Source organism: Streptomyces sp. NPDC088733 (assembly GCF_044751185.1).
Lineage (GTDB): Bacteria > Actinomycetota > Actinomycetes > Streptomycetales > Streptomycetaceae > Actinacidiphila.
On sequence record NZ_JBIVLH010000007.1, the window covers coordinates 332,739 to 385,781 of the forward strand.

Below are 53,043 nucleotides of genomic sequence, written 5' to 3' on the forward strand. Positions count from 1 at the left end.
GGCGGCCGCCGGTGAGCGCGGGGAAGTCCAGGCGGTGGGTGCGCCGGTTCCAGCGCAGTTCGATGCCGTCGTGGACCAGGGCCTCGCGGTCCAGGCGGTCCGCCGCACCGCAGGAGCGCAGGACGTCGACCGTGGACTGCTCGAGGATCCCGGCCCGCTGGCGGTGCTCCACGTAGGCGCGTTCCCGGCTCTCCAGGACCACGCAGTCGACCCCCGAGCGGTGCAGGAGCCGGGCCAGCAGCAGGCCGGCGGGTCCGCCGCCGACGATGCCGACGGTGGTGTGGGTCTGCATGAGTGGTCTACTCCCCCTCTTCCGGTACTTCTCCCGGTTCTTCTGGTCTTTCTGGTCCTTCTGGTCCTTCCTCTTCGAGGACGCGGTTCGCCACGGCGAACGCAGCGTTCGCGGCGGGCACACCGCAGTAGACGGCCGACTGGAGCAGAACCTCCCGGATCTCCTCCCGTGTCAGGCCGTTGCGCCGGGCCGCCCTGACGTGCAGCGCCAGTTCGTCGAGGTGGCCGTGCGCCACGAGCGCGGTGAGCGTGACGCAGCTGCGGGTCCTGAGGTCCAGGCCGGGCCGGGTCCAGATCTCGCCCCACGCGTAGCGGGTGATGAAGTCCTGGAAGGGCGCGGTGAAGGCCGTGGTCCGCGCGACCGCCCGGTCCACGTAGGTGTCGCCGAGCACGGCGCGGCGGACCGCCGTGCCCGCGGCGTGGCGGGAGCCGTCGTCGGTGGCGGGGCCGGACGTCAAGTGGCCGAGCAGCGCGGCCAGTACGGGTGCCGGGCGCTCGACGTTGGCCAGGTGCGCGGCGTGCGCGACCTCGGTGAGGCTCGCGCCGGGGATGCCGTCCGCGAGTTCGCGGGCGTCGGCGACCGTTGCCGCGGGGTCCTCGCGGCCGGCGACGACGAGGGTCGGCGCGGTGATCGCCGCCAGGCCGGCCCGCCCGTCGTGCGTGGCGAGCACCTCGCACAGCCGCGCGTACGCCTCCGGGTCGGCGGCCCGCAGATCGTCCACGAGGGCCTCGCCCGCCGGGCCCGGCACGGAGCCGGACGTGAACCAGCGCGCCGCCGTGGTGTCGGCGACCGGCCCGGTGCCCTTCGCGCGCACCAGCGCGGCCCGGTCCCGCCAGCCCTCCGGGGTCCCGAAGCGGGCCGCGGCGCACAGGACCGCCAGCGAGCTCACCCGCTCCGGGTGGTGGATCGCCAGCCATGTCCCGACCGCGCCGCCCAGCGAGATGCCCGCGTACCCGAACCGCTCGATGCCGAGGGCGTCGGCGAGTTCCAGCACCATCCGCCCCAGGTCCGCGGTCGTGGCGTCCGGCGGCAGCAGCCCGGCCGGTGTGCCGCCGTGCCCGGGCAGGTCCCAGCGGACCACCCGGTGGTCGCGGGCGAGCGCGGGCACTTGGGCGTCCCACACCGCCAGTGACGTGCCCAGGCTCGGGCCCAGCAGCAGCGCGGGGCGCCCGGCCGCCCCGGCCGCCCCGGCGGGTCCGTCGACCCGGTGATGCAGCAGCCGTGCCCCCTCGGCACCGGCCGGTGTGCTGCCGCTCATGCGTCCTCCTGGGGTAAGGGCGTGCGGGGGTGCGGGCGTTCCGGGTCAGTGGGACCCGCCGGGCGGCGGGGGGTCGGGGCGGCGCAGGGCCCGGTCCACGAGGGCGGCCGCGGATCCGGTGTAGCGGGCGGGGTCGGTGAGGTCGCGCAGCCGGTCCTTGGGGAGGAGAGCCGCGAGGGCGGGGTCCTCGGCGAGGACGTCGTCGAGGTCGATACCCTCCTCGACGGCCCTGCGGGAGGCCCTCGCGAGCGCAGCCCCGGCCTCGTCGCGGCCGATCAGGGCCGCGAGCGCCGCGGCCAGGCGCTCGCTGACGACCAGACCGCCGGTCGCGTCGAGGTTGTCGCGCATGCGGTGCGGGTGGACGCGCAGTCCCCCGGCCAGTTCGGCGGCGGCGGCCGCCGCGCCGCCGGCGAGGCGCAGTGCCTCGCGCAGCGGCTGCCATTCGGCGTGCCAGGCCCCCGCGGGCCGTTCGTCCTCGGCGGCGAGGGAGTGGTACAGGACCGAGACGAGCGCGGGCACTTGGCGGGCCGCGGCGGCGATGAGCACGGCGCGCACGGGGTTGGCCTTGTGGGGCATGGCGGAGGAGTCCCCGCCGGTGCCCTCGGCGACCTCGCCGATCTCGGTGCGGGTCAGGACGAGGACGTCGGCCGCGAACTTCCCCAGCGCGCCCGCCGTGAAGGCGAGCGCGCCGCCGAGGTCGGCGACGGGGGTACGCAGGGTGTGCCAGGGCAGCCCGGGTTCGGCGAGCCCCGTCTCGGTGGCGTACGCGGCGGTCAGCCGCTCCCCCAGGTCGTGCGGAACCTCCTCCGCGGAGGCCGCCTCGGCGAAGGCGTGGAATGCCGCGAGGGTGCCCGCCGCGCCGCCCAGTTGGGCGGGCAGCGCGCCCCGGACGGCCGCCAGGCGGTCGTGGGCGTCGAGGACGAGGGCGCGCCAGCCCGCCGCCTTCAGCCCGAAGGTGGTGGGGACGGCGTGCTGGGTGAGGGTGCGCCCGGCCATGGGCGTGTCGCGGTGCTCGCGGGCCAGCCGTCCGAGCGCGCCGGCGGTGCGGGCGAGGTCGCCGAGCACGGGCTCCAGCGCACGCGAGGCCACCAGCATGGCGGCGGTGTCGACGATGTCCTGGCTGGTGGCACCGCGGTGCACGTAGGGCGCGGCGGCCTCGTCCCGGTCCGCCACGGCCGCCGTCAGGTCGGCCACCAGCGGGACGACGGGGTTGCCGCCGGAGCGGGCGCGCAGGGCGAGGTCGCGCGGGTCGTACCGGACGGTGTCGCCCGCCGCGGCCGTCACCGCGGCGGCCGCGGCGGGCGGCGCGAGACCCAGCGCGGCCTGCGCGCGGGTCAGCGCGGCCTCGGCGTCGAGCATGCCGCGGACGAACGCGGCATCGCCGGTCGCCTCCTCCACCGGCGTACCGGCCCGGCCCGGGGAGAGCAGGCCGGTGTCGGCGAAGGGGTCAGTCGAAGGCAAGGAAGACCGTCTCCTCATGCACTCCGTCGTACTGCAGGCGGATGTCGAAACGGTGGACGCCGTCGCCGTCCGGAGTGGCGAGCAGCGTGGCGCGCCGCTCCGGCTCCAGCGAGCCGAGCAGCGGGTCGCCGTCCGCGTCCTCCAGATAGGCGCGGGTGTGCAGGTGGTGCAGCAGGCCGCGGGCGAAGACGATCATCGACAGGTACGGGACGCCGCCGGGCGGCAGCGTACGGAAGGCGTAGTGCCCGTCGGCGTCGGTGGGCACGCGGCCGAAGCCGGTGAAGGCCGGCCCGTCGCGGCCGAGGACCGCGCCGTCCACGGGGTCGCGGCGCAGGGAGCCGGGGGCGCCGTGCCGGGAGCCGTCGGGGGCGGGCTGCCAGAGCTCGATCATCGCGTCGGGGACGGGCTGCCCCGCGCCGTCGTACACGTACCCGTGGACCGTGACCGCCCCGGGGTGGCCGGGAGGTGCCAGGTCCCCGCCCTTGGCGAAGGGCAGCGCGTAGCCGTAGAAGGGGCCGACCGTCTGCGAGGGCGTGGGGGCGTGGGGCGGGTTCATCGGCCCTCCTCGGCCCAGGTGGCGGCGGGTCCGTCCAGGACGATGTCCCAGCGGTAGCCGAGCGACCACTCCGGCGTGGACAGGTCGTGGTCGTAGGCGGCGACCAGGCGCTGCCGCGCGCGGTCGTCGGTGACCGACTGGAGGATGGGGTCGCCCGCGAAGAGCGGGTCGCCGGGGAAGTACATCTGCGTGACGAGGCGCTGGGTGAACGCCGTGCCGAAGAGCGAGAAGTGGATGTGGGCCGGGCGCCAGGCGTTGAGGTGGTTGCGCCAGGGGTAGGCGCCCGGCTTGATCGTGACGAACTCGTACGTTCCGTCCTCCCCGGTCAGCGTGCGCCCGAGCCCGGTGAAGCCGGGGTCGAGCGGGGCCGGGTGGTCGTCGCGCTGGTGGGCGTAGCGGCCGGAGGCGTTGGCCTGCCAGATCTCGACGAGCTGGCCGCGCACGGGGCGGCCCCGGCGGTCCAGGACGCGCCCGGTGACCCGGATCCGCTCGCCGAGCGGCTCGCTCCGGTGCTGCCGGGTGAGGTCGTGGTCCAGGGCGGTGACGTCGGTGACGCCGAAGACAGGCCCCGACAGCTCCACGGCCTCGGGGTCGCCGCCGGCCGGACCGGCGGCGACCAGGGGGCGCTTCGGGTGCCGCAGCACGCTGCTGCGGTAGGGCGCGTAGCCACGCCGGGGGTGGTGCTCGACGGCCGCGCCGTCCGCGAGGCGCGCGGCGTACGCCTCGCGGGCCGCCGCGATCTCGCGGGAGATCTCGTCCTGCGTGAGCGGGGTGGCCATGCGCGCGCTCCTACCTCTCGAGGACGAGGGCGAGGCCCTGCCCGACGCCGATGCACAGGGCCGCCAGGCCGGTGCCGGAGCCCCGGGCGGCGAGCTGGTGGGCGACCGCGCCGGCGATGCGGGCGCCGGACGCGCCGAGCGGGTGGCCGACGGCGATGGCGCCGCCGCGCGGGTTGACCAGCGCCGGGTCCAGTTCGGGCCAGCCGGCCAGGCAGCCCAGCACCTGGGCGGCGAAGGCCTCGTTGAGCTCGACGGTGCTGAGGTCGCCGAAACCCTTGCCGGACTTCGCCAGTGCCTTGCGCACGGCCTCGACCGGGGCGAGGCCGAAGTAGTCGGGCTCGATGCCGGTGACCGCGGAGGCGCGGATGCGGGCGAGCGGTTCGCGGCCGGTGGCCCGCAGCCCCTCCTCGTCGACGACCAGCAGGGCGGCCGCGCCGTCGTTCAGCGGCGAGGAGTTGCCCGCGGTCACCGTCCCGCCGTCCTTGCGGAAGGCGGGCTTGAGGCGGGCGAGCGCCTCCATGGAGGTGGTGTCGCGGATGGTCTCGTCGCGGACGAGGTCCACGCCGTCCAGCGGCACGACCTCCGCGTCGTACAGACCGTCCTTCCACGCGCGGGCGGCCTTCTCATGGCTGGCCACGGCCCAGGCGTCCTGCTGCTCGCGGGTGATGCCGTGCCGGTCGGCGATCAGCTCGGCGCTCTCGCCGAGCGGGATGGTCCACCGCGGGTCCATCCGCGGGTTGACCATGCGCCAGCCCAGGGTGGTGGAGTACATCTCCTGGTGGCCGGCGGGGAAGGCGCGTTCGGGCTTGGGCAGCACCCAGGGAGCGCGGCTCATGGACTCCACGCCGCCGGCTATGGCGACGGAGACGTCGCCGACCGCGACCGCGCGGGCGGCCTGGATGACCGCTTCGAGGCCGGAGCCGCAGAGCCGGTTGACGGTGGTGCCGGGGACGGTGACGGGCAGTCCGGCCAGCAGGACGGCCATGCGCGCGACGTCGCGGTTGTCCTCGCCCGCGGCATTGGCGTCGCCGAAGAACACGTCGTCGACACGGGCCGGGTCGAGGTCGGGGGTCCGGGCCATGAGCGAGCCGACGACGTGCGCGGCGAGGTCGTCCGGGCGGACGCCCGAGAGGGCGCCGCCGTACTTGCCGACCGGGGTGCGGACGGCGTCGACGATGTAGACCTCGCGCAGGTGCTGGCTCATGACAGGGCTCCTCGGCCTGTGGCGGCGACGGCGGTGTCGCCGGTGTCTCGGGTGGTGCGGACCGGGGCGGCGGTCCTCTCCAGGATCTCCTCCACGGCGACGCCGGGGGCCGTCTCGACGAGGACGAGTCCGTCGCCGGTGACGTCGAGCACGCCGAGGTCGGTGATGATCCGGTCGACGCACGCCTTCCCGGTGAGCGGCAGGGCGCACTCCTGGAGGATCTTGGGGCTGCCGTCCTTGGCGGTGTGGGTCATGGTGACGATGACGCGCCGGGCGCCGTGCACGAGGTCCATGGCACCGCCGATGCCGGTGACCAGCTTGCCGGGAATCGCCCAGTTGGCCAGGTCGCCGCGGGCGGAGACCTGCATGGCGCCGAGCACGGCGGTGTCGATGTGGCCGCCGCGGATCATGCCGAAGGACAGCGCGGAGTCGAAGAACGCGGCGCCGGGCAGGACGGTGACGGTCTCCTTGCCGGCGTTGATCAGGTCGGGGTCGACCTCGTCCTCGTACGGGAAGGGGCCGGTGCCCAGGATGCCGTTCTCCGACTCCAGGACGACCTCGACGCCCGGGGGGAGGTGGTTGGGGATCAGCGTCGGCAGTCCGATGCCGAGGTTGACGTATTCGCCGTCGCGCAGTTCCAGCGCCGCGCGGGCGGCCATCTCGTCGCGTGTCCAGGCCATCAGGCCGACGCCTCCCTCGGGGTGACCGTGCGGAACTCGATCTTCTTGTCGGCGGCCTGTCCGGGGGTGAGGGCGACGACCCGCTGCACGAAGATGCCCGGCAGGTGGACCTGGTCGGGGTCGAGCTCACCGGGCTCGACCAGTTCCTCGACCTCGGCGACGGTCACACGGCCGGCCATGGCGGCGAGCGGGTTGAAGTTGCGGGAGGACTTCGCGAAGACCAGGTTGCCGTGCCGGTCGCCCTTCGCGGCGCGGACCAGCGCGAAGTCGGTGGTGATGCCGCGCTCCAGGACGTATGCGACGCCGTCGAACTCGCGGACCTCCTTGGGCGGGGAGGCCACGACCACCCCGCCCTCGCCGTCGTACCGCCAGGGCAGGCCGCCGTCGGCGACCTGCGTGCCGACGCCGGCGGGCGTGTAGAAGGCGGGGATGCCGCAGCCCCCGGCGCGCAGGCGCTCGGCGAGGGTGCCCTGCGGGATGAGTTCGAGCTCCAGCTCGCCGGCCAGGTACTGGCGGGCGAACTCCTTGTTGGCGCCGATGTAGCTGCCGGTCACCCGGGCGATGCGGCCGGCGGCGAGCAGGACGGCGAGGCCGGAGTCCAGGGCGCCGCAGTTGTTGGAGACGACGGCGAGGCCGCCGGTCCCGGCGTCGTGGACGGCCTGGATGAGCGTGTTGGGCACGCCGCTCAGGCCGAAACCGCCGACGGCCAGCGACGCCCCGTCATGGACGTCCGCCACGGCCTCGGCGGCCGAGGCGACCACCTTGTCCATCCCGTGCCACCTCTTGTTCGCCTGGTGAACTTAAGTTCACAATTATCGATGGCCGAGTGTGATCCTCCGGCGCCCGCTCTGTCAACGTGCCGGAGCGGTACGGTTTCGACGACATATCTCCGTGCTGGAGCGCCCATGACATCCCCCGCACCCGCCACCGCCCTCCCGCCGCGGGAGGCCGTGGGCCCCCTCGTCCGGGGACTCGCCGTACTGCGCGGGCTCGCGGCGGCCGACGGACGGCGCTCGGTGGGCGACCTCGTACGGGACACCGGACTCGCCCGCTCCACCGTGGACCGGGTGGTCAGCACCCTCACCCGCACCGGCTACCTGCGCCTGGAGGGCCGCGACGCCGTCCTCGCACCCCGGCTGATGGAACTGGGCAACGCCTACCTGGCCGCCAGCCGGCTGCCCGACCTCCTGGGACCGCTCGCCGACGCACTGGCGGACGGCCTGGACGAGTCGGTGTCCATCGCGGTGCCCGACGGGGACGGCGTGCGCTTCGTGCACCAGGTCACCCGGCGCCGCGCCATGTCGCTGACCTTCCGGCTGGGCGATCTGCTGCCCGCCGAACGGGGCGCCCCCGGCGCGCTGTTCGCCTGCGGGTGGGGCGCTGCCGAGTGGGACCGCTGGCGGCGGCGCCGGGCGGCCGACCCCCACGGCGCGGGCTTCCCCGCCCTGCCGGAGGGCCACGACGAGGGCGCCGCCTCCTTCGAGGAGCGCGTCCGGGCCGCCGGGGAGCACGGCTGGTCGGCGGACGACCAGCTCATCGAGCCCGGCCTGATCGCCGTCGCCGTACCGGTGCGCGACCCGGCCGGCACCACGATCTGCGCGGTGAGCGTGGTCAGCCACACCAGCAGGCACAGCGCCGACTCGCTGCGGGCGGCGGTCCTGCCCCGGCTGCGCGCAACGGTCGCCGCGATGGAGCGGGCGCTCGCCGCCCCCGCCGGACCGCCCGCCGCCGCGTCCGGCCCGGTCCCGGCGGCCTGGACGCGGGCCTCCAAGCAGGAGCTCGGGCCGGAGTTCGTGGAGTCCCTGGCCCGCGGGCTCGCCGTGCTCACCGCGTTCGGCGAGGGCCGCTCCGCGCTGCCTCTGACCGCCGTCGCCGAGGCCACCGGCCTGGCCCGGGCCACCGCGCGCCGCTCGCTGATCACCCTGGAGCACCTGGGCTACGTCGCCGCCGACGAGCGGCTCTTCCGGCTCACCCCGCACGTGATGGAGCTCGGCTGCGCCCACCTGTCCCGCCTGCCCCTGTCCCAGATCGCCGCGCCGCACCTGGTCGGCCTCGTGGCGCACGTGCACGACTCCGCCTCCATGGCCGTGCTGTCGGGCACGGACATCCAGTACGTGGCCAGGGTCCCCACCGTCCGCATCATGAGCGTCAACATCACCGTCGGCACCCGTTTCCCCGCGTACGCCACCGCGATGGGCCGGGTCCTCCTCGCGGGCCTGCCCGCCGGCGAACGCGCCGACCTGCTCGCCCACACCGACCGCACCGCCCTCACCCCGCACACCGTCACCGGCCTGCGGGCCCTGAACGAGGTCCTCGACGTGGCCGCCGCGGACGGCCACGCGCTGGTCAGCGAGGAACTGGAGGAGGGTCTGCGGTCCATCGCGGTCCCCGTCCGCGACGGCACCGGCCGGGTCGTGGCCGCCGTCAACGTCTCGATGCACGCCAGCCGCCGCACCGTGGAGCAGTCCCGCGCCGACCTCCTCCCCCCGCTCCGCGCGGCCGCCGCCCGCATCGAGGAGGACCTGCGCGTCGTGGGCCGCTACGCCCGCGTCGCCGTCTCCTGACCCGCCGCGTCACAGGAGCGGGGTGGAAGGGTCCACGTTCCACTCACGGGGCAGGTCGCTCCCGCAGAAGACGCACACGAAGTCGTCCTCCCGCACGATCCCGCGCTCCCCGCACCCGGTGCAGCGCCGGAAGACCACCGCGTGCGTGAAGCCGGCCGGACGCCCGATCGCGGCACGGTCCAGGGCGCGGGCCACCGCCGGCCAGGACCCGGTGTCCGGGCAGTACCCGGTCGAGAGGTTGCTGACCTCGACGGCCGCCCACTGCCCGGCCGTCCCCAGGAAGGCCATCTCCCCCGCCCCCAGCACTTCGCCGCCGCCGGCGCACGCCACGTGCTCACTGCGGCGCGGCGCCAGGCGCAGCACACCGGCGACGTCCACGATGTAGGTGAAGGGCTCCGCCAGGTCCGCGGCCGTCTGCTCCGCGGCCCACGCGGCGAAGTCCCCCGCGCGGCGGATCGGCCGTCCCGCGGTTCCCGGCCGCACGGCCGCCCGCAGGGCCGCCGGTCCGACATAGCGGTAACACCGCACTGCGTCGTCCACGCCGCCACGGTAGAGCGTCCGCCGCGGCGGCGGGAACCGGGGCCGCGGAGCGTGCGTGATCACAGGGCATGATCTCGAAGCACACGACGGGGCCGGCACTTGTCCACCTCACCATGGTGTGGCTCATGGGCTCCGCGCTCACCGCGGTCGGTTTTTTTGTGGTGGGCGTCGGGTTGTTCGCCGGCGGGGCCACGGCGGGAGCGGTCGCCGCCCTCTGCTGGGCGCCGGTCGCGGTGGCGCTGCTCGCAGCGCCGGGGTTCGCGGCGCGCCACCTGATACCGGTGACAAAGCGGCGCGGCGGGGTCTGGGCGTGGGCCGCCGCCGTGTTCGGGGCGGGCACGGCCGGGGCGCTGATCGCCGTGGCGGTGCGCCTGCATGCCGACGGCCTGCGGAACGGGTTCGTGCTGTACGTCTCGGGAGGGGTCTGTTACGCGCTGGCCGCCGCGTTCTTCCTTCCCGGCGCCCGGACGCGGATCGCCGCTGTCGTCGCGGCGGCCCTGTTCGCCACCGGCGGGGCCTGGACCGCCTGGGACGCCGGACGGCCCCCCACGCTCGGCACCTGGCTCCGCGCGAACGACGTGGACCGGGCCCTGCTGCGCGTGGGCGACGCCCCGCCGGGCTACGCGCTGAGCGTGCGGGGCGCGAGCGAGGACGGTTTCGGCGCCGACTACGAACGCCCCGGCACCACGGCCCTGCACCTCGCCGTCGAACGCACCGGCGAGGACACCCGGCGCGTGGACGCGCGCGGCTGCCCCGTCCCCTTCGGCGAGACGATCCGCTGCACGGACGACGGCGGGGGCCGGCTGCTCGTCACGTACGAGAGCGGCTATGAACGACGTGAACTGCGGCTGCACCGCGGCGGCCTGGTCTGCACCGTGACCCTCCACGAGACCGGCCCCGGGCCGGGTCTCGCGGCAGCCCGCCGTATCCTGTCCACCCTCCGGCCCGCGACCGACGCCGAACTCGCCCCGCTGACACAGCTGCCCATGCGCGACTGACCCGCCGTGACCGTGATGCGCTCAGAGCACCCCGATCCGGTGCAGCACCCGGATCTGGGCCGGGGACGGCCACAGCGGCCAGGAGAGGTAGCAGACGCCGCCGGTGCCGCCGCGGACCTGGCCGTCGGCGGCGTAGCGCTTCGTCCTCAGCCAGTTGGTCTCGAACTGCGCCCGCGGGTAGACCCGGCGCACGGCCTCGTCGTCGCGGCTCGCGGGGTCGTTGACGATCACATCACCCTCGGGGGTGAATCCGATGACGCACATCAGATGACCGGAGGTGCCGTAGCCCGCCCCGTCCAGTTCGGTGGCCAGGAAGGACTGGGACGTCATCACCGGGATGCCGGCCCGGATCAGCCGCTCCACGTCGTGCAGGCCGTGCAGGCGCGTCACGGTCGCGACGAGGCCGGGGTAGGTGGCGGTGTAGGCGGTGTTGAAGGGCCAGTTGCCGCAGCCCTCGTACTGGTAGTCGTAGGTGAAGCGGGCGGCGTGGTCGACCTGCGGGTCCTCGTAGGAGGGGTCGACCCAGGCGAGGTCGTCCTCGTCCGGTCCGCGGCCCCAGTACTCGACGACCATCTGCGAGGAGGTGGGGCTGCACCAGGCCTCGCCGCCGTTGTCGTACTCCGGGTACTGGCCCTTGTGGATCTCCTGGGAGTAGCGCGGCACGGGCAGTTCGATGCCGCGCGCCACGCCGGGCTCGGAGGCGGGCACGGTGAAGCGGTCGGGGATGTCGGAGGCCATCGCGCCGACCCGCCAGACGGTGGGGGTCGCGCGGCTGCCGGGGCGGCGCAGGAGCGTCAGGCGCAGCCGGTACCAGGCCAGGCGCACGCCGGACGCGGGGTCGGTGACGGCGAGGGTGTCGGTCGAGACGCCGCTCCTGGCGTCGGCCTGGCCGTCCACCGAGGTGCGCCGGATGTCGGCGTCGCCGGAGGCCCAGCGGCCCATGACGTACCAGGGGGTCGTGCTGCCGTCGGTGTAGGCGGCGCGCAGTTCCACCTGGATCCAGGTCTCCGCGGGGGTGCGGGCGTTCCAGGAGGCGACGATCTCGGTCGCGGGGTTGCGCGGGGTGTGGACCGGCGAGGTCCACGTGGCGGTCTCCCACGTCTCGGTGATCCCGGTGTGCGGGTCGGCGTACTCCAGGACGCCGGAGGGCCTGCCGATGGAGATGCCGGGGCGGGGACCGGGTTCGACGCAGGTTCCGCTGCCGTCGCCGCTGTGCCAGTCGGACCAGCGGGTCCATGCGTGGTGGTCCACGGGGGCCTCGTCCTGATCGCCGTACGGGTACGGGCCGGGCCTGCCGCCCGCCGGGCCCGGGGCACAGGGGCGGTTCCCGCCGCCGGCGGCAGAGGCCCTGGGTGCTGCCGCGGTGCTCGCCACCGCGAGGGCGGCGGCGAGCACCGCGCGGCGTGGGGCGATTCGTGTCATGGGCGGTCCCCCCTGTCCTGAGCTCGGACGACAGCGGGTCAACTGTCGTCCCGCACGGGCCTTTCGGCCATCGGTTCCGGCACATTGGAGCATGTTCGCCGGGCGATGCCATCGAATGCAGCCAAGGGACACGCCAAAAATGTGTCAAGGATATCGGCATCGTTTCGCGCGCATTACTCATATTGACTTACCAGAAAAAATGCGAACGGAGTGTCATCCACGCACCCCGCATGGCGGATGAGAATCTTGCGCTTCTGGCCATGTCGACGCCGCTCCGGAGGAAGCCTGATGACACTCGGTGCCGTCAGAAGCAAGCGCACGCTGGCCGGTCTGGCCGTCCTTTTCACCGGGGCGGCGGGCTGGCAGGCGCCGGCCGGAGAGGCGGCCGTGGCACCCACCGCGCAATGCGCCACGTCCGTGCCGTTCCGCTCCGGCACCAGCGGTTACCACACCTTCCGCATCCCAGCCGTCCTCCGGATCGGCAAGAGCACCGTGCTCGCGTTCGCCGAGGGCCGCCGCAATTCGGCGAGCGACGAGGGCGACATCGACGTGGTGCTGCGCCGCTCGCTGGACGGCGGCTGCACCTGGCAGCCCATGCGCGTCATCGCCCGCGGCGGGGGCCAGGCGTTCGGCAACCCCACCCCGGTCGCCGACCCGAAGACCGGCCGCATCGTGCTGCTGATCTGCCGCACCGTCGGCAATCTGACGAAGGCTCAGCTCGGTGGCGCCTCCCAGGCGGTCTACGACGCCCGGCAGGTCTGGGAACTGCACAGCGACTCCGGTGGGGGCAAGTGGTCCGCGCCCCGGCAGATCACCAAGAGCGTCAAACCCGACAACTGGCGCTGGTATGCCACCGGACCCGGCCACGCCATCGCCCTGCGCAGCGGTCCGCACGCCGGGCGCCTGCTCGTCCCGGCCAACCACACCGCCGTCGTCGACGGCGAGGTGGTGCACGGCGCCCACGCCCTCTACAGCGACGACCACGGCAGGACCTGGCACATCGGCTTCGTCGAGGAGGTCCCCGGCGGCTGGATCAACCTCAACGAGACCAGCCTGGCCGAACTGCCGGACGGCCGGATCTACATCAACAGCCGCGACGACGGCGGCTTCTCCAACGCCTCGCGGGCCAACGCCTACAGCACCGACGGCGGGGAGAGCGTGGAGGGCAGCTTCGAGCCCCAGGAGGCCCTGGAAGGGCCCGAGGTGCAGGGCAGCGTCCTGCAGCTGCCCGGCGGGCCGCTGGTGTACTCCGGACCGTCCGATCCGGGGGCGCGCGCCGCCATGGCGCTCAGGACGAGCAACGACGGCGGCATCTACTGGGAGCAGGCCTGGCTGGCGAACAGTCACCCCGCCGCGTACTCCGACCTGGTGGACTTGGGGGGTGGCACGGTGGGGCTGCTCTACGAGACGGGAACCACTTCTCCGTACGAAACCCTGACCTTCAACCGGCTCACCTCGTGACCGGATCCGGCGGGCGCCCACATTCGGGTGGCGTGCACGTCGTCGGCCGGGGTCACCAACGAATCTCTAAGGAGAACGCCATGAAGCGCATCGCGAAGGCCGCGGCCGTGACCGCTGTCGCCGGTGTGACCGTGCTCGGGGGCGCCACCGGCGCCTTCGCCGGCGGCCACGGCGGCGGCTTCGGCGGCCACGGCGGCGGCGGTGCCCACGCGCGTGCCGCGGCCATCGGCTCGCCCGGCATCCTGAGCGGCAACGTCGTCCAGGTGCCCGTGAACATCCCGATCAACGTCTGCGGCAACGGCATCAACGCCGTCGCGCTGCTCAACCCGGTGGCCGGCAACGTCTGCGTCAACCGCTGACACCACGGAACGGCGCGAGGGGCGTACCGGAATCGTCCGGTACGCCCCTCGCCGTGTTCCGGGTCGCTTTCCCCGCCGGGGAATTCATCCCCCGGGGAAACCGCTCAGGAGGATTGCGCGGCCATTTCCTCGGCCAGCGCGGCCGCGAAGGAGTCCACGTCCTCCTCGGTGGTGTCGAACGAGCACATCCAGCGCACCTCGCCGGTGGACTCGTCCCAGAAATAGAAGCGGTAGCGCTTCTGCAGCCGTTCGCTGACCTCACGCGGCAGCAGCGCGAAGACCGCGTTCGCCTGGACGGGCCGGACGACCGTCACGCCGTCGACGTCCCGTACGGCCGCCTCCAGGCGGCGGGCCATCGCGTTGGCGTGACGGGCGCTGCGCAACCACAGGTCGCCGGTGAGCAGCGCCTCGAACTGCACCGAGACGAAGCGCATCTTCGAGGCCAGCTGCATCGACAGCTTGCGCAGGTGCTTCATCGCCCGGACCCGCTCCGGGTTCAGCACGACCACGCACTCGCCCAGCAGCAGCCCGTTCTTGGTGCCGCCGAAGGAGAGCACGTCCACACCCGCGTCGGTGGTGAACTCCCGCAGCGGTACGCCGAGGCCGGCGGCCGCGTTGGCGATCCGCGAGCCGTCCAGATGGACGGCGAGACCGCGCTCGTGCGCGTGCTCGCAGATCGCCCGGATCTCCTCGGGGGTGTAGCAGGTGCCCAGTTCGGTGGTCTGGGTGATCGAGACGACCTGCGGCTGCGCGCGGTGCTCGTCGTCGAAGCCCCAGGCCTCCCGGTCGATCAGCTCGGGGGTGAGCTTGCCGTCCGGGGTGGGCACGGTGAGCAGCTTGAGACCGCCCATGCGCTCGGGGGCGCCGCCCTCGTCCACGTTGATGTGGGCGGAGGCCGCGCAGATCACGGCGCCCCAGCGCTCGGTGAGCGCCTGGAGCGAGACGACGTTGGCGCCGGTGCCGTTGAAGACGGGGAACGCCTGCGCCCGCGGGCCGAAGTGGGCGCGGAAGACGTCCTGCAGGTGCAGGGTGTACTCGTCGTCCCCGTAGGCGACCTGGTGGCCGCCGTTGGCGAGGGCGAGCGCCGCCAGTACCTCGGGGTGGACGCCCGCGTAGTTGTCGCTCGCGAAACCGCGCGTGCTCGGGTCGTGGTGGCGGACGGCGTCCGTCGGGAGATCGGTCACGGGCGGGGTGTCAGCCACTGGCGGGTTCCGTTCACTTCCTCGGCGGGCCGGCTCCACACGTCGGCGATGGCGTCGGCCAGGTCGGTCACATCGGTGAAGCCCGCGAACTTGGCGTTCGGGCGCTCCTCGCGCATTGCATCATGCACGAGCGCCTTGACCACCAGCACCGTGGCGGCGGCGGTCGGCGGCTGCTCCCCCGCCGCCTTGCGGAAGGAGTCGCCGAGTGCCAGCGTCCACGCCTCGGCGGCGGCCTTGGCGGCGGAGTAGGCCGCGTTGCCGGCCGTCGGCTTGGTGGCGCCGGCCGCGCTGATCAGCACGTACCGCCCGGCGGGGGCGGCCAGCAGCGCGTCGTGGAAGGCGAGCGAGGTGTGCTGGACGGTGCGGATCAGCAGCCTCTCCAGGAGGTCCCAGTCCGCGAGGTCGGTCTCCGGGAAGGATGCCGAGCCGCGCCAGCCGCCGACGAGGTGGACCACTCCGTCGACACGGCCGTGCTCCTTCTCGATCCGGCCGGCCCACTCCTTCGTCGCGGCCGGGTCCAGCAGATCGACGACGTCCCCGGTGATGACGGCGCCGCCCGCACCGGCCCGCGCGAGGTCGACGGCCTCGGAGAGCCGCTCCGCGCTGGCGTCGGCGCCGACCACGCGGGCGCCCGCGCGGGCGAGCCGCTGGAGGGTGGCGCGTCCGGCGGGTCCGCCGGCCCCCGCCACCGCGATCACGGCCCCGGCCAGGGGTCCCCTGGCCGTCTCGCCGGCTTCCGTCATCTGCGCCGCCTCCTTCGCTGCATGGGTCACGCGGCCACCCGGCCCGTGCCGTGGGCGGTGATGCCCTTGGTCGAGGCGATCACATCACGGAGCTTCTTGGCCAGGGCCTCGTAGAACATGCTGAGCGGGAACTCGTCGGCCAGCACCTCGTCCACGAGCTTGCGCGGCGGCAGGCCGAGGTCGAGGGCGTCCGGGCCCTTGGCCCACACCGAGCCGGGGTGCGGGGACAGGTAGCCGGAGACGAGGTCGTAGGCGGCGAACCAGTGGACGAGCTTGGGGCGGTCGATGCCGTCCCGGTACAGCTGCTCGATCTCGCCGCAGAGCTGGTTGGTCACCTGGGGGGCGCGCTCCCAGTCGATGCGGAGCTTGTTGTCCGTCCAGCGCACGGCGTCGTGCTTGTGCAGGTAGGCGAAGAGCAGCTGGCCGCCGAGCCCGTCGTAGTTGCGGACGCGGTCGCCGGTGACCGGGAAGCGGAAGAGCCGGTCGAAGAGGATCGCGTACTGGACGTAACGGCCCATGCCGTGGCCCTCGGCCTCCAGCTTCACGGCCTCCTTGAAGGTCGTGAGGTCGCAGCGCAGCTCCTCCAGGCCGTACATCCAGAACGGCTGGCGCTGCTTGATCATGAAGGGGTCGAAGGGCAGGTCGCCGTGGCTGTGGGTGCGGTCGTGGATCATGTCCCACAGCACGAAGGTCTGCTGGCTGAGGTCCTGGTCCGCCAGCAGTTCCTCGGCGTCCTCGGGCAGCGCCACGCCGAGGGTGTCCACGGCGGCGCGGCTCACGGCGCGGAAGCGCGCGGCCTCGCGGTCGCAGAAGATGCCGCCCCAGGTGAAGCGCTCGGGGGCCTCGCGCACGGCGACGGTCTCGGGGAAGAGCACCGCGGAGTTCGTGTCGTACCCGGGCGTGAAGTCCTCGAAGGTGATCGGCACGAACAGCGGGTTGTCGTAGCGGGTGCGCTCCAGCTCGGACAGCCACTCCGGCCACACCACGCGCAGCGCGACGGCCTCCAGATTGCGGTCCGGGTTGCCGTTCTGGGTGTACATCGGGAACACCACGAGGTGCTCCAGGCCGTCGGTGCGCTCGGCGGCGGGGTGGAAGGCGAGCAGGGAGTCCAGGAAGTCGGGGACCGCGTAGCCGCCGTCGGACCAGCGCCGCAGGTCCTTGACCAGGGCCTGGTGGTAGGCCGTGTCGTGCGGGAGCAGCGGGGAGAGGTCCTCCACGGCGCGGACCACGCGGTCCAGCGCGCTGTCGACGACCGCGCGCTGCGGCGCGTCCTGCGCGGAGAAGTCGATGGAGCCGTCCTTGAGCTGCCAGGGGCGGATCTCCTCCACCGCCCGCTTCAGGACCGCCCAGGCCGGGTGCCGGACAACACCGCCGCCGGATGCACCGGTCCCGCTGGTGCCCGTGCTGTCGTTCGACGCCGTCGCCGGCGACAGGATTTCCGTCATGACCCCTCCTTCACAGAAGAACCTCTTGTATGGCCACCGTATATAGGCCTGCTTCTTCCATTCAAGGGGAGCCGGAGGAAAATCTTCCGCACAAGGCCAACATCACCGCGATTCTTCCTGTGGGCGGGCGCGCCGTTCACCCGGCGTTCGGCCCGCCGCCGCAAGGGCCCGCTAGGCTGCCCGGTGTACGTCGGCCCTGCGCAAGCACCAGCACCGGAAGCGATCCGTCTTGAGCTTCTTCACCGTCGGTCACCGCGGTGTCATGGGCGTCGAGCCCGAGAACACCCTCCGCTCCTTCGTCCGCGCCGAGCGCGAGGGACTGGACCAGATCGAGCTCGACCTGCACCTGAGCAAGGACGGCGCCCTGATCGTCATGCACGACGAGAAGGTCGACCGCACCACCGACGGCTCCGGTTTCGTCAGCGACCTCACCCTGGCCGAGCTGCGCGGCCTCGACGCGGGCCGCGGTGAGCGCGTGCCGGTCTTCGAGGAGGTCGTCGACGCGGTCTCCAGGCCCATCCAGGCCGAGATCAAGGACGTCGCCGCCGCACGCGTCCTCGCGGACGTCCTGCGCGAGCGCGACCTGGTCGAGCGGGTCGACGTGCTGTCCTTCCACGACGCGGCCCTCGCCGAGATCCACGAGCGCCTGCCGGAAGCCCGCACCGTCCTGGTCGCCGAGGGCCCGATGGGCTCCGAGATCATCCCCCGGGCCCAGGCCGTCGGCGCCCGCCTCGTCAGCCTCAGCCTGCGGCGCATCAGCCTCGCCCTGGTCCAGGAGTGCCACCGCGCCGGCCTCTCCGTGATCGCCTGGACGGTCAACACCCCGCGCGAACTCGCCCTCGCCCATGCCCTCGGCCTGGACGGCGCGGTCACCGACGTCCCCGAGGTCAAGCGCGCGGTCGACACCGGCCTCACGGACTGGTAGCCGGCAACACGCCGGACACAATCGTCCGGCATACGGGATCGCCGCGTTTTGGCGTGGACAGTGCCCGCCCGGCGGTGCCAAGGTCCCGCCATGCCTCACGCTCCCGCGTCCTCGCGCCTCGCCGCCGCGGCGGCCGTCTCCGTCCTCGTCCTCACCGCGGCGGCGTGCGCGCCGCAGGAGGACTCCGCCCCGGGCGGCACCGGGGCGGCCACGTCCGGGCCCCCGGGATCCGCACCGGCCGCCGCCTCGTGCTCGCCGTCCGCGCTGCGCACCCGGACCACGGGCAAACTGACGATCGGCACCGACAATCCGGCCTACGCCCCCTGGTTCGAGGACAACGAACCGGCCAACGGCAAGGGGTACGAGTCGGCGGTCGCCTACGCGGTGGCCCGGCAGCTCGGCTACGACCAGGCAGCCGTCACGTGGCAGCCGGTCGCCTTCAACAACGCCTTCGCGCCCGGCGCCAAGACCTTCGACTTCGACCTCAACCAGATCTCGATCACCGACGAGCGCCGCAAGGCCGTCGACTTCTCCTCCGGCTACTACGACGTCCGTCAGGCCGTCATCGCCCTCAAGGGCTCCCCGGCCGCGTCCGCCACGACCGTCGCGGCACTGAAGAAGGTCAAGCTGGGCGCCCAGATCGGCACCACGAGCCTCGACGTCATCAACGACCGGATCAGGCCCACCGCCGCCGCGGCCGTCTACCAGAAGAACGACCTCGCGGTCAGCGCGCTCAAGAACGGCCAGGTGGACGCCATCGTCCTCGACCTGCCCACCGCCTTCTACATCACGTCCGCCGAACTGGAGGACGCCCGGATCGTCGGCCAGTTCGACACCACCGGCGGCACGCCGGAGCAGTTTGGGCTCGTGCTGGACAAGGGCAGCCCGCTCACCCCCTGTGTCAGCCGCGCGGTCGACGTCCTGCGGTCCGACGGCACGCTGGCGAAGCTCGAGCAGCAGTGGCTGTCCGACGCGGTCGACGCCCCGGTTCTCAAGTGACCCTGGGCGAGAGCGTCCACAAGGACGCGCACCCGTACACGCCGTCGCAGCGGCGGATCGCGCGCGAACGCCACAAACGCCTCCGGACCCGCCGTTCCGCGGGCATCGCCACCGCCAGCACCCTCGTCACGGCCGTGCTGCTGTACCTCGCCGTCACCCGCTCCCCCGGCTGGCCCCGGGTGCGGGAGACCTTCCTGAGCGGCCACTACGCGCGCGAGGCACTGCCCAAGGTCCTCGACGGGCTGCTGCTCAACCTGCGGCTGCTGGTCGTGTGCGGCGCGATCGTGCTCGTCGTCGGACTGCTGCTGGCCGTCGCCCGCACCCTGCGCGGACCCGTGCTCTTCCCCCTGCGCGCGCTGGCCGTGGCCTACGTCGACTTCTTCCGGGGGCTGCCGCTGATCATCTGCCTGCTGACGGTGATCTACGGCGTCCCGGCCCTGCGTCTCCAGGGAGTGCCCACCGACCCGGTGGTACTCGGCGGCGCCGGCCTGGTGCTCACCTACTCCGCGTACGTGGCCGAGGTCTTCCGGGCCGGCATCGAGAGCGTCCACCCCAGCCAGCGGGCGGCCGCGCGCTCCCTCGGGCTGAGCGGCGCGCAGACCCTCCGGTACGTCGTGCTCCCGCAGGCCGTACGGCGTGTCGTACCCGCACTCCTCAACGACCTGGTGTCCCTGCAGAAGGACACGGGCCTGGTCTCCATCGCCGGGGTCGTCGACGCCGTCTACGCGGCGCAGATCATCGCCGGCCGGAGCTTCAACTACACCCCGTACATCGTCGCGGGGCTCGTGTTCGTCGCGCTCACCATCCCGATGACGCGCTTCACCGACTGGGTCACCGCGCGGATGAACCGCCGCGAGTCGCAAGGAGGAACCGTATGACCGGCGCACCCGTGCTGCGGCTGGAGTCCGTGCGCAAGACCTTCGGCGGGACCCCGGTGCTGCGTGACGTCGGCCTGGAGGTGGCGCCGCACAGCGTCACCGTCCTGATCGGCGCGTCCGGCTCCGGCAAGTCCACCCTGCTGCGCTGCGCCAACCTCCTGGAGGAGATCGACGACGGCGCGATCTTCCTGGACGGCGAGGAGATCACCCACCCCGGCGTCGACCCGGACACGGTGCGGCGGCGCATCGGCGTGGTCTTCCAGGCGTACAACCTCTTCCCGCACATGACCGTGCTGGACAACATCACCCTCGCGCCGCGCCGGGTGCACCGCGTGGCCCGCGCGGAGGCGGAGGCGCGGGCCCACGAGCTGCTGGCCAGGCTCGGGCTGGACGGCAAGGCGCGCGAGTACCCGGACCGGCTCAGCGGCGGACAGCAGCAGCGCGTGGCGATCGCCCGCGCGCTGGCCGGCAGGCCCCGGCTGCTCCTGCTCGACGAGATCACCGCCGCGCTCGACCCCGAACTCGTCGGGGAGGTGCTCGGCGTCGTGCGCGACCTCAAGGACGAGGGGATGACGATGCTGATCGCCACGCACGAGATGGGCTTCGCCCGCGACGTCGCCGACCAGGTGTGCTTCCTGGACGGCGGCATCGTTCTGGAACAGGGCACGCCCGAGCGGGTCTTCGGCGCTCCCGAGCAGGAGCGCACCCGGCGCTTCCTGTCCCGGATCGTCGAGGCGGGGCGGCTCTGAGCCGCCGCCGGCCGTGCTCAGCCCAGCTTCTTCACCAGCAGCTCGAAGGCCAGGTCGTCACGGGTGGGCAGGCCGAAACGGGCGTCGCCGTACGGGAAGGGGCTGATGGAGCCGGTGCGCTCGTAACCGCGGCGCACGTACCAGGCGATCAGTTCCTCGCGCTGGGTGATCACGGTCATGTGCATCGCGTCGGCGCCCCACTCCTCACGCGCGAAGCGCTCCGCCTCGGCCAGCACGGTCCTGCCGAGCCCGCCGCCCTGCAGGCCCGGGCGGACGGCGAACATGCCGAAGTAGGCGTGCCCGTCCCGGTTCTCCAGCTGGCAGCAGGCCACGACCGCGCCGTCCGACTCGGCCACCAGCATCCGGCTGCGCTCGCCGCCGACGACCGCCGAGACCCCCTCGGGGTCGGTCCGCTGGCCCTCCAGGAGGTCCGCTTCCGTCGTCCAGCCGGCCCGGCTCGCGTCGCCGCGGTACGCCGACTCGACCAGCGCGACCAGGGCCGGCACATCGGCGGAGGTGGCGGTGCGGAACACGGGGCTGACGACGGGCGGTGCGCTCTCCATGGCGGGGTCCTCTCGGGTGCGGCGGCTCGACCCGAGGCTAGCCGGTCTCCTCGGGCGGCGGCACGAAACCCCGGGCCCGCGCGTGCTCGGTGAACTCCGCGGGCGGCGCGCAGCCGTGCACCCGCACCCAGTGCTCCCAGGCCAGGTCCCAGGTCCAGGTGCCGTCGGTCGCCAGCCCGGGACGGATGGTGTCGTACGGATCGCTCGCGAGGGGATCCCACGCAAAGCTCACGGCGATGACGATGATGCTGCCCCCGGCCAGATAGCGCGCCAGGGGATCGCGCAGTTCCTCCGCGAGGCTGCCAGGTACCAGTTCCACCCGGGGCAGGTCCGGCCCCTCCACCGCCTCGAACATGGCGACCGCCTCGGCCTCCCCGGCCCGGAAGGGAGCCCGGGTGATGACGGGCCGGCCCAGGGCGGCCGCGTTGGCGGGCCACCGGGCGTAACCGTCGGCGGCGGGGTTCGGCGGGAGGCGGTCGTTCCGCGGGGGTGGTTCCTGGACCCGGAGGGACACGGTGAACCCGGCGTCCTCCAGGCGGGCGGCGAGCAGCCTCGACTCCACCTCGGTGCCCTTCACGCCGCCCTCCGCAAGGGCGCGCAGGCGGGAGCGGACCTCGGAGAGCGGTACGCCGAACAGCTCGCGGACGGTCTTGAGCGCGGCCGCCCGGGAGCCGCCGGGCCGCGGCTCGGCGCGCAGCACCGTCTCGCCGTGGGCGGCGATCAGTGCCTCCCGCACGTGCCCCGGGACCTCTCCGCGTCCGCACTCCGTCGCCGTCGCCCCGCAGGCCGCGCATCCGCCGTCGACGCTCCAGTGGACGACGCCGTCGAGGACGATCCCGCCCGCCTCGTAGCGGGCCTCGGCACCGCACCGGCGGCACGTGCGGTACAGCGGGGCGATCCACGCGGGACGGTGCGTCATGCGGGGCAGCGTGCCGGACGGCGGTCCGACGTGTCACGCGGATTTCCCGGGTGCTCGTGGGTACGTTCGCGCCCATGGTGAACGTACTGAGCAGCCGGATCCTGCTGCGGCCCACCGATCTGGAGCGTTCGCGCACCTTCTACCGGGACGATCTCGGGCTGGCGGTCTACCGGGAGTTCGGTCCCCACGAGACCCGCGGCACGGTGTTCTTCCTCGGCGGCGGGTTCCTGGAGGTCTCGGGGCACGCCGACGGGCCGCCCGCGCCGGGGCTGCAGCTCTGGCTCCAGGTACCGGACGTGGCACGGACCCACGCCGAGCTGGCCGCGCGCGGCGTCCCGGTGGTGCGGGAGCCGCGGCAGGAGCCGTGGGGCCTGGTCGAGATGTGGGTCGAGGATCCGGACGGCGTGCGCATCTGCGTGGTGGAGGTGCCGGAGGACCATCCGATCAGGTACCGGCCCTAGCCCGCCCCCACCGGGGCCGGAGCGGGCGGGCGCGGGAGGCCGATCTCGGCCCAGATGGTCTTTCCGTCGGGGCGCTGCCTGGTGCCCCAGCGTTCGGCGAGCTGCGAGACAATGAACAGCCCTCGCCCGCCCTCGTCGAACATCCGGGCCCGGCGGAGGTGGGGGGCGGTGTTGCTGCCGTCGGACACCTCGCAGATCAGGTTGTCCTGCCGGATGAGGCGCAGGTGGACGGGACCCGTGCCGTAGCGGATGGCGTTGGTGACCAGTTCGCTGACGACCATTTCCGCGGTGAAGGCGACGTCCTCGAGGTCCCAGCCGGCCAGCCGGGACGCGGCGAGGTCCCGGGCGTGCCCGACGTCGGCGAGGTCCCCCGTCAGCTCCCAGGCGGCGGCGTGCGTCGCGTCGAACTCACGGGTGCGGGCGATGACGAGGGCGACGTCGTCCCGGCAGCAGGCGTCGACCTGGGTGTTCAGGACGTGGTCGCACATGTCCTCCAGGGAGGGCATCGGCTCCGACAGGGCCTTCTGGAGGCGTTCGAGCCCTTCGTCCAGACTGCGTCCGGGGGACTCGATGAGGCCGTCCGTGTAGAGGGCGAGGAGGGTGCCCTCGGGCAGGCGCAGTTCGGCGGTCTCGAAGGGGAGTCCGCCCACACCCAGCGGAGGGCCGGCGGGGATGTCGAGGTACTGGGCGTCCGATCCCCGGCCGATCACGGCGGGCGGCGGGTGGCCGGCGCGTGCGGCGACGCACTGGCGCGAGACCGGGTCGTAGACCATGTACAGGCAGGTCGCCACGATCCCCCCGGCGTCCGCTCGCGGATCGCAGGTCCCGTCCTGGGCCCGGCCCATCTCCTCCCGGAAACGGGTGACGACGTCGTCGAGGTGGGTGAGCAGTTCGTCGGGCGGCAGGTCGACGTCCGCGAGCGTGCGCACCGCGGCACGCAGCCGCCCCATCGTCGCCGAGGCCTGCACCCCGTGGCCGACCACGTCGCCGACCACAAGGGCGACCCGGGCCCCCGAGAGCGGGATGACGTCGTACCAGTCGCCGCCCACTCCGGCGCGCAGTCCCGCGGGCACGTAGCGTGTGGCGGCCTCCACCGCCGACTGCCGTGCCACCACCCGCGGCAGGAGGCTGCGCTGGAGCGCCAGGGACGTGTTGCGCTCACGGGTGTAGCGGCGGGCGTTGTCCACGCAGACGGCGGCTCGCGCGCCGATCTCCTGGGCCAGCAGCAGGTCGTCGGCGTCGAAGGGCTCGCGGTTGCGGGAGCGTGTGAACAGCGCGGCACCGAGGGTCACGCCGCGGGCGCGCAGGGGGACCATCAACGCCGAGTGCGGCGCGTTCGTGTCGGCCCCGCCCGGACCGGCCGCGGACGCGCGGGCGCCGGCGGTGCCGCTGATCTCCGTCATCACGGGGTTGGCCGTCATCAGGTCGAGGACGGGCTCCGTTCCCTCCCGGCGGACGACGACGTCGCCGGTCCGTACGCATCCCGGGGGCGCGGCCGAACCGGACTGGGCGGCGCGGCGGAGAACGACGTCGTCCTTCTCCGGTCCGGTAGCGGGTTCCTCGCCCTGGAGCACGCAGTCGAAGAGGTCCACGCTGGCGTGGTCCGCGAAACCGCCGCACACCGCGACCTCGGCCAGTTCCTCCGCGGTTCTGGGCGCGTCCAGGGTGCTGCCGACCCGGGCGCTGGCCTCACTGAGCAGTTCGAGGCGCTCGCGGGCGATCACCAGGCGCCGGAACCGCCGCTCCCCCGCGACCCGGATCCGGCAGACGACCAGGCTGATGCCCAACGAGGCGGCCAGCGCCGTGAGCGTCGTGATCCGGCTGGTGGGGCCCATGTCCTGGATGAGGACTCCGTAGACGGCGACGCCGGCGGCCAGGTTGAACACGCCCACGATCAACGTCCGTCGCACCGACAGCAGCGCGCTCGCCACGACGGGTATCAGCACCGCGTACTCCGCGATCCCCATGACCTGCGTTCCGGCCATGGCCAGCCCCACTCTCAGGCTGGTGATCAGCACAACACTCAGCAGGAGAACCGCGAAGCTCTTGTTGTCCCGGACTGCTTGCACGCGGGACACCTCCCATGGCCGAGGGCGGGACCTTGCGGCAGTCCCTCGCGCCGAAGCCGTTTGCACGAGGAGGGCCGCCGGGGCGACCCCTCCGTGGGGAGCGGCGCTTGCGCTCGTGATCGGCGCGCACGCCGAATCGGTCGTACACCTTGTCCCTGCCCCGCACCGGACGCCCCCACCCCCGCTCGCCCGTCCCGGTGCCCGTGAGGCGGCGGCGCCCCGGCGGGTAACGTAAAAGGGTGGAAATATTCCATTTGCGGTACTTCGTGGCCGTGGCGGAGGAGCTGAACTTCTCGGCGGCGGCACGTCGACTGCACATGGCCACGTCACCGCTGAGCCAGCGGATCAAGGACCTCGAGCACGAAGTGGACCACCGGCTGTTCGAACGCGACACGCACAGCGTCACCCTCACGCCGGCCGGAGAGGCGCTGCTGCCGATCGCGCGGGACGTGCTGGAGCAGATCAATTCCGTTCCGTGGCGGCTGCGCGAGGCCGGCGCGCCGGGACGCAGCACCATGTTCGTCGGCATACCCCTCGGGGTGCACCCCCGGGTGCGGGACCTCGCCGACACGCTCTGCGAGCGGGTCCGCGAGACGTACGAGCTGAGGTGCTGGCCCGGCTCCTCCAGGGCGCTGATCGCCGGCGTCGGCGAGGGCAGGCTCGCGCTCGCACTGGTGCGGCTGCCGGTGACCGACCCGGCCCTCGACCTGCTGCCCGTGATGTCGGAGAGGCTGGGAGCGGTGGTGCCCGCGGACCGGTTCACCGGCCGGGACTCCGTGGCCCTGACCGAACTGGCGGACCTCAGCTTCATCGTCGCCCCCAAGGAGGGCCGGCCCGCGTACTTCGACGAGCTCGACCGGGAGATGTCCGAACGGGGGGTCAGGAAACGCATCGACCTCACCGACACCGACTACTCGGGCATCGCCGAGATCGTCTCCGGCGGGATGGCTTTCTACTTCTCCCTGCTCGACGCGGAAAGCCCGCTGCACGGGTACGCGAGGAAGAACACACGGGTCCTGCCGTTCACGGACTTCGAGCGCCGCCTGGAAACCGTGCTGGTCTGGCGCCGCGACCGGGCCTCCGGCGGCGACCTGGACGAACTCGTCGACGCGGCCCGGGAGATCTTCGCCGAACCGCTCCACGTCTGAACCGGGCGGGACCCCGAACACGACCGGAGGAGCAGCGATGACCACCAGCGAAGTCCTCGTCCAACAGGCCGGTTCGGCCCTGCTGATCACCATCGACCGCCCGCAGGCGCGCAATTCGGTGAACGCGGCGGTGGCCGCCGGGCTGGCCGCGGCGCTGGACGAACTGGAGGCCGGCGCCGAACTGCGCGTGGGTGTACTGACCGGGGCCGGGGGCACCTTCAGCTCCGGAATGGACCTCAAGGCAGCCTTGAAGGGCGAGTCGCCCACCGTCCCGGGCCGCGGTTTCGGCGGCCTGACGGAGGCCGCGCTCACCAAGCCGCTCATCGCCGCGGTGGAGGGCTACGCCCTCGGCGGCGGCTTCGAACTCGCCCTCGCCTGCGACCTCGTCGTCGCCGCCGAGGACGCGAAGTTCGGCCTGCCCGAGGTCACGCGCGGCCTCATCGCGGCGGGCGGCGGTGTGATCCGGCTGCCCCAGCGCATCCCGTACCACCTGGCCATGGAAATGCTGCTCACCGGCGAACCGATCAGCGGCGACCGCGCGGGCGAACTCGGCCTGGCCAACCGGGTCACCCCGCCCGGCAAGGCGGTCACGGTCGCCCTCGAACTCGCCGAACGCATCGCCCGGAACGCCCCGCTCGCCCTGGCCGCGGTGAAGGCCCTCACCCGCGCCGCCAACGGCACACCGGAGGCGGAGGCGTTCGCCGTGCAGCGCGAGCACATGGCCACCCTGATGGCCTCCGCCGACGTACGCGAGGGCATGACCGCCTTCGCGGAACGCCGGCCGCCGCGGTGGACCGGGAAGTGAGTCGTCCTGATGCCCCCTCGAGCCGCGGCCGGAGGCGCCCGCCCGTCAGGACGAGGACGTGGTCGCCCGGGGCTCTTGAGCGTCGGGATCGACGAAGGCAAGTGCCCGCCTGATGCCGGGAAGACAGTCCTCGGGGTAGGTGTGGCCGAGTCCTGGCAGGACCTCCAGCTCGCTGGGGACCCCGTGGGAGGTGAGGAAGTCCGCGAGCCGGCGCAGCTTCTCGCATCGCACACCACCGTCATCCGTCGCGCCGACCATGAGGTAGCCCCGCAGCGGAATGCCGCTGCGACGCCGCATCTCGAGCAACGGCAACCTGCCTCCGGACGGGCCGTACGCGGACCGGCCATTGCGAGCAGCACGAAACCGCGCGCGGGAACGGTCCCGTCGAGCGCCGCACGCAGTGCGGTTTCGGCACCCATCGAGAACCCGGCGACGATCAGGTGGTCCATGTCCAGCTCGCGTTCGGCTGTCAGTGCCGCGTACTGCCCGCGCACATCGCGCAGCGCGATGTCTTCGTCGTCCCACACAGCGCTGTTCCGCGCGATCCACTGCGACGACTGGACCGCCACCAGCAACCGGCCGTCCTGCACGACCCCTTGCCAGCCGCGCACCGCCTCGCGCGTGCTCTCACCGTTGCCGTGCAGGGTGACGACGGCACGGTGAGGCCCCGCCACGGCCCCCTGTCCCACGACGAGGCTGCGTGCCGGCACGCAGGCTGCCCGCTGTCGAGCGGCGCTCACGACCGCCGCCTCCTCGAAGCCGGCGGTCCCCTGCAACGGCCTCCAGGACGGTGTGCGGCGCAGGAGCACCTCCCCGTACCAGTGGCCCCGGTCCAGGGCCTCCCGGATGAGCGCGACAGCGAGAGCCGCTTCGCCCACCCGCGCGGCCGCACAGGACCGGAGGTAGTAGACATCCGACTCGCGGTCGGGGAACCGGGGCCCCTCTTCCGTGAGGAAGCGGTACGCATCAGCGTATCGGCGCTCGTCCGTCAGCTCCCGCACGCGCTCCCGAAGCCTGTGGAATCCGGGCGGCACCCTCCCGGTCCCCCCGGTGCGCACGCCGCCCCTCACCCGCGGACGGCGCGCAGTCGTTCGTGCTGCTTGCGCGCGAGTGCTTCGGGGACGGAGGCAGGTTCGCCGTTGCCTTGGGGGAGCAGGAATTCGGACAAGGTGCCGCCGGTGCGGACGACGGATTCGACGTTGCCCTTGCCGTCCGGGGCGATGGTGTTGGTGATCAGGTACGACACCGCGTCGTCGCCCTCCGCCGGTGCGGGGACCTGCCGCACGTCGAACCCGTAGGTCCAGCCGGCGGCCGACGTGGCGCTGAAGTGGCCGCACTTGGGCAGCGCCGTCTTCAGGTCTGCAATCCAAGCCCGGGCCTCGTCCTCGGCGTGGCTGCTCAGTGCCACGCTCCCCGAGGCCGTCCCGCCGGTCCCGGGCATGTCCAGCGTCTCCCACACCTGCGCCCGGCGGGCGTGGCGGGGACGGACGCTCATCGTGTCGGCGATCGGCTGGCACGCGGCGGGCGTCGCCGTCACGATGTCGTCCGGGTCGAACAGCGGCAGCCCCGGCCCGATGTCGACCGCCAGTCCCGGCACGTCCGCGTTCCGCAGCAGCGCCTTGGTCAACTCGGCCTTGGTCAGGGGCTTCTCGTCCACGGCCGCCCCGGCCTTCGGGCTGCCGCCGCACGCGGCGGACACCCCCACCGTCGCCACCAAAGCCGCGGAGACGGCCAGTTGACGTACCAGATCCCGCACCGCGGGTTCCCCCTCGCCACCTCACCGGGGGCGCCGCCCCCGTTCCCACGTTCCGGGCGGTCACGGTAGCAGTCGTCATGATCATTCAGCGGGCTTGTCCGTGGCGGCGGGCAGACTGCGGTGCATGACTCCGGTGACCGCACGAGACTATGCCTGGATACGTTCCGTTCCGTGGTTCCTCTGCGGGATGGACGTCGGGTACACCCTGACCCTGGCGCGGGGCGTCGCCGCGGCCGACGTGCTGCGGGTGATGGGGGCTGCCCCCTTGGGGCTCTGTACAGGAGCGGACGCCCTGATCGAGGAGCAGGACGAGCTGCGCGACCCCGAGGACGACTGGGACGACTCCTTCGTCGCCGGCGCGTTCACCGTCCCGGGCGATGACGGCGACTGGACGCTCGTCCTGAGCCTTGGCGAAGGGGGCATGGGGATGCAGTCCCGCTTCCTGGAGGCCCTGTCGGTGGGTGGACGCGCCGTGGTGCACTCCAGCAACGGCGGCAAGCCCATGCATTTCTTCCACTGGTACGAGGACGGGGAACTCCGGACCACCTTCGAGTGGCCCGCGGTCAGGACCGGCAGTACCCCCGACGACCTGGTCCCGTTGATGCGCGAGGTCGGCTTCGCGGTGTCGAGGGAGGACGAGGAGACGGACGGGCGCGTCGACATCAAGGCGGCGGCCTTCGCCCTCGCGGAGCGGCTGACCGGGGTCCGCCTGACGGAGCGACTGCTCCGGGACGCCGAGTACCGCCTCGGGCACGTACCCGAGGAGCCCGCCGAGGAGTGGACCGCCGTCGTCGTCGACGTCCCCGGCGCCCAGGGAAGTCACCCGTGACAACGCCGCGGGCCTTCCGCGCCGGCTCCCTGACCCGGTTGACGGGGCCCGGTGTCCTCGCACGTGCGTCGGACACCGGGGCGCGCTCATCGCGTCGGCTGCGTCTGCACCGTCTCGGGGATCGCCCCCCGCTCGCGCAGCGCTGTGATCTCGGAGGGATCGAATCCGAGCTGGCTGAGGATCTCCTCGTTGTGCTCGCCCAGGTCGGGCGCCCGCTTCGCCGTCACCTTCGGTACCCCCCGGAGGTTGACGGGGCTGCTGACGGTGTAGTCGAGGCCGATGACCCCTTCCAGCGGGACGACGATGTCGTTCGCCCGCAACTGCGGGTCCTGCGCGGCCTCTTCGGGTGTCTGGATGAGGCTGTAGTTGATGCGTTCGCGGGCCAGCGCGGCCTTCCAGTCGTCGAACGGCCGTGAGCGGAACTCGGCGTCGAGCAGCTCGCTGAGGGCGGCGGCGTTCTTGGCGAAGCCCTCGCGGTCGGAGAAGCGCGGGTCCTCCACCAGTTCGGGGCGCCCGAGGGCCCGCGACAGTGCGGGCCAGTGCACGGAGGAGGTCGCCAGCATGATCCAGCGGTCGTCCGCGGTCCGGTAGGGGTTGGACAGCGCGTTCGCCGGCACGGTGCGGTCGTGCAGCTCGAACGGTGTGCCGTCGGCGAGGGCGCCGGCGATGAGCGTTCCGGTGGCCCAGACGCCCGTGGCGAGCAGTGACGTCCCGACGTCGGCCCCGAGTCCGGTCCGCTCGCGGCGGTACAGGGCGGTCGCGATCGCCGCGTACACGGCGATCGCCGACGAGTAGTCGCCGCTGCCCCACACCGGCACCGTCGGCGGGCTGCCCGCGTCCCGGGTGGAAGCCAGCAGTCCGCTGCGCGACCAGAAGGCGGTCAGGTCGAAGCCCGGCTGCCGGGCGTCGGGGCCGGTGTCCCCGAAGCCGGTGAGGTCGGCGTAGACGACCCTCGGGTTCCAGCCCGAGACCTCCTCGTAGCCGAGGTGCAGCTTCTCCCGGGTGCCGTGCGGGAAGTTGGTGATGACCACGTCGGCCCACCGGACGAGGCGCTTGAGCACCTCGAGGGTCGCGGGGGACTTCAGGTCGAGCACCATGCCGCGCTTGTTGCGGTTGGCGAGGTGCCAGCTGTAGTTGGCCTGCGCCATGGGGCTGGGCGGGACGGAGCTGAGGAGCCGCTGCGGGTCGCCCTTCCCCGGGGGTTCGATCTTGATGACGTCCGCTCCGAAGTCGGAGAGCACGGCGGCCGCGGCCGGTCCCGCGATGTAGGTCGCCGCGTCGAGGACCTTCAGGCCGGTGAAGACGGATTCCTCGGTCATCGCCGTCACCCCACGAAGGCACTGTGGCCGGTGATGGACTTGCCGACGATGAGGGTCTGCATCTGGTGGGTGCCCTCGTAGGAGTACAGGGCCTCGGCGTCGGCGAAGAACCGGGCGATGTCGTAGTCGAGGAGAATGCCGTTGCCGCCGAAGAGCTCGCGGCACCAGGAGACGACCTCGCGCATACGGGCCGCGACGTACTCCTTGGCGAGCGCGGACTGCTCGTCGCGGTACACGCCCGCGTCCTGGAGCCGGGCGAGCTGCACCAGCATGCCCCAGCAGGCGGTGATGTTGCCCAGGCTCTTGACCAGGAGGTCCTGCATCAACTGGAACCCGGCGATCGGGCGGCCGAAGGCGACACGCTGCTTGGCGTACTCGAGTGCGAGCTCGTAGGCGCCGATCATGACGCCCAGCGACTGCCATGCCACGCCGCCGCGGGTGCGGCGCAGGATCTCGCCGACGTCCCGGAAGCCCCTCATGTTCTTCAGCCGGTTCGCCTCCGGCACCCGGCAGTCGGTCAGGGTGATCTCGGCGTTCTGCACGATCCGCAGCGCGATCTTGCCCTCGATCTTCGCCGGCGAGAAGCCGGGGGTGCCCTTCTCGACGACGAAGGCCTTGACCTTGTTGTCGTCGACGTCACGGGCGAAGACCACGGTGTAGTCGGCGAAGGTGGCGTTGCCGATCCACTTCTTCGCGCCGTTGATGACCCAGGTGTCGCCCTCGCGCCTGGCGGTGGTGCGCATGCCGCCGGAGACGTCGGAACCGCCGAGCGGCTCGGTCAGCGCGAACGCGCCGATCTTCTCCATCGTGGCCATGGGGGGCAGGAACCTGTCGCGCTGCTCCTGGTCGCCGCCGTAGTAGACGGAGTAGAAGCCGAGGCCGTTGTGGACGCCGAAGAAGGTGGCGGTCGAGGCGTCGACGCGGCCGAGTTCCACGGCGACCATCCCGCTGAGCAGGTGGCTGACGGCCTGCTTGTGCTCGCCGTAGCCCTCGTAGGGCAGCGCGGCCAGTCCGCTGCTCCGGAACTTCTCGATGTACTCGACGGGGAATTCGGCCTTGGCCCAGTACTCGTTGACCAGCGGCTTGATCTCCTTGCTCAGGAACGCGCGGGCCCCGAGCAGGATCTCGAGCTCCTCGCCGGACAGCAGCGACTGGTACATGTAGAAGTCGGCCTCCAACTGGTCGTCCACCTGGGTGAGGGGCGTGGCGTTGGTGGTCATGTCAGTTCTCCTTGTCGTGCTGTGTACGGCGGACGTCGTCCAGGGCGGCCAGGACGGCAAGTTGCTTGCGGTCGCGGGCCTCGGCGAGCTCGGTGTACGGGGTGCCGGCGTAGGCCTTCTCCACCGCCTCGATGACGCGCTCCCGGTCCTGCGGGTCCTGCGAGGGCTGTCCGAGGTCCAGTTGCTGCATGGACTGGCCGATGTGCTCGCTCATGTGGCGGTAGCCGCCGGGGCCGCCGCCCAGGTGCGATCCGAGGAACGGCCCGACCGTGGCCCAGCGCAGGCCGAGCGAGTGGGTGACGACGGTGTCCAGGTCCTCCGGGGACACCACGCCCTGCTGGACGAGGTAGACGGCCTCGCGGCTGAGCGCGCTCTGGAGCCGGTTGCCGACAAAGCCGGGCATCTCGCGGCGTTCGACCACGGGGGCGCGGCCGACGGAGGTGTAGAAGGCGACAGCCGTCCGCACGGCCTCCTCCGTGGTGCGTTCACCGGGTACGACCTCGACGAGCGGCACCAGGTGGGGCGGGTTGAAGGGGTGTCCGACGAGGACGCGTCCGGCGTCGTCGAGTTCCGCGGTGAAGGCGGTCGCCGGGATCGCCGACGACGAGCTCAGGAGCAGCGCGTGCCCGGGAGTCTCCCGGATCAGCCGGGCGAACAGGTCCTTCTTGAATTCGAGGCGCTCGGGCCCGTTCTCCTGCACGATGTCCGCGTCCCGGACGGCTTCGGTGATGTCGGCCGCGAGGTGCACGCGGTCGGCGAGACCGTCGGTCTCCAGGCCCTGTGCCGCCAGGTGCGGGGCGAATTCGGAAAGCGCCTCGTCGGTGGCCTCCCGCAGGTCGGGGCGGGGATCGCTGACGTGAACGGTGAGGCCGTGCGCGGCGAACAGCGCTGTCCAGGACAGTCCGATGGTTCCCGCGCCGATCACGGCGGCGGTACGGAAGGGGCGTGTCATCACCCGTCCTCCTTCAGGTGGTCGAAGACCGGATCCGCAGGCGAACGTGAGGTCGGCCGGATTCCGGCACCGTCTCCCGGTTGCGCTCTGCGCGTTTTCTCGTCTCGTCCGCAACGCTAGGGAGAACGGCAGCGCAACGGAATTATCGAACCGGAAAAGGCGACATGACCGCAGCGGTCACACCACCGCGGAATTTACCGGGCGACACTTTCCTTGAATCGGGGCGCGGGAAATGGGATTTCCCCCGGGAATTCCACCGCACCGCTCGGATTCCCGCGCAACCGGCGTTCCGCCCGGTGCCGCACGGGCCACCGGCCGCCGATTGGCTCTCGACCGGGGCCGGCGTGCCGCATGAGGCTGGACGCCTGCCGTACAGGAGGCGTTGTGATGCAGGTAGCCGTGGTCACCTTCGACGGGTTCAACGAACTCGACAGTTTCATCGCCTCCGCGTTGATCAACCGGTGCCGCAAGGACGGCCTGGAGGCCTTCATCACGACACCGACGCCCGTCGTCACCTCGATGAACGGCGTCGAGGTGAGCGGTCAGCGCTCCCTGGACTTCGTGGCCGATGCCGACGTCGTGCTGATCGGCAGCGGGGTGAAGGCGCGCGAAGTGGCCGCCGACGACCGGCTTCTCTCCATGCTCCCACTGGACCCGTCCCGTCAGCTCGTCGGTTCGCAGTGCTCGGGCGCGCTGGTGCTCGCGCAGCTCGGCCTGCTGGGTGGCATGCCGGTGTGCACGGACATGAAGACCCGGCCGTTCGCGGAGGCCATGGGCGTCACCGTGCTGGACGTGCCCTTCCACGCCGAGGGGAAAATCGCCACGGCCGGCGGGTGCCTGGCGTCGCAGTACCTCGCCACCTGGGTGATCGGCAGGGCGCTCGGGGAGAGCGCCGTCCGGGACATCATCGGCTACGTGGCTCCGGTCGGCGAGAGCGAGGAGACCGTCGAGCGCGCCCTGCGGACCGTCCGGGCGGGCGAGGCGGCCCTTCGCTGACCGACGTCGCGGGACGGGCCGTGGACGTCCGCCGGGGGCCCGCTCAGCCGGCGGCCGTGACGCCGGTCTCCGCGCACGCGGCCGCGAAGCGGCGCACGCCGTCGGCGATCTCGTCGGTGCCGGTGGTGTCGGCGAAGCTGAGGCGGACGTACGGGCCCGGTGCCTCGGCGGCGAAGTAGGGACGGCCGGGGGCGACGGCCGTACCCGCGCGCAGTGAGGCGGCGGCGAGGGCCGTCTCGTCGGTGCCGTCGGGCAGCCGCAGCCAGAACTGGTAGCCGCCAGTGGGCGGCCGGACGGCGGCGGCGAGGGCGGGCAGGTGCCGGTGGAGGGCCGTGAGCATCGCGTCACGGCGCTCGCGCAGTCCCGCGGAGACCGTACGCAGGTGGCGCGGCCAGGCAGGGGCACCGACGAGTTCGAGGGTGGCCTCCTGGAGCGGCCGGGGCACGAAGAAGCTGTCGACGACCTGGATCGCGCGCAGCCGCTCCATGACCGGCCCCCGGGCGACGAGGGCGCCCACCCGCAGGCTGGGCGCGGTCGGTTTGGTCAGCGAGGTGACGTGGACGACCGTGCCGTACGGGTCGTCGGCGACGAGCGGCGGCGGGAGCGGCCCGCCGTGGCCGAGGCGGCGGGCGAAGTCGTCCTCGACGACGAACGCGCCGGCGGCGTGCGCGATCTCGGTGACGTGGCGGCGCCGAGCGGCGGCGAGCACGGTGCCGGTCGGATTCTGGAACAGCGGCTGGCAGAAGAAGACCCGGGCGCCGGTCGCGGCGAAGGCCTCGGCCAGCAGGTCGGGCCGTACCCCGTCGTCGTCCATGGGCACCGGTACGGGCCGCAGTCCCGCGGCGCGGGCGACCGCCAGCGCGCCCGGGTAGGTGGGCGACTCCATGAGCACCGGGGCGCCGGGCGGCGCGAGGGCCCGCAGGGCGGTGGTGAGCGCCGCCTGTCCGCCCGCGGTGACCAGGACGTGGGCGGGGCCGAAGTCCCCGCCGGGGCCGCCGGTCTCGCGGGCGAACCAGGTGCGCAGCGCGGTCAGCCCCTCCAGCGGGGGCCGCTCCCAGGCGCCGGGGCGGCGGGCGGCACGGGCGAGGGCGGCGCCGAGGGCCTGCTCGGGCTGGAGGGACGGGTGCAGGTAGCCGCCGTTGAAGGCGATGACGCCGGGCGGTGGCACCGCGAGGCTCGTGGTGACCCCGGAGGCGTCGACGACCCGCGGCGCGGGCTCGCCGTGCGGCTCCTCCGCGGTGAGGGCCACCTGCTGCCAGGAGGTGTCGAAGGTGCGGGCGTCCCCGGCCCCTTGCTGCGCGCGATAGGCGCCGGCGCCGGGCCGGGTGACCACGAGCCCTTCCGCTGCGAGGGCGGCGAGGGCCCGGGAGACGGTGACCGGGGAGACCCCGAACCGTTCGACCAGGGCACGGCTGGACGGCAGCTTCTCTCCGGGAGAGTAGCGGTGCAGCTCATGCCGCAGGGATTCTGCGAGACTGCGTGAACTGCTACCGTTGTTCATGACAGCACAGAATAGCGCTACTACCCGCATGCGGATAGCGGTCACCGGTCGCGCAACGACGCCGGGCGGGTCGCACGGCGGCACGGCTCTCGGCGGCACGGCCCTGGCGGGCCTCGGCGTCGCCGCCTTCTCCCTCACCTTCCCCGCGACGCACTGGGCACTGACCGGCTTCGGCCCCTGGACGGCGGCAACGGTCAGGGGCGTCCTGGCGGCCGCCGTCGCCGGTGTGTGCCTGGCGGTGGCGCGCGTGCCGGTGCCGCAGCGGCGGCACTGGGCGGGGCTCGCGGTCGTCACGGCCGGGGTCGTGCTGGGATTCCCGCTGCTCACCACGCTGGCGCTGCGCACCACCGGCACCTCGCACGCCGCCGTCGTGGTGGGCGCGCTGCCGCTGGTCACCGCAGCGTTCGCCGCCGTACGCACCGGGGCGCGGCCGTCGCCGCTGTTCTGGACCGCGGCCGTCGCGGGCGGCGCGGTCGTGGTGGGGTTCGCGCTGTGGCAGGGCGGGGGCGCGCCGACCTCCGGCGACCTCTTCCTCTTCGCGTCGCTGGTGGTGTGCGCGGCGGGCTACGTGGAGGGCGGCCGGCTGGCCTCCGTGATGCCCGGCTGGCAGGTGATCGGCTGGGCGCTCGTGGGGGCGCTGCCGCTGACGGTGCCCGCGGCGCTGGTCTCCCTGACCGCCGAGCCCGTTCATGCGGACGTCCGGGCCGTCGCCGGGCTGGTGTGGGTGTCGCTGGTGTCGCAGTTCCTCGGGCTGATGGTCTGGTACCGCGGGATGGCCGCGATCGGCGTCGCCCGCGCGAGCCAACTGCAGCTCGCGCAGCCGCTGCTGACGCTCGTATGGGCGGCCGCGCTGCTGGGCGAGGACCTGGGGGCGCTGACCGCGCCGGCGGCGGTGGCGGTGCTCGTGTGCGTCGCGGTGACGCAGCGTGCCCGCAGTTGAACCGGCACCGCGCCCCCCTATGCCCCCATGCGCGGGGGTTCGCGCCGCCGGGCGGGGGCATCCTCGGTTCAGGAGCCGAAGGGGGTCGGGTCATGCACGGACCACCGCTGGTGGCCTGGCTGCTCGTGGCGCTGGGTGCGGCGACGGCCGCCTACTGCCTGGTGCGCACACGGCCCGGGTGCCCGGGTACGACACGTGAGGAACGCGAGCAGCGGAGCGCGGCGCGGGCCGAGGCGCTGATGGGCGCCGGCATGGCGGTGATGGCGGTGCCGGTGTCGGCCCTGGACCAGCCGCCCTGGGCGTCCGCGGTCCTCGCGGTGGTCTTCGGTGTCGCGGCGGTCCGCTCGCTGCTCCTGGTCCGGCGGAACGCGCACCATCTGCACCACGCGGTGGGCGCGATCGCGATGGTCTACATGACCGCCGCCATGGAGGGCGCCGGCGGCTCGGCGCACGCGGGGCACGGCGCAATGGGCGCGCCCCTGCTCACCGGACTGCTGCTGCTGTACTTCGCGGTGTACGTGCTCGCGGCGGGCGTGCGCCTGGTGTCGGTCCCGGTCACGCCGGCGACGGGCACGGCAGGCGCGGTCGCGGTCCGGCACGCGCCCGAGCTCGCCTCGGCCTGCCGGGTGTCGATGGGGATCGGCATGTTCGCGATGCTGCTGACACTGTGACGGGACGCCGTGCCGCCGTGACGCCCGTGAGGCGTACGTCACTTTAGGGCGCGGCAGCGTACCGGGGGGCCGGGCCGCCCTCATAGTGTGGCGCCATGACGGTCCCGCTGGTGCTGCTGCTGCTCGGTGCGACGGCGGCGGCCACGGCGCCGCGTCTGCTGACCCGGGCCGGATGGCCGGAACGCGAACCCGTCCTGGCCCTGTGGGTGTGGCAGTGCGTGGTCGGCGCGGTGCTGCTGTGCTGCTTCCTGGCGATGGCGCTGAGCGCGTGCGCCGCGTGGCAGTGGCTGCGCGGCGGGCTGTTCGCGTTCGCGCCGAGCGGGGTGGTGGAGGCGTACGGGCTCTCCGGCCACGGCTCCTGGGCGGGGTATCTGGCGGTGCTCCTGGCCTGCGGCGGCGCCTGGACGGGCGCCATGCTCGCCCGCGAGATCCGTACGGCGCGCACCCGGCAGCGCCGGCGGCGCGCGGAACTGCGCGTGCGATCGCCGCGGCTGCCCGGCGAGGCGGCGGCCTCCGGCGAGCGGCTGGTCGTCCTGGAGGACGAGCGGCCCGAGGCGTGGTGGCTGGCCGGGCAGCGGCCCCAACTGGTCATCACCACGGGCGCCCTGCGCCGCCTGAAAGGCCGTCAACTCGATGCCGTCCTCGCGCACGAGCAGGGACACGCCCGGGCCCGGCACGACGTACTCCTGCACTGCGCGGGCGCGCTGGCGGCCGGTTTCCCGCAGATCCCGGTCTTCGCGGGCTTCCGCCACCAGGTGCACCACCTGATCGAACTGGCCGCCGACGACATCGCCTCGCGCCGCTTCGGCGGGCTCACGACAGCACTCGCCCTGGTCGAACTCAACGAGGACCGCGGGGTGTTCGGCCCCGGCCCGGCTCTGCAGGGCCATCTGCCCGGCCGGGTCAGCCGGCTGCTCGACCCGGCGCCGCGGCTGACCCGGCTCGGCCGCGCGCAGGCCTCCGCGTGCGCCCTGCTCATCCCGTTCGTCCCCCTCCTCGTCGCGTTCGGCCCCGGGATCGGCGCCCTGACGTAGTCTCGGGCGCATGCACGCCCCACCCGCCCCCGCCGTCAGCCGGGGCGGTGGCCCGCGCGCGGTGTGCCTGCGGTACTGCGCCGCGACGGCCGCCGTCTTCCTGCTGCTCCTGGCACTCGTGGCGAGCCGGTGGACCCCGCTGACGGACGCCGACCGCCGGATCGCCGTCGCGTTCCACGCCTTCGGGGTCCGCCACCCCGGCTGGACCCGGGTCAACCGGGTGCTGTCGGACCATGTCTGGGACCCCTCGACCCTGCGGGCCCTGCTGGCGGTCTGCCTGCTCGTGCTGCTGTGGCGGCGGGCCGGGCGGCAGGCGCTGTGGCTCGCCCTGTGCGGCGTCCTCGGCTGGGTCCTCCAGCAGGCCGTCAAGGCCGCCGTGGGACGCCCCCGCCCCCACTGGCCGGACCCGCTCGCCACGGCGCCCTATGCGGCCTTCCCGTCGGGGCACGCCATGACGGCCGCCATCAGCTGCGGCGCCCTGGTGTGGGTGTTCCGTCTGCGCTGCCCGGGGGCCGGTCGCCTGCCGCGCGCCGCCGTCTGGTCCCTGGCCGCGGTCTCGGTCGCCGGTGTCGGCCTCACCCGGGTCTACCTGGGCGTCCACTGGCCCAGCGACGTCGTCGGCGGCTGGCTCCTCGGGGCCGCGGTGCTCACCGGGACCGCGGCGCTCTGCCAACCCTGGCGTACGCCGGCGCCGCCGCCCTGACGTAGGCACGCGGCGTCCTTCGCGCCTACCGTGGGAAGTGGAAGGGGCGGGCACACGGCCCTTCGTTCGTGGGCGCCCGCGGTCCCGACGTCAGGGAGCACCACATGTCGCGAGAATCCAACCTCTCCATCCTGGAGCACTTCGGCTCGGCGGTGAACGACGGCCGGCTCGGCGAGATCGACTCCTATGTGGCACCCGGTTCCGTCGACCACGACCCGGCGCCGGGCCAGGTTCCGGGCCCCGAGGGGTACGAGGAGATGTTCGCGGGGATGCGGACGGCCTTCCCCGATCTGCACATCGACGTCGAGCACGTCCTGGCCACCGACGAAGAGATCGCCTTCGCGTACACCGTCACCGGTACCCATCTCGGCGAGCTGATGGGGCACCCGCCGACCGGCCGGACGGTGAGCTACCGGGGCATGCAGATCAGCCGTGTCAAGGACGGCAAGCTCGTCGAACGCTGGGGCAGCAGCGACGAGCTGGGGATGCTGCGGCAGCTCGGCCTGGCCGACTGACCCCGCCGGACGCAACCGGCCGGACAGCCGCGGTTCGGCCCGGTGTGACCGCCCCGTGACGTCCCCGCGGGGCGGGTCGGGGAGGATGCCGGACATGACCATCAAGGGATTCATGTTCGACTTCTCCGGGACACTGCTGCGCGTGGAGCCCACGGAGAGCTGGCTGCGTGCCGTCGTCGCGGAGCTCGGCATCCCGCTGGGGGAAGGGGAGTCGGCGGCCTGGGCGGAGCGCCTGGAGCACGTCGGCGCGCTGCCGGGCGGTGTCGGTCCGCGGCGCGTTCCCGCGCATCTGGCCCAGGTGTGGGAGGAACGGGACCTGTCGGCCGCTCACCACAGGGCCGCCTACACCGGCTTGGCGCGCGAGGCGGAACTGCCGTGGGACGGCGCCCATGACATCTATGACGCGCTGTACGAGCGGCACATGCGGCCGGAGGCGTGGACGCCGTACCCGGACACCGCCGAGGTGCTCGGTGAGCTGCGCCGGCGCGGGGTGCCGGTGGCCGTGGTGAGCAACATCGGGTGGGACCTGCGGCCGGTCTTCCGCGCGCACGGCCTCGACGGCCTCGTGGACGCCTTCGTGCTGAGTTACGAGCACGGAATGCAGAAGCCGGACCCGAGGCTGTTCGCGATCGCCTGCGAGGCCCTGGGCCTGCCGCCGGAGCGCGTGGCCATGGTGGGCGACGACCGGCGCGCGGACGGCGGCGCCGCGGCGCTGGGATGCACCGTGCGCCTGGTGGACCATCTGCCGGCGGAGCAGCGCCCGGCGGGGCTGCTGCCGGTGCTGGAGCTGACCGGCTGACGAGGACACGGGCTCGGGTCGCGACCCGGCGGTCCCCCGCGCCGCCGGGTCGCGGCCCGATCCCCGCGTTCCCGCCCGAGCACAGGGCTCGCGCAAAGCCGGACCCCGAGTACATTGGCCCGGAGCCAGTCAACGCAGGAGTAAAGCATGTCCCCTCGGCGACCGTCGGTCAACGAAGAGATGCGGCGCCGTTCGCGGGAACGGCTGTTGCGGGCGACCGTCGAGCTGGTCGAGGAACGCGGCTACGAGGCCGCGACCCTCGGCGACATCGCCGACCGGGCGGGCACGGCACGCGGGCTGGTCTCGTACTACTTCCCGGGCAAACGCCAGTTACTTCAGTCGGCGGCCCACCGGCTGATGCACACCGAGCTGTCCGCGGCGCTGGAGCGGCAGCCGGTCGCCGCCGACGGACGCGAACTGCTGGCCCGCGCGATCGACAGCGTGCTGGGACTGCCGGGGCGGTTCCCCGTGCTGATGCGCGCGCACATGGCGGGCATCCTGCAGACGGCCGGCTTCAGCGAGTGCGCCGAGCGGCAGCGCCTGGCGGAGCTGCTGCGCGGGGCCGTGGAGGCGTGGGGCTCCCCCGACCCCGAGCCCGACTACCGCATGCTGCGGGCGCAGTTGATGGGCGGGGTCTTCGCCCAGCTGATCCCCGGCGCGCCGATGCCGCTGCCCCATCTGCGGAAGGACCTCTTCCGGCGCTACGGACTGGACTGGGAGCTCGGCGTGCCGCCGGGCGGCCCCGAAGAGCTGCCACCCGGCGGCACACCACGGTCCGACCCCGCTCAGCGGTAGTCGGGCTGGGTCTGCACGTTGAGCTCGGCGAGCCGGATACCGCGGGCGCTGTCGGTGCGCCGGTCGGAGATCCGCAGGACGTCGAAGCCCTTGGCGATGTCGTTCGAGTAGATGTAGCCGTTGTAGTAGTAGGCGCTCCAGGAGCCGCCGAGCACCAGCGAGTCGGTGGACAGCGGACCGCGCTCGAAGAAGCCGATCTCGCGGGGACGCGAGGAGTCGGTGAAGTCCCAGACGGACAGGCCGCCCTGGTACCAGGCCTGGACCATGATGTCGCGGCCCTTGGCCGGGATGAGCGAGCCGTTGTGGGCGACGCAGTTCTCGGTGTCCGCCTGCATGCGCGGGATCTTGTAGTAGCTGCGGAAGACGAGCTTCGGGTGGCCGTGCTTGCGGACGATGTCGTAGATGCCGTCCGCGCCGCGCTGCGGACCGACCAGCGCGTTGCACTCGGCGGCGCCGCCGCCGCCGAGTTCGTCGGTGAAGACGACCTTGGTACCGCGCTCGTTGAAGGTCGCCGAGTGCCAGAACGAGAAGTTGACGTTGTCCTGGACCCGGTCGATCACCTTCGGGCGCACGGGGTCGGAGATGTCCATCAGGATGCCGTCGCCCATGCAGGCGCCCGCGGCGAGCCCCAGCTTGGGGAAGGCCGTGATGTCGTGGCAGCCGGTCGTCGCGCTGACCCGCCCCTGGGTGTCGGTGGGCGGGACGCCCGGGTTGCCGCCGTCCGGGAAGAGGACGGGGAAGCCGGCGAGGGCTGCCTTCTCGGGGTGCGAGCGGGGGATCTTCACGACGGAGATGCCGTCGTGCGGGGGCTGGCAGTCCGGGAAGGACGCGCTGGGCGCGTACGAGGAGACGTACACGAACAGGTCGCGCTTGCTCGGCACCAGGGTGTGCGTGTGGGAGCCGCAGTTGGTCTCGACGGCGGCGACGTAGCGCGGGTTGGCCTTGTCGCTGATGTCGAAGACCTTGATGCCCTCCCAGGAGGACTTCTCACTGGCGGACTGGCTGGTGCTCGCGCACGAGTTGTCCGAGCGGGAGGAGTCGGTGGAGAGCACCAGCAGGTCGCCGGAGACCGAGACGTCGTTCTGCGAGCCGGGGCACAGCACCTGGCTGACGACCTTGGGGCTGGAGGGGCGGCTGATGTCGTAGACGACGAAGCCGTCGTAGTTGCCGGCGAAGGCGTACTTGCCCTGGAAGGCGAGGTCGGTGTTGAAGTTGGTCAGGGACTGCTTGGGGATGTTCACCAGATGCTCGACGTTGGCGCTGGTCACGACCTCGTCGACGCCGGGTATCGCGCCGTCGGCGGTCGCCGGCGCCGCGGCCCCGAGGCCGAGCAGCATGAGCGCCGCGGCCACGAGGGCCGCGAGGCGTCTGGGGCGGGTGGGAGAAGTCCTTAAACGCGTCACCGCGTCCTCCAAGGTGTGCGGTCAACATGAAACGATGAAACGACCAAGCCGAAGTATGCTCTTTTCATGCTCGTGTCAAAAGATGCACAATGAGGCAGTGCTCGCGACTCGCTGTGCAGTATTAGTGCTGCTTCCGTTGTCCCTGGCCGCCTCGATGCTCACGCTGACCGGGTGCGACGGGGGCGGTGACGACGCCAAGGCCGCCGCTCCCTCGGTCATCGCCCCTGGTCGGCCGGGCGAGGACGCGGCCACCTTGTCCGCGGACGAGGCCGCCAAGGCCAGGCCCGACGACACCCCCAACGCCGCCGACCTGTCCTACACGACGAACATGATCGCCCACCATGAGCAGGCGCTGGTCATGGCCACGTACGCGGACACCCGCGCGTCCGGCACCAAGGTGCGCGCCCTGGCCGCGCGCATCGAGGCCGCCCAGGGCCCGGAGATCAAGACGATGGCCGCCTGGCTCAAGGAGAACGGCGGCGCCTCACCGGGCACCGGGCACGACCACGACCACGCGTCGATGCCGGGCATGGCGTCCCCCGCGCAGCTGGCCGAACTGGCTGCCGCCCGGGGCACGGCCTTCGACCGGCTCTTCCTGCGGCTGATGATCGCCCACCACGAAGGCGCGATCACCATGGCGACGGAGGTGCTGACCGAGGGACGCAACGTCCAGGTGGGCGAGTGGGCGAGCGAGGTGATCGCGCAGCAGACCGCCGAGATCGGCCGAATGCGCGCCTTGACCTGACATCGCGCACCGCGACACGCCTGCGCCGCCCTGCCCCGGCCGATGCCCGGTGCGATGCTGGGAAGTGCCCGGCCGCTCCGGCCGTCGCCTCGACCAGGAGGAGGCGCCTGTGCTTCGCATCGCCGTCGTCGGATCAGGTCCCAGCGGGGTGTACACGGCGGAGGCCCTGGCCCGCCAGGACGCGGTCCCCCAGGTCTCGGTGGACGTGCTGGACCGGCTCCCCTGCCCGTACGGCCTGGTCAGGTACGGTGTCGCGCCCGACCACGAGAAGATCAAGTCCCTGCAGGGCAATCTGCGGCGCGTCCTGGAGGACCCGCGGATCCGCTTCCTGGGCAACGTGACGGCCGGCGCGCCCGGACTGCCCCCCGAGCGCCTGCTGGAGCTGTACCACGCGGTGGTCTACTGCGTCGGCGCCGCCACCGACCGCCAGCTCGGGGTCCCCGGCGAGGACCTCCCGGGCAGCTTCTCCGCGACGCGCTTCGTCTCCTGGTACAGCGCGCACCCGGACCAGGCCCCCGACGAGTTCCTGCTCAGCGCGCGGTCCACGGTCGTCGTCGGCGTCGGCAATGTCGCCGTGGACGTCGCCCGCATCCTGGCACGCGGCGCCGACGAGCTGCGTCGCACCGACGTCCCCGAAGCGGCCCTGCGCGCACTGGAGAACAGCCGGGTCACGGACGTCCACATGGTCGGCAGGCGAGGTCCCTCGCAGGCGAAGTTCACCACCAAGGAGCTGCGCGAACTGGGCGCCCTCGCGGACGCGGACGTGCTGGTCCGGGAGGACGAGCTCGCGCTCGATCCCGCGTACGCCGATCCGGGCGCCCTGCCGGCGGTCGCCCGGCGCAATGTCGAGGTGCTGCGCGGCTGGGCCGCGCGCCCGCCCGCCGGGCACCGGCGCCGCATCCATCTGCGCTTCTTCCTGCGCCCGGCCGCACTGCTGGGCGAGGACAGGGTGGCGGGTGTGCGCTTCGAGCGGACGGTGCCGGACGGGCAGGGCGGGGTGCGCGGCAGCGGCGGGTTCGAGGACATCGGCGCGCAGCTCGTACTGCGCTCGGTCGGCTACCGCGGTGTGGCCATGGAGGGGCTGCCCTTCGACGAGGCACTGGGCATCGTCCCCAACGAGGAGGGCCGGGTGCTGCGGGACGGCAGGCGTTCGCCGGGCGAGTACGTCGCCGGATGGATCAAGCGCGGGCCGACCGGTGTCATCGGCACCAACCGGCCGTGCGCCAAGGAGACCGCCTCGGCGCTGCTCGCGGACGCCGAAGCGCTGCTGGCGCGCGGCGAGCTGCCGGCGGACCCGCTGGAGGGACTGCGCGCGGCGGGGCAGCGTCCCGTCGAGTGGACGGGCTGGGAGGCCATCGAGGCCGCGGAGGCGGAGCTCGGCCGGTCCCTGGACCGGGCCACCGTCAAGATCCCTGACTGGTCGGGGTTGTTGGCGGCCGCGGCGGGGAGCCCAGGGTGACGGCATGTCAGCACCCGTGGTCGCAGCGCCTGGTTGACGGTCCCTAGGGTCTCGGGCAGCCGGCACCCCGGCACAGCCGCTCATTCGCGCCGCGTTCGAGGAGAGTCCCCCCATGGCGACGACGTCCCGCCCGCCGGTCCATCCCGTCGACGAAGTCCTGCCGCCCGCCCGGCTCGCGGCGTTCGGCCTGCAGCACGTACTGGCGATGTACGCGGGCGCGGTCGCGGTACCGCTGATCGTGGGCGGCGCCCTCAAGCTGTCGCCGGCCGATCTGGCGTACCTCATCACGGCGGACCTGCTGGTGTGCGGCATCGCCACCCTGCTGCAGTGCGTCGGCTGGTGGCGCTTCGGCGTACGGCTGCCGATCATGCAGGGCTGCACCTTCGCCGCGGTCTCCCCCATGGTGCTGATCGGCCAGGACGGCGGACTGCCCGCGATCTACGGCTCGGTGATCGTCGCGGGCCTGGCGATGATCCTGCTGGCCCCCGTCTTCGGCCGGCTGCTGCACTACTTCCCGCCCGTGGTGACGGGCACCGTCATCCTGGTCATCGGGCTGAGCCTGCTGCCGGTGGCGGGCAACTGGGTTGCGGGCGGGGCCGGTTCCGCCGACTTCGGGGCGCCGCGCAACATCGCGCTGGCGGCCGCCGTACTGCTCGCGATCGTGCTGATCCAGCGCTTCGCGCCGGCTGTCGTCGCCCGGGTCGCGGTACTCGCCGGCATCGTCGTCGGGACGGCGGTGGCCGTGCCGCTCGGTCTCACCGACTTCAGCGCGGTCGGCGACGCGCACTGGCTCGGCATCAGCACGCCCTTCCACTTCGGCACCCCCACCTTCCAGGGCGCCGCCGTGGTCTCCATGCTCGTCGTGGCACTGGTGACGATGACCGAGACGACCGGAGACATCATCGCCGTCGGCGAACTGACCGGCCGCAAGGCGGAACCCGGCCGGCTCGCGGACGGGCTGCGCGCCGACGGCGTGTCGACCGTGCTGGGCGGGATCTTCAACACCTTCCCGTACACCGCCTACGCGCAGAACGTGGGCCTGGTGGGACTGACCCGGGTGCGCAGCCGGTGGGTGGTGGCCACCGCGGGCGGCATCCTCGTCCTGCTCGGGCTGCTGCCCAAGCTGGGCGCGGTGGTCGCCGCGATCCCGGCGCCGGTACTGGGCGGCGCGGGGCTGGTGATGTTCGGCACGGTGGCGGCGAGCGGACTGCGCACGCTGGCCACCGTGGACTTCCACGGCACCGCCGACCTGATGGTCGTCGCGGTGTCCCTGGCGGTGGGGCTGCTGCCGGTGGGCGTGCCCACGGTGTACGAGTGGTTCCCCGACTGGTTCCGGACGATCATGGACAGCGGTATCAGCGCGGGCTGCGTCACCGCCGTCGCGCTCAATCTGCTCTTCAACCACCTGCCGGGCGGCCGTACTTCGGTGGACGACGGGATGCCCGACGCGGACGCCCTGCCCACCGGGGGTGGTGAGCAGGGCGCGTAGGCCGCCTAGGGAAGCTTCCAGTCGACGGGCTGGGCACCCTGCTGGAGCAAAAGGTCGTTGGCCCTGCTGAAGGGCCGCGAGCCGAAGAATCCTCGATCGGCGGACCTGGGCGAAGGATGCGCCGACTCGATCGCCGGCAGGTTCCCGAGCAGGGGGCGGGCGTTGCGGGCGTCGCGGCCCCAGAGGATCGACACCAACGGCTTGCCGCGCGCGGCCAGGGCGCGTATCGCCTGCTCGGTCACTGCCTCCCAGCCCTTGCCGCGATGCGCAGCGGAGTTGCCGGGTGCCGTGGTCAGCGCCCTGTTGAGCAGCAGCACTCCCTGCCGGGTCCAGGGCGTCAGGTCGCCGTTCGACGGCCGGGGCAGGCCGAGGTCCGACTGGAGCTCCTGGTAGATGTTCTGCAGGCTCTCGGGCAGTCGGCGCACCTCCGCGGCGACGGCGAAGCTGTGGCCGATGGCCATCCCCGGCGTCGGATAGGGGTCCTGCCCGACGATCAGCACCCTCACTTCGTCGAAGGGCTGCTGGAACGCCCGCAGGATGTGCTGTCCGGCCGGCACATAGGTCCGGCCCGCCGCGATCTCCGCCCGTAGGAAGTCACCCATCCCCGCAATGCGTTCGGCGACGGGCGCGAGGGCCTCGGCCCAGCGGGGTTCGACAAGTTCACTCAATGGTCGTGCTGCCACGGGCGTCACCCTACCGGCCCACACCGACACACTCTCACCGGCGGCGAGGCCGCGGGCACCTGTGAACAGCACCGAGGGCGAGCACGTGGTGTGTGCTCGCCCTCGGTCACGCGGTTGCGTGGGTCACCCGGGTGCGGGTCAGCCCTGCGGCAGGACCTGGATGGTCTTGGAGGTCGTAATCGGCGCGAGCGACGCGTCGTCGGTGTAGGGACGCATCGAGTCGTTGGTCACCGTGACGGTCACGGTGCCGGGGTTGAGTGCGGTGAGGATGCGGGTCTGCGGGTCGAGGATGGCGGTCTTGCCCTTGCGGCGGGCGTCGTCGACCGCGTCCTGGCCGGTGCCGACGGCCAGGTTCGACGAACCGGTCCAGTTCACCGACATCGGGTAGCGCAGCGGCACGACACGCGAGCCGGTCGCCACGCCCTGCGGCTGCACGATGCTGCCGGAGATCTGCGCGGTCGTCCCGGCCTGCACGGTGTCGGGGGTGTTGAGGGTGATGGACTGGGCGAAGGCGCGCACGTCGGCCTGGATCCACTGCTGGCGCGCGTTGCGGTGCGAGTCGACGGACCAGTCGACCCAGCCGGTGAAGCCACCGCGGTCCGGGGTGCCGTAGGGGTCCTTGCCCGAGGACGGCAGCACCATGTAGGGGACGCCCTCGACGTGGTGGACGTTGGCGATCTGCGCGTGGGAGCCGACCATGACGGCGCCCTTGCCGGAGTCGTCACGGAAGTCGGTCAGCAGGTTCTCCACGAGCGCGACCTCGTCGCGGTCACCGAGCTGGCTGGACTTGGTCTCGGCCGGGTCGTCGACGGGGTGGTGGGCGAACACCGCCACGTTGTCGATGGACTTGTCGTCCTTGGCGTCGGCGAGGGCCTGCTGGAGCATGGGGAGCTGGTCCCAGGCGGTGCTGCGCAGCGAGCCCAGCGAGCTGGCGAGCAGGATGAAGCGGGTGCCCTTGTGGTCGAACGTGCGGTAGGGCTTGCCGAACTCGGCGGTGAAGTTCGTCAGGTCCGACTGGACGTTGTTCAGGCCGTAGGACTCGTGGTTGCCCGGCACGTAGTAGCAGGGGATGGACCCGGCGGCCGGGTCCGGGGTGCTGTCCGCGGCGGGCTCCTGGCCGACCGGGATCAGGTCGCAGCCGGCGTCGGTGAGGACCTGGTGGGCCAGCTTGAGGTCCTGCGGCAGACCGCGGTCGGTGATGTCGCCGTTGAGGACCAGCAGGTCCGGGTGGGTCGCGCGGATCTTGTGGATCGCGGCGGTGGCCACCTGCGTCAGCGCCGGGCTGTCGGCGGTGAACTGCACATCGGACAGGGTCGCGAACTGCCAGGTGCTGCTGCCCTTGAGGAGCGAACCGTCGTCCGAGACCAGCGGGTCCGGCTTCAGGTCCGGCTGCGCCGGCAGATCCATCGAGGTCGGGACGTCCGCCTCGATCCGGTCCAGGACGAACGAGCCCGCCTTCTGCTGCGCCACGCTGGTGTTGATGCCCTGGAAGCTCGAGATCGAGATCGGGAACTTCGTACCGGCCGGAACATCGAAGTTCGCGTACTGCCAGTTGTCACTCGCGGTCAGACCCGTGCCGTAGACACCGACGCTCTTGCCCGACGAGTCCGTGTACGCGACGTAGGTCAGACCGCTCGGCACGCTGATGCTGGACTTGATCCGCACCCGCAGACGCAGCGGCTGACCCGGCACGGCGACGCGCGTCGTGGTGCTGATGCCCACGTTGCGCATGGCGTTGAAGTCGATCCGCAGACCCTCGGGGGCCTTCGAGAACGTCGTGGCCGCGGTGCTGTTGTTGCGCCAGCGGGCCAGCACGTCGTCGTCGAAGTCGTAGACCGTCTTCGTCTGCACACCGATCGTGATCGGCAGCTGCGCCGTCTGGCCGGCGACCGAGATCTTCAGGATCGTGCTCGCGTTGGCCAGCGGAGTGATCCGCAGCTTGCCGTCCACGGCCTTGATGTCCACGACATCGTGGTCGTAGTCGAGCGAGAGGTCCTGCGGGTCGATCGGGGCCGTGTAGCCCTCCACGTCACGACCCGTCACGGAGACGGACGTCGCGTCGCTGGGAGTGGCGGAGGCGATCGACAGCAGCTGCGAGGAGGGCTCCACGCTCGCCAGCGGGCCGAGGACGGAGACCGTCCCGTGCCCCGTCACACTGCCCGACTTCGCGTCGACGGTGACCGGGCCGTGCGCCTGGGGCGCGGTGAGAGTGGCGCCGTCGACGGACGCCTCACGTGCCGACCACTGCACGGACGACGGGTCGACCGTCACCGGCGTCTGGTGGCTGTCGACACCCTCCGCGGTGAGCTTGCGGTGCAGGCCGGGGAAGACCTTCACCTCACCGTCGGCCGCGGTCTGGCCGGGCGCGGGCTTGACGAGCAGCTGGCGCAGCTTGCCGTCGCCCTTCGTCACGAACACGCCGACACCATTGGGGTCGTTGCGCTCGTGGCCGTCGGACGGGACGTTGCGGACGGTCGCGGAGTCGTCGCCGAGACCGCGGGCGACCATGGTGGACGAGCCGCCGCCGTCGAGGTTGACCGCCGTCTCCACGCCCATCGCGGCGAGGTCGCGCGCTTCCTTGTCGATGCCGACGCCGCCCTTGCCGGTGCCGCCCGGGCCGTCCCAGGTGGCGAGGACGAGGGTCTTGCCGCCGTCCTTGAAACCGAGCGCGGTGCGCGGGGCAATCGAGGTGTCGAGGCCCTTGACGACCTGGCCGCCGGCGACGATGGTGCCGCCGTGGCCGATCGCGAACTGCATGGTCTTTGCGGCGTTGTCGGCGAGCGCGTAGCTGAGGGTCGCCGGGTCGCCGGGCTGGAGCGCGCGGATCGCGGTCGCCGCGGCGCCGCGGCCGACGAGCACGAAGCTGCCGTCCGGGATCGCCCCGGAACCGGCCGGACCGCTCGGGGTGACCGACACGACCGAGCCGTTGGTGACCAGGGCCTCGGCGATCTGGTCGTTCGCCACGCCCGTCAGGCCGTTGTTGCGGCTGTAGGTGCCCCACGCGGGCGTGAACGCGACCATGCCGTCGGCGGGGATGCCGCCGCCGTTCGCGGCGTTGATCGACAGGACCTTGTGGTCCGCGTCCGCGAACTTCGCCGTCGTGTTGACCGTGAGGTCCACGAGCTGGGCGATGCCGTCCTTGCTGACGCCGACGTGCTTGCGGCCGCCGGAGATGTCGGCGGTCTTGACGAGCTGCCCGTTCTGGACCTCGCCGCCGAGCGCCGCGTTGGAGTTGCCGATGTCGAAGAAGTCGCCGTTCACGCCCGCGACGGCACCCGCCTTGTTGACGGCGTCGCTGAGCGGCCCGCCGGACGCGACCGGTCCGGAGCTCAGCAGGTCCGTGCCGACCGAGCTGTTGGACAGGTCGACGGTGAGGAACTGGGCGTCGTACCAGCCCTTCTGGTCGACGGCCTTGACGTGCTGGAGGCCGATGCCCGGGCCGATCTTCTCTGAGGTGTTGACCAGGGGGATGCCGCCGGTGACGGGCGCGGGCCGGCTGCTGTCCGCGTACGCCACGGCAGGTGCGGCCGCCAGCGCGGTCGCCGTGGCGAGCACCACGAGCAGTGGCCTTGCCCGCCGATGGTTCACGACCATCAATTTCATGGAAACCTCGGATCGGAAGGGACACGGAGGCACGCCTCCGCCGCACCCGTTTCGATCATGGGTGCGGATCCGATTAGAGAGATCCTGTGAAGAGCGCACATGACGTCTTCACCATCAAGCAATGAACCCTGGCTGTGGCCTTGTGTGTACGGCCCACGGGTTTCGCACCGTCAGGATCCCGGTCACCCCGCGCCGCTCGGCGCCTCTCAGTCCGCGGAGGGACCGGAGAGAAACGCCTCCAAGGCCTCCAGCCAGGCGAGGGGTTGGTCGATGTGGGCCATGTGGCCCGCTTCCTCGACGACCGAGGCCCGTGCGCCCGGGATCAGTTCGAGCGTGGGCGCCACGAGACCGACGGGGAAGGTCATGTCCTGCCGCCCGTGCAGCAGGAGGAGCGGAATGCCGGAGTCCGCGAGGCGCCGGGGCGCGTCCGGAAGGCGGGGGCCGGGCAGCGTGCCGGCCTGCCAGGGCCGCATCCACTCCCCGGAGAACCGGACGCCCGCGAGGACGTCGAGGTAGCCGGGCAGGGCGTCCGGGCGCCAGACGTTCGCCGGCGCGGCGGCCAGAGCCGCTGCCCGGGTGAGTCCAGGACCCGACAGCGACGGGTCGGACCACACCTCTGCCTCGGCCGCCATGCGCTCGGTGCGTTCGCGCCAGCCGTCGAACGCGTCCTCGGGCACGGGCAGGACGCTGCTGGACGCGACCACCAGGCGTCGGACGCGTTCCGGCGCGGCCAGTGCGAGCCGCTGGGCGATCAGCCCTCCGTACGAGAAGCCGAGGACGTCCGCCCGCTCGATCCCCAGCGCGTCCAGAAGACGCACGAGGTCGGTGGTGGCCGCCGCGGGGGTGTACGCGCCGTCCGCCAGTCCGCGGGTGGAACGCCCGCAGCCGCGCAGGTCCGGCAGGACGATCCGGCGGTGACCGGCGAGCCGGGCGAGGGGTTCCCGCAGGTAGCTGTGGTCCCAGTCGGGGCCTCCGTGGACCACCAGCAACGGCCGCTCGGCGCAGCGGGCGCTCTGCGCCACGAACAGTTCCACGACCGGGTCGTCCGACACCGGCACCAGCGATTCGGCGAACATCCGCCCAGTGTGCCCGCGCCGCCCGGCCGCGAGCGGCCCGGTGCGGCGCACCGGCAACGGCGGTGTCGGTGGCAGCCGTTACCCTGCCCGGGTGACGACGCAATCGAACACCCCGGCGGGCTGGTACGCGGACCCGCACGGCACTCAGAATCTGCTGCGCTACTGGGACGGGTCCCAGTGGACGGAGCACACCCACGCGGGCCAGCAGCCCCCGGCCCCCACCAAGGAGAACCCCTGGGAGCTGGGCGTGGACGGCGGCCACGACCCCTCGCGCATCCAGCGGCAGGTGCAGCAGCAGGCGGGCCTCGCCCCCGGGGCGCAGGGCGGCGGCACGCTGTTCAGCGAGCCGGTCCTCGTGGTCAACCAGAAGGCCAAGCTCATCGAGCTGAACAACGAGTACAGCGTGTTCGACCAGAACGGCGCCCAACTGGGCTCGGTGATCCAGGTCGGCCAGAGCACCGCCCGCAAGGTGCTGCGCTTCGTCTCCAGCGTCGACCAGTTCCTGTCGGTCCGCCTGGAGGTCCGCGATGCGCACGGGCAGCCGCAGCTGCTGCTCACCCGTCCCGCGAAGTTCATCAAGTCGAAGGTCGTCGTACAGCGCCCGGACGGCACGACGCTCGGTGAGATCGTCCAGCAGAACGCGATCGGCAAGATCAACTTCGCGTTCGAGGTGAACGGCCAGAAGATCGGCGCCATCAAGGCGGAGAACTGGCGGGCCTGGAACTTCGCGATCGTCGACCACGCCGGCACCGAGGTGGCCCGTATCACCAAGACGTGGGAGGGCCTGGCGAAGACGATGTTCACCACGGCCGACAACTACGTGCTGCGGATCCACCGTCCGCTGGCGGATCCGCTGCTCAGCATGGTCGTCGCCTCGGCGCTCACCGTCGACACGGCCCTGAAGCAGGACTCGCGCGGACTGGGCTGACCGGCCCCCGCGACACGGTGCCGGGCCCTGCCGGACCCGGCACCGTATCCGGACAGAACCGGACAGGTAACCCCTGGGAAGGACCCGCCCGAACAACAGCGCGCGCAAAGGCACTAGCATGCCTCGCCATGAGCACTGCCGAAGGCCCCGCACCCGGCCTGCCCGTTCGAATGCCGCGCCCCCGCCAGCCCGGGCGCCACCGGCGACCGGAAACGCTGACCACGCCCGAGGGCGCGCCCGCGCTGGTCCTTGCCGTGCCCGGTACGCCTTCCCCCGCGATACGCAGCCTGGCGGAGGAGATCGTCAGCATCGCGCGTATCGAGCTGGCCGGTCTCGACCCCCGCGTCGGCTATGTCGACGGTGACGGCGACGAGTACCCCTCGCTGGAGTCCGTGCTGACCCAGGCGGCCGCCGAGCGCGGCGAGGAGTCCCCCGCGGCGATCGTGGTGCCGCTGCTGGCCGGGCCCGAGGCGTCGGTCATGCGCCGGTTGCGGCAGGCCGTGATGGACAGCCGCTCCGCGGCCGAGGTCACCGATGTGCTGGGTCCGCACCCGCTGCTCGCCGAGGCGCTGCACGTGCGGCTGTCGGAGGCCGGTCTGGCGCGTGCCGACCGCGCCCGGCTGTTCACGGTCGCCACGGCGGCCGACGGCATCATCCTGGCCACCGTGGGCGGCGAGGAGGCGGTCCAGGCGGCCGGCGTGACCGGTCTGCTGCTGGCCGCGCGGCTCGCCGTGCCGGTGCTGCCCGCCGCGCTGGACATCGAGGGCTCCATCGCCGAGGCCGCCGACCAGCTGCGTTCCTCCGGTTCGCTGACGCTGGCCCTGGCCCCGTACGTGGTCGGCCCGGAGGTCGCCCCCGAGGTGCTGCACGACGCGGGCAAGGAGGCCGGCTGCTCGGCCGCCGACGCCCTCGGCCCCTACCCGGCGATCGGCAAGCTCGTGGTGGCCAAGTACACGACGGCCCTGGGCATCCCCCAGTCGCCGGAGGGTGCGCCCATGCCCTGACGGGCCGCCCGCCCGTACGACGACGGCGTGGTGGGGGGGGCCCCGGGCGCCCCCCGCCCGCCCCCCCCCCGCGGGGGGGGGGGGGGGGGGGGCCCGCGCGGCGCCCCGCCCCCGCCGGGGGGGGGGGGCGGGCCAGAGCGAGG

Annotated in this window: 51 protein-coding genes and 1 pseudogene (1 of these 52 cut by a window edge); 25 read left to right on the forward strand and 27 right to left on the reverse strand. The window is 72.9% G+C overall.

Annotated elements, in window-relative coordinates; genetic code table 11:
- The 8 genes in view from ACIP64_RS16075 to ACIP64_RS16110 are tightly spaced (at most 45 nt apart) and all read right to left on the reverse strand, a layout consistent with a single transcriptional unit that may run on beyond the window.
- Positions 1-292 carry the 5' portion of a 4-hydroxybenzoate 3-monooxygenase gene (locus ACIP64_RS16075; protein ID WP_401586377.1) on the reverse strand. The gene continues 890 nt to the left of window position 1, outside the view, so the window shows 292 of its 1,182 coding nt (coding positions 1-292); the start codon lies at positions 290-292; its stop codon lies beyond the left edge, outside the window.
- Between the two features lie 7 nt (positions 293-299).
- Complete coding sequence (gene pcaC / locus ACIP64_RS16080; RefSeq protein WP_401586380.1) at positions 300-1,550, reverse strand: 4-carboxymuconolactone decarboxylase; 1,251 nt, start codon at positions 1,548-1,550, stop codon at positions 300-302.
- Positions 1,551-1,595: 45 nt separating this feature from the next.
- Positions 1,596-3,029 carry a 3-carboxy-cis,cis-muconate cycloisomerase gene (gene pcaB, locus ACIP64_RS16085; RefSeq protein ID WP_401586383.1) on the reverse strand — a complete coding sequence of 478 codons (1,434 nt, stop codon included), beginning with the start codon at positions 3,027-3,029 and terminating at the stop codon, positions 1,596-1,598.
- Complete coding sequence (gene pcaG, locus ACIP64_RS16090) at positions 2,998-3,567, reverse strand: protocatechuate 3,4-dioxygenase subunit alpha (RefSeq protein ID WP_401586386.1); 570 nt, start codon at positions 3,565-3,567, stop codon at positions 2,998-3,000. Before pcaG ends, pcaB begins: the two co-directional genes overlap by 32 nt.
- Complete coding sequence (gene pcaH / locus ACIP64_RS16095) at positions 3,564-4,346, reverse strand: protocatechuate 3,4-dioxygenase subunit beta (protein ID WP_401586389.1); 783 nt, start codon at positions 4,344-4,346, stop codon at positions 3,564-3,566. The genes pcaG and pcaH overlap by 4 nt, the downstream gene beginning before the upstream one ends.
- Before the next feature lie 10 nt (positions 4,347-4,356).
- On the reverse strand, positions 4,357-5,550 hold the full coding sequence (locus ACIP64_RS16100; RefSeq protein WP_401586392.1) for a thiolase family protein: 1,194 nt from the start codon (positions 5,548-5,550) through the stop codon (positions 4,357-4,359).
- A complete protein-coding gene (locus ACIP64_RS16105; RefSeq protein WP_401586394.1) occupies positions 5,547-6,230 on the reverse strand; it encodes a CoA transferase subunit B in 684 nt (227 codons plus the stop codon). Before ACIP64_RS16105 ends, ACIP64_RS16100 begins: the two co-directional genes overlap by 4 nt.
- On the reverse strand, positions 6,230-7,000 hold the full coding sequence (locus ACIP64_RS16110) for a CoA transferase subunit A (RefSeq protein ID WP_401586396.1): 771 nt from the start codon (positions 6,998-7,000) through the stop codon (positions 6,230-6,232). The genes ACIP64_RS16105 and ACIP64_RS16110 overlap by 1 nt, the downstream gene beginning before the upstream one ends.
- A gap of 135 nt (positions 7,001-7,135) precedes the next feature.
- Here ACIP64_RS16110 and ACIP64_RS16115 point away from each other — a divergent pair, with 135 nt between their 5' ends.
- Positions 7,136-8,794, forward strand: coding sequence for an IclR family transcriptional regulator C-terminal domain-containing protein (locus tag ACIP64_RS16115; protein WP_401586398.1), 1,659 nt, complete (start codon positions 7,136-7,138; stop codon positions 8,792-8,794).
- Positions 8,795-8,803: 9 nt separating this feature from the next.
- Here ACIP64_RS16115 and ACIP64_RS16120 read toward each other — a convergent pair whose 3' ends face one another.
- Positions 8,804-9,334: a hypothetical protein gene (locus ACIP64_RS16120; RefSeq protein WP_401586401.1), complete on the reverse strand. Its 531-nt coding sequence runs from the start codon at positions 9,332-9,334 to the stop codon at positions 8,804-8,806.
- A 68-nt stretch (positions 9,335-9,402) separates the two neighbouring features.
- Here ACIP64_RS16120 and ACIP64_RS16125 point away from each other — a divergent pair, with 68 nt between their 5' ends.
- Positions 9,403-10,332, forward strand: a complete 930-nt coding sequence (locus ACIP64_RS16125; RefSeq protein ID WP_401586403.1) for a hypothetical protein — start codon at positions 9,403-9,405, stop codon at positions 10,330-10,332.
- Positions 10,333-10,353: 21 nt separating this feature from the next.
- On the opposite strand, the gene ACIP64_RS16130 is transcribed toward ACIP64_RS16125, so the two are convergent.
- Positions 10,354-11,754 (reverse strand): peptidase C39 family protein, encoded by a 1,401-nt coding sequence (locus ACIP64_RS16130; protein WP_401586406.1) that lies wholly within the window; start codon positions 11,752-11,754, stop codon positions 10,354-10,356.
- 288 nt (positions 11,755-12,042) lie between these two features.
- On the opposite strand from ACIP64_RS16130, the gene ACIP64_RS16135 reads away from it, so the two are divergent.
- Together ACIP64_RS16135 and ACIP64_RS16140 are read left to right on the forward strand one after the other, a co-directional pair.
- Positions 12,043-13,215, forward strand: a complete 1,173-nt coding sequence (locus ACIP64_RS16135; protein WP_401586408.1) for an exo-alpha-sialidase — start codon at positions 12,043-12,045, stop codon at positions 13,213-13,215.
- Between the two features lie 80 nt (positions 13,216-13,295).
- Positions 13,296-13,574 (forward strand): chaplin, encoded by a 279-nt coding sequence (locus ACIP64_RS16140; protein ID WP_401586410.1) that lies wholly within the window; start codon positions 13,296-13,298, stop codon positions 13,572-13,574.
- A gap of 104 nt (positions 13,575-13,678) precedes the next feature.
- Here the strand turns inward: ACIP64_RS16140 and ACIP64_RS16145 are convergent, their stop codons facing one another.
- Genes ACIP64_RS16145 through ACIP64_RS16155 form a run of 3 tightly spaced genes read right to left on the reverse strand, consistent with a single transcriptional unit; the run spans position 13,679 to position 16,964 of the window.
- Complete coding sequence (locus ACIP64_RS16145) at positions 13,679-14,776, reverse strand: threonine aldolase family protein (protein WP_401586413.1); 1,098 nt, start codon at positions 14,774-14,776, stop codon at positions 13,679-13,681.
- On the reverse strand, positions 14,755-15,519 hold the full coding sequence (locus ACIP64_RS16150; protein ID WP_401586416.1) for an SDR family NAD(P)-dependent oxidoreductase: 765 nt from the start codon (positions 15,517-15,519) through the stop codon (positions 14,755-14,757). Before ACIP64_RS16150 ends, ACIP64_RS16145 begins: the two co-directional genes overlap by 22 nt.
- Before the next feature lie 26 nt (positions 15,520-15,545).
- Complete coding sequence (locus ACIP64_RS16155) at positions 15,546-16,964, reverse strand: DUF6421 family protein (RefSeq protein WP_401586418.1); 1,419 nt, start codon at positions 16,962-16,964, stop codon at positions 15,546-15,548.
- 229 nt (positions 16,965-17,193) lie between these two features.
- Here ACIP64_RS16155 and ACIP64_RS16160 point away from each other — a divergent pair, with 229 nt between their 5' ends.
- From ACIP64_RS16160 to ACIP64_RS16175, 4 genes are all read left to right on the forward strand, one after another.
- A complete protein-coding gene (locus ACIP64_RS16160) occupies positions 17,194-17,889 on the forward strand; it encodes a glycerophosphodiester phosphodiesterase (RefSeq protein ID WP_401586420.1) in 696 nt (231 codons plus the stop codon).
- A 90-nt stretch (positions 17,890-17,979) separates the two neighbouring features.
- Positions 17,980-18,888 (forward strand): ABC transporter substrate-binding protein, encoded by a 909-nt coding sequence (locus ACIP64_RS16165; protein ID WP_401586423.1) that lies wholly within the window; start codon positions 17,980-17,982, stop codon positions 18,886-18,888.
- Positions 18,889-18,890: 2 nt separating this feature from the next.
- On the forward strand, positions 18,891-19,766 hold the full coding sequence (locus tag ACIP64_RS16170) for an amino acid ABC transporter permease (protein WP_401586525.1): 876 nt from the start codon (positions 18,891-18,893) through the stop codon (positions 19,764-19,766).
- Positions 19,763-20,515, forward strand: coding sequence for an amino acid ABC transporter ATP-binding protein (locus ACIP64_RS16175; protein ID WP_401586425.1), 753 nt, complete (start codon positions 19,763-19,765; stop codon positions 20,513-20,515). The genes ACIP64_RS16170 and ACIP64_RS16175 overlap by 4 nt, the downstream gene beginning before the upstream one ends.
- Positions 20,516-20,532: 17 nt before the next feature.
- On the opposite strand, the gene ACIP64_RS16180 is transcribed toward ACIP64_RS16175, so the two are convergent.
- Positions 20,533-21,078, reverse strand: coding sequence for a GNAT family N-acetyltransferase (locus ACIP64_RS16180; RefSeq protein WP_401586428.1), 546 nt, complete (start codon positions 21,076-21,078; stop codon positions 20,533-20,535).
- Between the two features lie 37 nt (positions 21,079-21,115).
- Positions 21,116-21,997, reverse strand: a complete 882-nt coding sequence (locus ACIP64_RS16185) for a hypothetical protein (RefSeq protein WP_401586430.1) — start codon at positions 21,995-21,997, stop codon at positions 21,116-21,118.
- 74 nt (positions 21,998-22,071) lie between these two features.
- On the opposite strand from ACIP64_RS16185, the gene ACIP64_RS16190 reads away from it, so the two are divergent.
- Complete coding sequence (locus tag ACIP64_RS16190; RefSeq protein WP_401586433.1) at positions 22,072-22,458, forward strand: VOC family protein; 387 nt, start codon at positions 22,072-22,074, stop codon at positions 22,456-22,458.
- Here the strand turns inward: ACIP64_RS16190 and ACIP64_RS16195 are convergent.
- Complete coding sequence (locus ACIP64_RS16195; RefSeq protein WP_401586436.1) at positions 22,455-24,527, reverse strand: SpoIIE family protein phosphatase; 2,073 nt, start codon at positions 24,525-24,527, stop codon at positions 22,455-22,457. The genes ACIP64_RS16190 and ACIP64_RS16195 overlap by 4 nt on opposite strands.
- A 239-nt stretch (positions 24,528-24,766) precedes the next feature.
- Between ACIP64_RS16195 and ACIP64_RS16200 the strand changes: the two genes are divergently transcribed.
- Together ACIP64_RS16200 and ACIP64_RS16205 are read left to right on the forward strand one after the other, a co-directional pair.
- Positions 24,767-25,675, forward strand: coding sequence for a LysR family transcriptional regulator (locus tag ACIP64_RS16200; RefSeq protein ID WP_401586438.1), 909 nt, complete (start codon positions 24,767-24,769; stop codon positions 25,673-25,675).
- Positions 25,676-25,712: 37 nt separating this feature from the next.
- A complete protein-coding gene (locus ACIP64_RS16205; protein ID WP_401586441.1) occupies positions 25,713-26,480 on the forward strand; it encodes a crotonase/enoyl-CoA hydratase family protein in 768 nt (255 codons plus the stop codon).
- Positions 26,481-26,525: 45 nt separating this feature from the next.
- Here ACIP64_RS16205 and ACIP64_RS16210 read toward each other — a convergent pair whose 3' ends face one another.
- From ACIP64_RS16210 to ACIP64_RS16220, 3 genes and pseudogenes are all read right to left on the reverse strand, one after another.
- Positions 26,526-26,777: a hypothetical protein gene (locus ACIP64_RS16210; RefSeq protein WP_401586443.1), complete on the reverse strand. Its 252-nt coding sequence runs from the start codon at positions 26,775-26,777 to the stop codon at positions 26,526-26,528.
- 428 nt (positions 26,778-27,205) lie between these two features.
- A pseudogene (locus ACIP64_RS16215) lies at positions 27,206-27,550 on the reverse strand (hypothetical protein); the annotation flags it as partial.
- Complete coding sequence (locus ACIP64_RS16220; RefSeq protein ID WP_401586445.1) at positions 27,547-28,236, reverse strand: hypothetical protein; 690 nt, start codon at positions 28,234-28,236, stop codon at positions 27,547-27,549. The gene ACIP64_RS16220 and the pseudogene ACIP64_RS16215, both read right to left, overlap by 4 nt.
- 124 nt (positions 28,237-28,360) lie before the next feature.
- Here ACIP64_RS16220 and ACIP64_RS16225 point away from each other — a divergent pair, with 124 nt between their 5' ends.
- Positions 28,361-29,065, forward strand: coding sequence for a DUF6461 domain-containing protein (locus ACIP64_RS16225; protein ID WP_401586447.1), 705 nt, complete (start codon positions 28,361-28,363; stop codon positions 29,063-29,065).
- Between the two features lie 86 nt (positions 29,066-29,151).
- Here ACIP64_RS16225 and ACIP64_RS16230 read toward each other — a convergent pair whose 3' ends face one another.
- Genes ACIP64_RS16230 through ACIP64_RS16240 form a run of 3 tightly spaced genes read right to left on the reverse strand, consistent with a single transcriptional unit; the run spans position 29,152 to position 32,556 of the window.
- Positions 29,152-30,384 carry a CaiB/BaiF CoA transferase family protein gene (locus tag ACIP64_RS16230; protein WP_401586450.1) on the reverse strand — a complete coding sequence of 411 codons (1,233 nt, stop codon included), beginning with the start codon at positions 30,382-30,384 and terminating at the stop codon, positions 29,152-29,154.
- A 5-nt stretch (positions 30,385-30,389) separates the two neighbouring features.
- Positions 30,390-31,604, reverse strand: a complete 1,215-nt coding sequence (locus ACIP64_RS16235) for an acyl-CoA dehydrogenase family protein (protein ID WP_401586453.1) — start codon at positions 31,602-31,604, stop codon at positions 30,390-30,392.
- A 1-nt stretch (position 31,605) separates the two neighbouring features.
- Positions 31,606-32,556 (reverse strand): 3-hydroxyacyl-CoA dehydrogenase NAD-binding domain-containing protein, encoded by a 951-nt coding sequence (locus ACIP64_RS16240; RefSeq protein ID WP_401586455.1) that lies wholly within the window; start codon positions 32,554-32,556, stop codon positions 31,606-31,608.
- 387 nt (positions 32,557-32,943) lie between these two features.
- Here ACIP64_RS16240 and ACIP64_RS16245 point away from each other — a divergent pair, with 387 nt between their 5' ends.
- Positions 32,944-33,552 carry a DJ-1/PfpI family protein gene (locus ACIP64_RS16245; protein ID WP_401586458.1) on the forward strand — a complete coding sequence of 203 codons (609 nt, stop codon included), beginning with the start codon at positions 32,944-32,946 and terminating at the stop codon, positions 33,550-33,552.
- Between the two features lie 43 nt (positions 33,553-33,595).
- On the opposite strand, the gene ACIP64_RS16250 is transcribed toward ACIP64_RS16245, so the two are convergent.
- Positions 33,596-35,053 carry a PLP-dependent aminotransferase family protein gene (locus ACIP64_RS16250; protein WP_401586461.1) on the reverse strand — a complete coding sequence of 486 codons (1,458 nt, stop codon included), beginning with the start codon at positions 35,051-35,053 and terminating at the stop codon, positions 33,596-33,598.
- Between ACIP64_RS16250 and ACIP64_RS16255 the strand changes: the two genes are divergently transcribed.
- The 7 genes from ACIP64_RS16255 to ACIP64_RS16285 all read left to right on the forward strand — a co-directional run bounded on the left by ACIP64_RS16255 (position 35,052) and on the right by ACIP64_RS16285 (position 40,510).
- Complete coding sequence (locus tag ACIP64_RS16255; protein ID WP_401586464.1) at positions 35,052-35,993, forward strand: DMT family transporter; 942 nt, start codon at positions 35,052-35,054, stop codon at positions 35,991-35,993. The two genes, ACIP64_RS16250 and ACIP64_RS16255, sit on opposite strands and share 2 nt — an antisense overlap.
- A 92-nt stretch (positions 35,994-36,085) precedes the next feature.
- Entirely contained in the window at positions 36,086-36,664 is a 579-nt protein-coding gene (locus ACIP64_RS16260; RefSeq protein WP_401586466.1) for a DUF5134 domain-containing protein, read from the forward strand.
- Positions 36,665-36,759: 95 nt separating this feature from the next.
- A complete protein-coding gene (locus tag ACIP64_RS16265; RefSeq protein ID WP_401586468.1) occupies positions 36,760-37,698 on the forward strand; it encodes a M56 family metallopeptidase in 939 nt (312 codons plus the stop codon).
- Positions 37,699-37,708: 10 nt separating this feature from the next.
- A complete protein-coding gene (locus ACIP64_RS16270) occupies positions 37,709-38,401 on the forward strand; it encodes a phosphatase PAP2 family protein (protein ID WP_401586471.1) in 693 nt (230 codons plus the stop codon).
- 104 nt (positions 38,402-38,505) lie between these two features.
- Positions 38,506-38,916, forward strand: coding sequence for an ester cyclase (locus ACIP64_RS16275; RefSeq protein WP_401586473.1), 411 nt, complete (start codon positions 38,506-38,508; stop codon positions 38,914-38,916).
- A gap of 94 nt (positions 38,917-39,010) precedes the next feature.
- The gene (locus ACIP64_RS16280) at positions 39,011-39,715 is read left to right on the forward strand and encodes an HAD family hydrolase (RefSeq protein WP_401586476.1); all 705 of its coding nucleotides are present in this window, start codon (positions 39,011-39,013) and stop codon (positions 39,713-39,715) included.
- Between the two features lie 147 nt (positions 39,716-39,862).
- Positions 39,863-40,510, forward strand: a complete 648-nt coding sequence (locus tag ACIP64_RS16285) for a TetR/AcrR family transcriptional regulator (protein ID WP_401586479.1) — start codon at positions 39,863-39,865, stop codon at positions 40,508-40,510.
- Here ACIP64_RS16285 and ACIP64_RS16290 read toward each other — a convergent pair.
- Positions 40,501-41,847, reverse strand: a complete 1,347-nt coding sequence (locus ACIP64_RS16290) for an LVIVD repeat-containing protein (protein WP_401586528.1) — start codon at positions 41,845-41,847, stop codon at positions 40,501-40,503. The genes ACIP64_RS16285 and ACIP64_RS16290 overlap by 10 nt on opposite strands.
- A gap of 220 nt (positions 41,848-42,067) precedes the next feature.
- On the opposite strand from ACIP64_RS16290, the gene ACIP64_RS16295 reads away from it, so the two are divergent.
- The 3 genes from ACIP64_RS16295 (at position 42,068) to ACIP64_RS16305 (ending at position 45,606) form a co-directional block, all read left to right on the forward strand.
- The gene (locus ACIP64_RS16295; protein ID WP_401586530.1) at positions 42,068-42,658 is read left to right on the forward strand and encodes a DUF305 domain-containing protein; all 591 of its coding nucleotides are present in this window, start codon (positions 42,068-42,070) and stop codon (positions 42,656-42,658) included.
- Positions 42,659-42,767: 109 nt separating this feature from the next.
- Positions 42,768-44,117 carry an FAD-dependent oxidoreductase gene (locus ACIP64_RS16300; RefSeq protein ID WP_401586481.1) on the forward strand — a complete coding sequence of 450 codons (1,350 nt, stop codon included), beginning with the start codon at positions 42,768-42,770 and terminating at the stop codon, positions 44,115-44,117.
- A 112-nt stretch (positions 44,118-44,229) separates the two neighbouring features.
- Positions 44,230-45,606 (forward strand): nucleobase:cation symporter-2 family protein, encoded by a 1,377-nt coding sequence (locus ACIP64_RS16305; protein WP_401586484.1) that lies wholly within the window; start codon positions 44,230-44,232, stop codon positions 45,604-45,606.
- A 5-nt stretch (positions 45,607-45,611) separates the two neighbouring features.
- Here ACIP64_RS16305 and ACIP64_RS16310 read toward each other — a convergent pair whose 3' ends face one another.
- From ACIP64_RS16310 to ACIP64_RS16320, 3 genes are all read right to left on the reverse strand, one after another.
- Positions 45,612-46,289: a uracil-DNA glycosylase gene (locus ACIP64_RS16310; protein ID WP_401586486.1), complete on the reverse strand. Its 678-nt coding sequence runs from the start codon at positions 46,287-46,289 to the stop codon at positions 45,612-45,614.
- A 138-nt stretch (positions 46,290-46,427) separates the two neighbouring features.
- Complete coding sequence (locus ACIP64_RS16315; protein WP_401586489.1) at positions 46,428-49,883, reverse strand: phosphodiester glycosidase family protein; 3,456 nt, start codon at positions 49,881-49,883, stop codon at positions 46,428-46,430.
- Between the two features lie 215 nt (positions 49,884-50,098).
- A complete protein-coding gene (locus ACIP64_RS16320; protein WP_401586491.1) occupies positions 50,099-50,968 on the reverse strand; it encodes an alpha/beta fold hydrolase in 870 nt (289 codons plus the stop codon).
- 91 nt (positions 50,969-51,059) lie between these two features.
- Here ACIP64_RS16320 and ACIP64_RS16325 point away from each other — a divergent pair, with 91 nt between their 5' ends.
- Positions 51,060-51,896, forward strand: a complete 837-nt coding sequence (locus tag ACIP64_RS16325) for a phospholipid scramblase-related protein (RefSeq protein ID WP_401586493.1) — start codon at positions 51,060-51,062, stop codon at positions 51,894-51,896.
- 128 nt (positions 51,897-52,024) lie between these two features.
- On the forward strand, positions 52,025-52,900 hold the full coding sequence (locus ACIP64_RS16330; protein ID WP_401586495.1) for a sirohydrochlorin chelatase: 876 nt from the start codon (positions 52,025-52,027) through the stop codon (positions 52,898-52,900).
- Positions 52,901-53,043 lie beyond the last annotated feature (143 nt).

Coding starts and splice junctions, on each gene's coding strand:
- pcaC (WP_401586380.1), bottom strand. CDS start 1,550: ATGAGCGGCAGCACACCGGCCGGTGCCGAGGGGGCACGGCTGCTGCAT.
- pcaB (WP_401586383.1), bottom strand. CDS start 3,029: ATGAGGAGACGGTCTTCCTTGCCTTCGACTGACCCCTTCGCCGACACC.
- pcaG (WP_401586386.1), bottom strand. CDS start 3,567: ATGAACCCGCCCCACGCCCCCACGCCCTCGCAGACGGTCGGCCCCTTC.
- pcaH (WP_401586389.1), bottom strand. CDS start 4,346: ATGGCCACCCCGCTCACGCAGGACGAGATCTCCCGCGAGATCGCGGCG.
- ACIP64_RS16100 (WP_401586392.1), bottom strand. CDS start 5,550: ATGAGCCAGCACCTGCGCGAGGTCTACATCGTCGACGCCGTCCGCACC.
- ACIP64_RS16105 (WP_401586394.1), bottom strand. CDS start 6,230: ATGGCCTGGACACGCGACGAGATGGCCGCCCGCGCGGCGCTGGAACTG.
- ACIP64_RS16110 (WP_401586396.1), bottom strand. CDS start 7,000: ATGGACAAGGTGGTCGCCTCGGCCGCCGAGGCCGTGGCGGACGTCCAT.
- ACIP64_RS16115 (WP_401586398.1), top strand. CDS start 7,136: ATGACATCCCCCGCACCCGCCACCGCCCTCCCGCCGCGGGAGGCCGTG.
- ACIP64_RS16125 (WP_401586403.1), top strand. CDS start 9,403: ATGATCTCGAAGCACACGACGGGGCCGGCACTTGTCCACCTCACCATG.
- ACIP64_RS16130 (WP_401586406.1), bottom strand. CDS start 11,754: ATGACACGAATCGCCCCACGCCGCGCGGTGCTCGCCGCCGCCCTCGCG.
- ACIP64_RS16135 (WP_401586408.1), top strand. CDS start 12,043: ATGACACTCGGTGCCGTCAGAAGCAAGCGCACGCTGGCCGGTCTGGCC.
- ACIP64_RS16140 (WP_401586410.1), top strand. CDS start 13,296: ATGAAGCGCATCGCGAAGGCCGCGGCCGTGACCGCTGTCGCCGGTGTG.
- ACIP64_RS16150 (WP_401586416.1), bottom strand. CDS start 15,519: ATGACGGAAGCCGGCGAGACGGCCAGGGGACCCCTGGCCGGGGCCGTG.
- ACIP64_RS16155 (WP_401586418.1), bottom strand. CDS start 16,964: ATGACGGAAATCCTGTCGCCGGCGACGGCGTCGAACGACAGCACGGGC.
- ACIP64_RS16165 (WP_401586423.1), top strand. CDS start 17,980: ATGCCTCACGCTCCCGCGTCCTCGCGCCTCGCCGCCGCGGCGGCCGTC.
- ACIP64_RS16175 (WP_401586425.1), top strand. CDS start 19,763: ATGACCGGCGCACCCGTGCTGCGGCTGGAGTCCGTGCGCAAGACCTTC.
- ACIP64_RS16180 (WP_401586428.1), bottom strand. CDS start 21,078: ATGGAGAGCGCACCGCCCGTCGTCAGCCCCGTGTTCCGCACCGCCACC.
- ACIP64_RS16185 (WP_401586430.1), bottom strand. CDS start 21,997: ATGACGCACCGTCCCGCGTGGATCGCCCCGCTGTACCGCACGTGCCGC.
- ACIP64_RS16190 (WP_401586433.1), top strand. CDS start 22,072: ATGGTGAACGTACTGAGCAGCCGGATCCTGCTGCGGCCCACCGATCTG.
- ACIP64_RS16205 (WP_401586441.1), top strand. CDS start 25,713: ATGACCACCAGCGAAGTCCTCGTCCAACAGGCCGGTTCGGCCCTGCTG.
- ACIP64_RS16210 (WP_401586443.1), bottom strand. CDS start 26,777: ATGCGGCGTCGCAGCGGCATTCCGCTGCGGGGCTACCTCATGGTCGGC.
- ACIP64_RS16225 (WP_401586447.1), top strand. CDS start 28,361: ATGACTCCGGTGACCGCACGAGACTATGCCTGGATACGTTCCGTTCCG.
- ACIP64_RS16230 (WP_401586450.1), bottom strand. CDS start 30,384: ATGACCGAGGAATCCGTCTTCACCGGCCTGAAGGTCCTCGACGCGGCG.
- ACIP64_RS16235 (WP_401586453.1), bottom strand. CDS start 31,604: ATGACCACCAACGCCACGCCCCTCACCCAGGTGGACGACCAGTTGGAG.
- ACIP64_RS16240 (WP_401586455.1), bottom strand. CDS start 32,556: ATGACACGCCCCTTCCGTACCGCCGCCGTGATCGGCGCGGGAACCATC.
- ACIP64_RS16245 (WP_401586458.1), top strand. CDS start 32,944: ATGCAGGTAGCCGTGGTCACCTTCGACGGGTTCAACGAACTCGACAGT.
- ACIP64_RS16255 (WP_401586464.1), top strand. CDS start 35,052: ATGACAGCACAGAATAGCGCTACTACCCGCATGCGGATAGCGGTCACC.
- ACIP64_RS16250 (WP_401586461.1), bottom strand. CDS start 35,053: ATGAACAACGGTAGCAGTTCACGCAGTCTCGCAGAATCCCTGCGGCAT.
- ACIP64_RS16260 (WP_401586466.1), top strand. CDS start 36,086: ATGCACGGACCACCGCTGGTGGCCTGGCTGCTCGTGGCGCTGGGTGCG.
- ACIP64_RS16265 (WP_401586468.1), top strand. CDS start 36,760: ATGACGGTCCCGCTGGTGCTGCTGCTGCTCGGTGCGACGGCGGCGGCC.
- ACIP64_RS16270 (WP_401586471.1), top strand. CDS start 37,709: ATGCACGCCCCACCCGCCCCCGCCGTCAGCCGGGGCGGTGGCCCGCGC.
- ACIP64_RS16275 (WP_401586473.1), top strand. CDS start 38,506: ATGTCGCGAGAATCCAACCTCTCCATCCTGGAGCACTTCGGCTCGGCG.
- ACIP64_RS16280 (WP_401586476.1), top strand. CDS start 39,011: ATGACCATCAAGGGATTCATGTTCGACTTCTCCGGGACACTGCTGCGC.
- ACIP64_RS16285 (WP_401586479.1), top strand. CDS start 39,863: ATGTCCCCTCGGCGACCGTCGGTCAACGAAGAGATGCGGCGCCGTTCG.
- ACIP64_RS16290 (WP_401586528.1), bottom strand. CDS start 41,847: ATGCTGCTCGGCCTCGGGGCCGCGGCGCCGGCGACCGCCGACGGCGCG.
- ACIP64_RS16295 (WP_401586530.1), top strand. CDS start 42,068: ATGCTCACGCTGACCGGGTGCGACGGGGGCGGTGACGACGCCAAGGCC.
- ACIP64_RS16305 (WP_401586484.1), top strand. CDS start 44,230: ATGGCGACGACGTCCCGCCCGCCGGTCCATCCCGTCGACGAAGTCCTG.
- ACIP64_RS16315 (WP_401586489.1), bottom strand. CDS start 49,883: ATGGTCGTGAACCATCGGCGGGCAAGGCCACTGCTCGTGGTGCTCGCC.
- ACIP64_RS16320 (WP_401586491.1), bottom strand. CDS start 50,968: ATGTTCGCCGAATCGCTGGTGCCGGTGTCGGACGACCCGGTCGTGGAA.
- ACIP64_RS16330 (WP_401586495.1), top strand. CDS start 52,025: ATGAGCACTGCCGAAGGCCCCGCACCCGGCCTGCCCGTTCGAATGCCG.